The 56,369-nt window shown below is 72.4% G+C and carries 54 protein-coding genes, 1 tRNA gene and 1 pseudogene; 23 read left to right on the top strand and 33 right to left on the bottom strand.

The features are described from left to right. Positions 1–18 precede the first annotated feature (18 nt). From ACFVHI_RS04490 to ssd, 4 genes are all read right to left on the bottom strand, one after another. Positions 19–618: a type II secretion system F family protein gene (locus ACFVHI_RS04490; protein WP_380335656.1), complete on the bottom strand. Its 600-nt coding sequence runs from the start codon at positions 616–618 to the stop codon at positions 19–21. 173 nt (positions 619–791) lie between these two features. Continuing rightward, entirely contained in the window at positions 792–1,781 is a 990-nt protein-coding gene (locus ACFVHI_RS04485) for a type II secretion system F family protein (RefSeq protein WP_380335768.1), read from the bottom strand. 216 nt (positions 1,782–1,997) lie between these two features. Beyond that, entirely contained in the window at positions 1,998–3,347 is a 1,350-nt protein-coding gene (locus ACFVHI_RS04480) for a TadA family conjugal transfer-associated ATPase (protein WP_363370478.1), read from the bottom strand. Beyond that, a complete protein-coding gene (gene ssd / locus ACFVHI_RS04475; protein ID WP_063348677.1) occupies positions 3,347–4,471 on the bottom strand; it encodes a septum site-determining protein Ssd in 1,125 nt (374 codons plus the stop codon). Before ssd ends, ACFVHI_RS04480 begins: the two co-directional genes overlap by 1 nt. A 727-nt stretch (positions 4,472–5,198) precedes the next feature. Between ssd and ACFVHI_RS04470 the strand changes: the two genes are divergently transcribed. After that, complete coding sequence (locus tag ACFVHI_RS04470) at positions 5,199–6,098, top strand: HAD family phosphatase (protein ID WP_079135773.1); 900 nt, start codon at positions 5,199–5,201, stop codon at positions 6,096–6,098. A gap of 436 nt (positions 6,099–6,534) precedes the next feature. Here the strand turns inward: ACFVHI_RS04470 and ACFVHI_RS04465 are convergent, their stop codons facing one another. Continuing rightward, positions 6,535–7,425 carry a hypothetical protein gene (locus tag ACFVHI_RS04465; protein WP_063348676.1) on the bottom strand — a complete coding sequence of 297 codons (891 nt, stop codon included), beginning with the start codon at positions 7,423–7,425 and terminating at the stop codon, positions 6,535–6,537. Between the two features lie 218 nt (positions 7,426–7,643). Between ACFVHI_RS04465 and ACFVHI_RS04460 the strand changes: the two genes are divergently transcribed. From ACFVHI_RS04460 to ACFVHI_RS04430, 7 genes are all read left to right on the top strand, one after another. Continuing rightward, positions 7,644–8,651, top strand: coding sequence for an ATP-binding protein (locus ACFVHI_RS04460; RefSeq protein ID WP_063348675.1), 1,008 nt, complete (start codon positions 7,644–7,646; stop codon positions 8,649–8,651). 421 nt (positions 8,652–9,072) lie between these two features. Then, positions 9,073–11,502: a SulP family inorganic anion transporter gene (locus ACFVHI_RS04455; protein ID WP_380335651.1), complete on the top strand. Its 2,430-nt coding sequence runs from the start codon at positions 9,073–9,075 to the stop codon at positions 11,500–11,502. A gap of 242 nt (positions 11,503–11,744) precedes the next feature. Continuing rightward, complete coding sequence (gene acs, locus ACFVHI_RS04450) at positions 11,745–13,700, top strand: acetate--CoA ligase (RefSeq protein ID WP_063348674.1); 1,956 nt, start codon at positions 11,745–11,747, stop codon at positions 13,698–13,700. Positions 13,701–14,103: 403 nt separating this feature from the next. Then, a complete protein-coding gene (gene nhaA, locus ACFVHI_RS04445) occupies positions 14,104–15,480 on the top strand; it encodes a Na+/H+ antiporter NhaA (RefSeq protein ID WP_079135771.1) in 1,377 nt (458 codons plus the stop codon). Between the two features lie 187 nt (positions 15,481–15,667). Next, the gene (locus tag ACFVHI_RS04440; RefSeq protein ID WP_063348673.1) at positions 15,668–16,144 is read left to right on the top strand and encodes a phage holin family protein; all 477 of its coding nucleotides are present in this window, start codon (positions 15,668–15,670) and stop codon (positions 16,142–16,144) included. Between the two features lie 94 nt (positions 16,145–16,238). After that, positions 16,239–17,258 (top strand): alpha/beta hydrolase, encoded by a 1,020-nt coding sequence (locus ACFVHI_RS04435; RefSeq protein ID WP_363370492.1) that lies wholly within the window; start codon positions 16,239–16,241, stop codon positions 17,256–17,258. A gap of 144 nt (positions 17,259–17,402) precedes the next feature. Beyond that, positions 17,403–17,612, top strand: coding sequence for a hypothetical protein (locus ACFVHI_RS04430; protein ID WP_063348672.1), 210 nt, complete (start codon positions 17,403–17,405; stop codon positions 17,610–17,612). Between the two features lie 109 nt (positions 17,613–17,721). On the opposite strand, the gene ACFVHI_RS04425 is transcribed toward ACFVHI_RS04430, so the two are convergent. The 4 genes from ACFVHI_RS04425 to nth form a co-directional block, all read right to left on the bottom strand. After that, positions 17,722–18,423 carry a metal-dependent hydrolase gene (locus tag ACFVHI_RS04425; RefSeq protein ID WP_063348671.1) on the bottom strand — a complete coding sequence of 234 codons (702 nt, stop codon included), beginning with the start codon at positions 18,421–18,423 and terminating at the stop codon, positions 17,722–17,724. Between the two features lie 150 nt (positions 18,424–18,573). Next, positions 18,574–19,758, bottom strand: a complete 1,185-nt coding sequence (locus ACFVHI_RS04420; RefSeq protein WP_063348670.1) for a MarP family serine protease — start codon at positions 19,756–19,758, stop codon at positions 18,574–18,576. Between the two features lie 46 nt (positions 19,759–19,804). Then, complete coding sequence (locus ACFVHI_RS04415) at positions 19,805–20,572, bottom strand: CoA pyrophosphatase (RefSeq protein WP_063348669.1); 768 nt, start codon at positions 20,570–20,572, stop codon at positions 19,805–19,807. Continuing rightward, positions 20,569–21,444, bottom strand: coding sequence for an endonuclease III (gene nth, locus ACFVHI_RS04410; RefSeq protein ID WP_363370497.1), 876 nt, complete (start codon positions 21,442–21,444; stop codon positions 20,569–20,571). The genes ACFVHI_RS04415 and nth overlap by 4 nt, the downstream gene beginning before the upstream one ends. A gap of 147 nt (positions 21,445–21,591) precedes the next feature. Between nth and ACFVHI_RS04405 the strand changes: the two genes are divergently transcribed. From ACFVHI_RS04405 to ACFVHI_RS04385, 5 genes and pseudogenes are all read left to right on the top strand, one after another. Then, entirely contained in the window at positions 21,592–23,130 is a 1,539-nt protein-coding gene (locus ACFVHI_RS04405) for a flavin monoamine oxidase family protein (protein WP_380335645.1), read from the top strand. Then, complete coding sequence (locus tag ACFVHI_RS04400) at positions 23,127–24,530, top strand: glutamate-cysteine ligase family protein (protein WP_380335643.1); 1,404 nt, start codon at positions 23,127–23,129, stop codon at positions 24,528–24,530. The genes ACFVHI_RS04405 and ACFVHI_RS04400 overlap by 4 nt, the downstream gene beginning before the upstream one ends. A gap of 140 nt (positions 24,531–24,670) precedes the next feature. After that, positions 24,671–25,288 carry an RraA family protein gene (locus tag ACFVHI_RS04395; protein WP_380335640.1) on the top strand — a complete coding sequence of 206 codons (618 nt, stop codon included), beginning with the start codon at positions 24,671–24,673 and terminating at the stop codon, positions 25,286–25,288. A 65-nt stretch (positions 25,289–25,353) separates the two neighbouring features. Beyond that, a pseudogene (locus ACFVHI_RS04390) lies at positions 25,354–25,542 on the top strand (transcriptional regulator); the annotation flags it as partial. Positions 25,543–25,694: 152 nt separating this feature from the next. Next, complete coding sequence (locus ACFVHI_RS04385) at positions 25,695–26,369, top strand: Crp/Fnr family transcriptional regulator (RefSeq protein ID WP_030240972.1); 675 nt, start codon at positions 25,695–25,697, stop codon at positions 26,367–26,369. Between the two features lie 98 nt (positions 26,370–26,467). Here ACFVHI_RS04385 and ACFVHI_RS04380 read toward each other — a convergent pair whose 3' ends face one another. From ACFVHI_RS04380 to ACFVHI_RS04360, 5 genes are all read right to left on the bottom strand, one after another. Further along, positions 26,468–27,301 (bottom strand): MBL fold metallo-hydrolase, encoded by an 834-nt coding sequence (locus ACFVHI_RS04380; protein ID WP_380335637.1) that lies wholly within the window; start codon positions 27,299–27,301, stop codon positions 26,468–26,470. Next, the gene (locus ACFVHI_RS04375; protein WP_380335634.1) at positions 27,298–27,471 is read right to left on the bottom strand and encodes a hypothetical protein; all 174 of its coding nucleotides are present in this window, start codon (positions 27,469–27,471) and stop codon (positions 27,298–27,300) included. Before ACFVHI_RS04375 ends, ACFVHI_RS04380 begins: the two co-directional genes overlap by 4 nt. A gap of 86 nt (positions 27,472–27,557) precedes the next feature. Further along, positions 27,558–28,424 (bottom strand): NUDIX hydrolase, encoded by an 867-nt coding sequence (locus ACFVHI_RS04370; protein ID WP_380335632.1) that lies wholly within the window; start codon positions 28,422–28,424, stop codon positions 27,558–27,560. Positions 28,425–28,488: 64 nt separating this feature from the next. Further along, positions 28,489–28,956 (bottom strand): RidA family protein, encoded by a 468-nt coding sequence (locus ACFVHI_RS04365; protein ID WP_063348662.1) that lies wholly within the window; start codon positions 28,954–28,956, stop codon positions 28,489–28,491. Beyond that, on the bottom strand, positions 28,953–29,111 hold the full coding sequence (locus ACFVHI_RS04360) for a DUF4177 domain-containing protein (protein WP_167745864.1): 159 nt from the start codon (positions 29,109–29,111) through the stop codon (positions 28,953–28,955). The genes ACFVHI_RS04365 and ACFVHI_RS04360 overlap by 4 nt, the downstream gene beginning before the upstream one ends. Before the next feature lie 208 nt (positions 29,112–29,319). Between ACFVHI_RS04360 and ACFVHI_RS04355 the strand changes: the two genes are divergently transcribed. Next, positions 29,320–30,402: an ArsA-related P-loop ATPase gene (locus ACFVHI_RS04355; protein WP_063348661.1), complete on the top strand. Its 1,083-nt coding sequence runs from the start codon at positions 29,320–29,322 to the stop codon at positions 30,400–30,402. A 131-nt stretch (positions 30,403–30,533) separates the two neighbouring features. After that, positions 30,534–31,652 carry an ArsA family ATPase gene (locus tag ACFVHI_RS04350; protein ID WP_063351282.1) on the top strand — a complete coding sequence of 373 codons (1,119 nt, stop codon included), beginning with the start codon at positions 30,534–30,536 and terminating at the stop codon, positions 31,650–31,652. A 218-nt stretch (positions 31,653–31,870) separates the two neighbouring features. Here the strand turns inward: ACFVHI_RS04350 and ACFVHI_RS04345 are convergent, their stop codons facing one another. Then, a complete protein-coding gene (locus tag ACFVHI_RS04345; RefSeq protein ID WP_030240986.1) occupies positions 31,871–32,194 on the bottom strand; it encodes a WhiB family transcriptional regulator in 324 nt (107 codons plus the stop codon). A 522-nt stretch (positions 32,195–32,716) separates the two neighbouring features. Between ACFVHI_RS04345 and ACFVHI_RS04340 the strand changes: the two genes are divergently transcribed. Continuing rightward, positions 32,717–35,032: a transglycosylase domain-containing protein gene (locus ACFVHI_RS04340; RefSeq protein WP_380335628.1), complete on the top strand. Its 2,316-nt coding sequence runs from the start codon at positions 32,717–32,719 to the stop codon at positions 35,030–35,032. Positions 35,033–35,189: 157 nt separating this feature from the next. On the opposite strand, the gene ACFVHI_RS04335 is transcribed toward ACFVHI_RS04340, so the two are convergent. Beyond that, on the bottom strand, positions 35,190–35,645 hold the full coding sequence (locus tag ACFVHI_RS04335; protein ID WP_063348660.1) for a GatB/YqeY domain-containing protein: 456 nt from the start codon (positions 35,643–35,645) through the stop codon (positions 35,190–35,192). A gap of 180 nt (positions 35,646–35,825) precedes the next feature. On the opposite strand from ACFVHI_RS04335, the gene ACFVHI_RS04330 reads away from it, so the two are divergent. Beyond that, the gene (locus ACFVHI_RS04330) at positions 35,826–36,770 is read left to right on the top strand and encodes a metallophosphoesterase (RefSeq protein WP_063348659.1); all 945 of its coding nucleotides are present in this window, start codon (positions 35,826–35,828) and stop codon (positions 36,768–36,770) included. Between the two features lie 100 nt (positions 36,771–36,870). Then, positions 36,871–36,944: transfer RNA gene (locus ACFVHI_RS04325), tRNA-Pro, on the top strand. A 68-nt stretch (positions 36,945–37,012) separates the two neighbouring features. Here the strand turns inward: ACFVHI_RS04325 and xerC are convergent. The 15 genes from xerC to ACFVHI_RS04250 all read right to left on the bottom strand — a co-directional run bounded on the left by xerC (position 37,013) and on the right by ACFVHI_RS04250 (position 45,957). Further along, positions 37,013–38,179 (bottom strand): tyrosine recombinase XerC, encoded by a 1,167-nt coding sequence (gene xerC, locus ACFVHI_RS04320; protein ID WP_380335624.1) that lies wholly within the window; start codon positions 38,177–38,179, stop codon positions 37,013–37,015. Then, positions 38,176–38,376 carry a helix-turn-helix domain-containing protein gene (locus ACFVHI_RS04315; protein ID WP_380335621.1) on the bottom strand — a complete coding sequence of 67 codons (201 nt, stop codon included), beginning with the start codon at positions 38,374–38,376 and terminating at the stop codon, positions 38,176–38,178. Before ACFVHI_RS04315 ends, xerC begins: the two co-directional genes overlap by 4 nt. Beyond that, entirely contained in the window at positions 38,373–39,782 is a 1,410-nt protein-coding gene (locus tag ACFVHI_RS04310; RefSeq protein ID WP_380335619.1) for a replication initiator, read from the bottom strand. The genes ACFVHI_RS04315 and ACFVHI_RS04310 overlap by 4 nt, the downstream gene beginning before the upstream one ends. Next, complete coding sequence (locus ACFVHI_RS04305) at positions 39,779–40,753, bottom strand: DNA cytosine methyltransferase (RefSeq protein ID WP_380335617.1); 975 nt, start codon at positions 40,751–40,753, stop codon at positions 39,779–39,781. Before ACFVHI_RS04305 ends, ACFVHI_RS04310 begins: the two co-directional genes overlap by 4 nt. Positions 40,754–40,821: 68 nt before the next feature. Then, a complete protein-coding gene (locus tag ACFVHI_RS04300) occupies positions 40,822–40,989 on the bottom strand; it encodes a hypothetical protein (protein WP_380335615.1) in 168 nt (55 codons plus the stop codon). A gap of 3 nt (positions 40,990–40,992) precedes the next feature. Further along, entirely contained in the window at positions 40,993–41,178 is a 186-nt protein-coding gene (locus tag ACFVHI_RS04295) for a hypothetical protein (RefSeq protein ID WP_380335612.1), read from the bottom strand. A 101-nt stretch (positions 41,179–41,279) separates the two neighbouring features. After that, positions 41,280–41,828, bottom strand: a complete 549-nt coding sequence (locus ACFVHI_RS04290; protein ID WP_380335609.1) for a GGDEF domain-containing protein — start codon at positions 41,826–41,828, stop codon at positions 41,280–41,282. A gap of 86 nt (positions 41,829–41,914) precedes the next feature. Next, the gene (locus tag ACFVHI_RS04285; protein WP_380335606.1) at positions 41,915–42,445 is read right to left on the bottom strand and encodes a hypothetical protein; all 531 of its coding nucleotides are present in this window, start codon (positions 42,443–42,445) and stop codon (positions 41,915–41,917) included. Positions 42,446–42,468: 23 nt separating this feature from the next. Beyond that, complete coding sequence (locus tag ACFVHI_RS04280; protein WP_380335603.1) at positions 42,469–42,666, bottom strand: hypothetical protein; 198 nt, start codon at positions 42,664–42,666, stop codon at positions 42,469–42,471. A 12-nt stretch (positions 42,667–42,678) separates the two neighbouring features. Beyond that, the gene (locus ACFVHI_RS04275) at positions 42,679–43,431 is read right to left on the bottom strand and encodes a DUF2637 domain-containing protein (RefSeq protein WP_380335600.1); all 753 of its coding nucleotides are present in this window, start codon (positions 43,429–43,431) and stop codon (positions 42,679–42,681) included. 11 nt (positions 43,432–43,442) lie between these two features. After that, on the bottom strand, positions 43,443–43,655 hold the full coding sequence (locus ACFVHI_RS04270; protein ID WP_363370533.1) for a hypothetical protein: 213 nt from the start codon (positions 43,653–43,655) through the stop codon (positions 43,443–43,445). 72 nt (positions 43,656–43,727) lie between these two features. Next, on the bottom strand, positions 43,728–43,901 hold the full coding sequence (locus tag ACFVHI_RS04265) for a hypothetical protein (RefSeq protein ID WP_380335597.1): 174 nt from the start codon (positions 43,899–43,901) through the stop codon (positions 43,728–43,730). 5 nt (positions 43,902–43,906) lie between these two features. Next, on the bottom strand, positions 43,907–44,119 hold the full coding sequence (locus ACFVHI_RS04260; RefSeq protein ID WP_363370537.1) for a hypothetical protein: 213 nt from the start codon (positions 44,117–44,119) through the stop codon (positions 43,907–43,909). Positions 44,120–44,200: 81 nt separating this feature from the next. Continuing rightward, positions 44,201–45,598, bottom strand: coding sequence for an FtsK/SpoIIIE domain-containing protein (locus ACFVHI_RS04255; RefSeq protein WP_380335594.1), 1,398 nt, complete (start codon positions 45,596–45,598; stop codon positions 44,201–44,203). Positions 45,599–45,603: 5 nt separating this feature from the next. Further along, entirely contained in the window at positions 45,604–45,957 is a 354-nt protein-coding gene (locus tag ACFVHI_RS04250) for a hypothetical protein (protein ID WP_380335591.1), read from the bottom strand. A gap of 224 nt (positions 45,958–46,181) precedes the next feature. Between ACFVHI_RS04250 and ACFVHI_RS04245 the strand changes: the two genes are divergently transcribed. Further along, complete coding sequence (locus ACFVHI_RS04245) at positions 46,182–47,018, top strand: sigma-70 family RNA polymerase sigma factor (RefSeq protein ID WP_380335589.1); 837 nt, start codon at positions 46,182–46,184, stop codon at positions 47,016–47,018. A gap of 1 nt (position 47,019) precedes the next feature. Then, complete coding sequence (locus ACFVHI_RS04240) at positions 47,020–47,856, top strand: hypothetical protein (protein ID WP_380335586.1); 837 nt, start codon at positions 47,020–47,022, stop codon at positions 47,854–47,856. A 477-nt stretch (positions 47,857–48,333) separates the two neighbouring features. Here the strand turns inward: ACFVHI_RS04240 and ACFVHI_RS04235 are convergent, their stop codons facing one another. Further along, a complete protein-coding gene (locus ACFVHI_RS04235; protein ID WP_380335583.1) occupies positions 48,334–49,173 on the bottom strand; it encodes a hypothetical protein in 840 nt (279 codons plus the stop codon). A 389-nt stretch (positions 49,174–49,562) separates the two neighbouring features. On the opposite strand from ACFVHI_RS04235, the gene ACFVHI_RS04230 reads away from it, so the two are divergent. Then, positions 49,563–50,864: a restriction endonuclease gene (locus ACFVHI_RS04230; protein ID WP_380335580.1), complete on the top strand. Its 1,302-nt coding sequence runs from the start codon at positions 49,563–49,565 to the stop codon at positions 50,862–50,864. Between the two features lie 409 nt (positions 50,865–51,273). Here the strand turns inward: ACFVHI_RS04230 and ACFVHI_RS04225 are convergent, their stop codons facing one another. Then, the gene (locus tag ACFVHI_RS04225) at positions 51,274–54,012 is read right to left on the bottom strand and encodes an AAA family ATPase (RefSeq protein WP_380335577.1); all 2,739 of its coding nucleotides are present in this window, start codon (positions 54,010–54,012) and stop codon (positions 51,274–51,276) included. A gap of 192 nt (positions 54,013–54,204) precedes the next feature. On the opposite strand from ACFVHI_RS04225, the gene ACFVHI_RS04220 reads away from it, so the two are divergent. Then, a complete protein-coding gene (locus tag ACFVHI_RS04220; RefSeq protein ID WP_350881950.1) occupies positions 54,205–54,582 on the top strand; it encodes a nuclear transport factor 2 family protein in 378 nt (125 codons plus the stop codon). Between the two features lie 76 nt (positions 54,583–54,658). Further along, positions 54,659–56,209 (top strand): MFS transporter, encoded by a 1,551-nt coding sequence (locus ACFVHI_RS04215; protein WP_380335573.1) that lies wholly within the window; start codon positions 54,659–54,661, stop codon positions 56,207–56,209. The last annotated feature ends 160 nt before the right edge of the window (positions 56,210–56,369 follow it).

Genomic DNA, 56,369 nt, shown 5'->3' with positions numbered 1-56,369 from the left:
CTTGGCGCGGCCCCGCGTTCACCCGCCCTGGGCGAAGCGGGTGGTGAGGCCGATGACGACCGGCACCACGCCGATCAGGACGAAGGCCGGGAGGAAGCAGAGCCCGAGCGGAGCGGTGGCGAGCACCCCCGCCCGGCGGACCCGGGCTTGGGCCGCCCGGGCCGCCGCCGTCCGCCGCCCCTGCGCGAGCCCGATCAAGGGCCCGGCCGCCGGAGCCCCGCCGAGGCTCGTCCGAACCAGGCAGCGGGCCAGCGGGGCCAGCGACGGGTGCTGCTCGCCCAGACGGCTCCAGCACAGTTCCGGCGGTGCGCCCAGGGCCAGTTCGGCACCGATCGCGACCAGCCGGGGCCCCATCGGTGCCCCCACGCTCCGGCCGACCGCCGACACCGCTGCCGAGGGTGAGGCCGCCGAACCGAGGCAGGCCGCCAACAGCTCCGCACTCAGCGGGAGTTGCCTGGTCAGCAGCTCCTCCTCCAGGACCGCCCGCCGCTCCGTCGGCGACCGCACCCGGGCCGACCACCGGTGCACGCCCGCCGCCAGCAGCGCCCCGACGACCACCCCGACGGCGCCACCGAGCAACACCGTCGCGCCGGCCCCGGCACCCACGGCCAGGGCCACAGGCCGCCAACGCCCGCCACCACGACCACGACCACGACCACGACCACCAGATGCCGGCGGCACCCGCACCAACACCCGCCCGAACAAACGCCGTTGTCGCGCCCACCCACGCACCAGCACCACACCGGCCACCATCACCGGCCCCCCGGCGATCACCCACCCGACTCCCCGGATCACCCCGACACCACCTCCGCCCGCGCCTGCACCCGCGCCCGTACCCGTGAGAGCCCGCAGCTCCCGCCACCACCAGAGCCCCACGCCCCGGCGACCCGCCGGGGAGCCTCCAGGGCACCCTGAGCGCCCTGAGCCGCCGCCCGGACGATGCGCGCCGTCCAGAGCACGCCCAGGCCCTCCAGTGCCGCCCCCGCCGCGAGGCACCCCAGCCCGGCCGGCGTGTGCAGCAGGATGCCCACCGGCCGGGCCCCGAGCGCCGCCCCCAGCAGCAGCCCGGCGGCTGGCAGGGCGGCCAGGACGGCGATCGTGGTCCGCGGCCCCGCCAGTTCCCCGGCGATCTCCTCCGCCAGGGCCCGCTCGCCGCGCAGCGCCTCCGCCACCCGGTCCAGCGCGACGGCCAGCCCCGACCCGCCGTCGGAGGCGACCTGCCAGCAGGCCGCGATCGCCGACGCCCCGCTCCCGCCCGGCAGTTCGGCGAGCAGGTGCAGCGCGGCGGGCACGTCCCCGCCATACCGGCCCGCCGCGAGCCGCGCCACCGGCTCCTCGCCGAGCCGGCGCAGCCCGTCCGGGTCGGCCGCGAGGCGGGCCGTGACCAGGTGCAACGCCTGTTCCGGCGTCGCCCCGCCGCGCAACTCCCCTGCCAGCCCTGTGCAGAGCTCCACCACGGCGGCCGCCCGCCGCCCGGCCTCCACCGTCACGCGCCGTCGCAGCCGCCACCGCCGCAGCGGCAGTACGGCCAGCCCGGCGGCGAGCACCGGCAGCGGCGAGGAGGTCGCCTGCCCGGCCGCCAACCCCACCGGCAGGAGCAACAGTTCGGGCGCCAGCCAGTCGGACGTCCGCGGCCGGGCGCGCCCCGCGGTCACCGCCGGCGGGCCCGGCACCGGAACGGGCGGGGGCCCGCTGCCGGCCAGCACCAGCCTGTACCGCCGACCGCCCGGCAGCTGCTCCTGCACCGCACGCCATGCGGCGACGGCCAGCAGACACAGCACCAATGCCCAACAGAAAGAACTCTGATCACTCATCACGTCAGGACCCTCCCGGTCGTCGGTCTTTCCTGTTCCACGCCCCGAGCAGCGTCAGGGCGCCCGCCGCGCACCCGCCCAGCAGCAGGACGAACGCGAGTTCCGCCGCCCGCACGGCCGCACTCGCCAACCCGGCCGCACCCACCAACCCGGCTGCACCTGCCAACCCGGCCACCGCCGCCGTCACGTCGGCCCCGCAGCGAGCGACACCCCGCGCACCGCCAGCAGCCCGACCAGTCGCTCCCAACCCGCCCCGGGGACCAGACCGCCCGCCACCGGGAACTCCACCGCCGGGGTGGTGACGGCCAGGCCGTCACGGCCGGCGGCCAACGTGTGGATCTCCGCCACCCGGCGGCGCCCCGAGCCCGGCTCCCTGACCAGGTGCACCACCAGGTCGAGTGCGGCCCGGAGTTGGCTGTGCAGCGCGGGCCGGTCGAGCCCGGCGAGCGAGCCCAGCGCCTCCAGCCGGACCGGCACGTCCGCCGCCGTGTTGGCGTGCACCGTGCCGCATCCGCCTTCGTGCCCGGTGTTCAGCGCGGCCAGCAGGTCCGACACCTCGGCCCCGCGGACCTCTCCGATCACCAGCCGGTCCGGACGCATCCGCAGTGCCTGCCGGACGAGGTCCCGCAGCGTGAGCTCACCCAGCCCCTCCTGGTTGGGCGGTCTGCTCTGCAACCGGACGACGTGCGGATGGGCCGGCCGCAGTTCGGCGGAGTCCTCCGCGATGACGATCCGCTCCTCCGGCCCGACCAGGCCGAGCAAGGCCGCGAGCAGCGTGGTCTTGCCCGTGCCCGTCCCGCCGGACACCAGTAGCGACAGCCTGGCCCGCAGGATGCCGGCCAGCAGGCCGGCGCCCTCCGGCGGCAGCGCCCCGCCCGCCACCAGTTCGTCGAGCGTGAACGGCTGGGGCCGGCAGACCCGCAGCGAGATGTGCGTGCAGCCGGCCGCGATCGGCGGCAGTACGGCGTGCAGGCGGGTGCCGTCCGGCAGCCGGGCGTCCACCCAGGGCCGCGCGTCGTCCAGCCGCCGTCCGGCCGCGGTGGCCAGCCGGTGGGCCAGCCGCCGTACCGCCTCGGCGTCGGCGAACCGGATTCCGGTGGCCCGGTGCAGGCCGCCGCCACGGTCGACCCACACCTCGTCCGGACCGTTCACCAGGACGTCCGTGACGTCGGGCGCCGCCAGCAGCCGCTCCAGCGGGCCCGCACCCACCAGTTCGGCGCGCAGCGAGCGCACGGTGTCCAGGACTTCGTCCCCGCCGAGCGGCGGCCGGGTGGCCCGCAGCACGGCCGCGACCGACCCCGCCGTCGGGGCGGCACCCGACTCGGCCAGCCGCAACCGGACCGCGTCCACCAGCTCCGCCGTCCGCTCCTCCCGGGCGGTGCGCCCGTACGGGCATGGGTGGCGCGGCGCTTCGGGTGGCCCGCCGGGCGGCGGCACGCTCCTGAGCGGCCGGTGCTCCCGCGCACCGTCGCCCCGGCTCTTCGGACCGCCCCCCGCCCGCACGGTGGGGCCTGTTCTGCGCAGACGGACCATCAGTACACACCTCCTCCGACCGCCGGCACCGGCGGCAACACCTCGTCCAGGAAGGTCTCGCAGAAGCGCGCGAGCGGGCCGCCGTCCCGGATGCCGGGCGGGACGCCCTTCTCGACGTCCTCCGCCAGGCCGGGCTCCGGCTCCAACTCCCCCGCGAGCTCCAGCCGCAGCCCGCGGGCGATCCGGTGGGCCGGGAGTCCGAAGGTGCGCGGTGACCGCACCACCGCCCGGACGTCCCCGAGCCGCATCCGGGCGGCCGCCGCGACCCGGTCGGCGGCGGCCACCGCGCGCAGTTCGGCCGGCACCACCAGCAGCGCCAGGTCGGACTGCTCCAGCGCCTGCCCGGCGGCCGCGTCGAGATGGCGCGGCACGTCGACGACGACCAGCCCGCCGCGCCGCCGGGAGGCGGCCAGCACGCTGCGCATGGCCTCCGGCGGCACGGTCAGGGTGTCGCCGCGGTCCCAGGACAGGCAGGAGAGCGCGGAGATCCGTTTGAGCACCGGTAGCGCCCTGGCCAGTTCGACCCCGCTGACCCGCCCGCGCGAACCGGCCAGATCGGGCCAGCGCAGCCCGCGGGCCGCCTCGCCGCCGAGCAGGATGTCGAGGCCGCCGCCCAGCGGATCTCCGTCGATGAGCATCGTCCGCCGCCCCGCCCGCGCGGCCGTGACCGCGAGGGCGCAGGCCAGGGTCGAGGCCCCGGCCCCGCCCCGGCCGCCGAGCACGGCGACGGTGAGCGCCGGGGAGCCGGCGCCCTCGGCCGCGTCGGCGATCCGGTCGAGCAGCCAGGCTTCGGCGTCGGGGAGGAACAGCACGTGCTCGGCGCCGAGTTGGACGGCTCTGACCCACACCCCGGCGTCGTCGAGGTCCAGCCCGAGCAGCAGCACCCCGCCGCGCCGGCCGAGCCCGGCGCACCGGGCGGCCTGGTCGTCCCCGATGAGCACCAGTGAGGCGCCCTCCCAGAGCTCGCGCGGCGGTGGTGCGCCCCGGATCAGCCTCGGTTCGGTGCCGGCGGCCGCGCAGAGCCGCAGCAGGTGCTCGGCCAGGCCCTCGTCCTCGGTGACGACGAGCGGACCGGTGGCCCCGGGCCCTTCGGTGGTGGCGTGGTCGGCGATCGGCGTCGACATGGCGGGCTCCCCTCTGCGCCGACGGCCGCCAGGGGCGGTCCGGGGCGCACGTCGGACGGTTCCGGCGAACGGCCGCCCGGCAGACCTCGTGGGAGAGAGGGAGGTGAGATCCGCCCGGCGACCGCCGCCGACCATCACGGTGGGGGGAGATCGGGATTCCGTCATCCACGATGCGAATCCCTGTGGATAACTCGTGGGCTGTGGAGGAAAACGTTCACCCGGGCGGGGGATTAATCGTCAAAGAATTGACGATCGGGGATCACGGAGACGAACCGGAAGCCCGTCGCGCCCCCCGCCGGCCACCCGGCGAACCCTCCCGAAGGCCGCTCGGACACCCCGCCGCAGCAGCCCGGCCCACCGATCGGAACCAGCCGAAGAGCCATGGGCAGCCATGAGCAAATGGCGACACAGAGTGACGAAAGGTGGTCAGTGGACCAGGGTGTCGACACCCCCTGTACACCGTCGGCGGGGCGGCCGCGGCGCTCGCCGCGAAGGGCCTTCAGGCCCTGAAAATGGCCCCGGACGTGCGACGACCCCCGCCGGGGGGGAGAGCGGGGGTCGTCTATCCACAGCCCGACTCGGGGGGGAGGAGCCGGACCGGGTTAGCACGGTCGCGAACGATCCGTGACTTCCATGGTGTACCCGAGCGGCCAGAAACACAAACCCGCACGCCCACGAGTACACCGAATGGCGGCCTGTTTTGCGGCTCCCTCTATCCTCGGTTCCCGTGGACACCACCGAGAACGCCGACGACCACGCCGACGAGTCCCCGGGCGAGGCCACCGGGCCCGCGCAGACCCGCTCACCCGTTCGCCCCAGGCCGGGCGGGCCGCGCACGGCGGCCTTCTTCGACCTGGACAAGACCATCATCGCCAAGTCGAGCGCGCTGGCCTTCAGCCGCCCGTTCTACCAGGGCGGTCTGATCAACCGTCGGGCCGTACTGCGCAGCGCGTACGCCCAGTTCGTCTTCCTGGTCGGTGGCGCGGACCACGACCAGATGGAGAAGATGCGCGAGTACCTCTCCTCGCTCACCCGGGGCTGGAACGTCCAGCAGGTCCGCGAGATCGTCGCGGAGACGCTGCACAACCTGATCGACCCGATCATCTACGACGAGGCCGCCTCACTGATCGAGCAGCACCACGCGGCCGGTCGGGACGTGGTGATCGTCAGCAGTTCGGGCTCCGAGGTGGTCGAGCCGATCGGCGCGCTGCTCGGCGCGGACCACGTGATCGCCACCCGGCTCAAGGTCGAGGACGGCTGCTACACCGGCGAGATCGAGTACTACGCCTACGCCGAGAACAAGGCCGCCGCCATCCGGGAGTTGGCCGAGTCCGAGGGCTACGACCTGGCCGCTTCCTACGCCTACAGCGACTCCTCCACCGACCTGCCGCTGCTGGAGGCCGTCGGCCACCCGTCGGCGGTCAATCCCGACCGCGCGCTGCGGAAGGAGGCCCAGGCCCGGGAGTGGCCGGTGCTGGTCTTCGACCGGCCGGTGGAACTGCGGCGGCGGCTCCCGGAGTTCTCCGCGCCGAGCGGCTCGGTGCTGACGGCCGTGGCGATCGGGACGGCGGCCGTGACCGCCGGGGTCATCTGGTACCTGGCCCACCGGCGCCGTCCGGAGGCCTGAGCCGCCCGCCGCGGGCCCGCAACACAGGCAAACACCGGCCACCCACCGCAGGCCTCGCAACGCAGGCAAATCAGACAATCAGCACAGAGTTCACTTTTCGGGTTCCCCTTTCGCCCGAAACGCGATACAAATGAAGCACGGCCCGCGAGACCCGGTCAGGACCCGAAGAGGTCAAACCGACAACGCAGTTAAGGCCCCACGGACCGCGTGTACAGATAACCGAGCACCCACATGCAGCCGACCCGCTGTCGGGCCGCTGGACCAGACGAACGGGCAGGATCCCCGTCTGATCAGCACTTCCGGTGCATGCATGGTCACCCGGTATCTGCACCAGCGGCGGCACCAGGCAGGATCAGGTGCCGCCGCATCTTCGTGTCAGAAGCGCCAGAAGCTCCGGAAGAGCCCGCGCCCCCGCCCGTGCCCCTCCCGCGCCCGCTCAGACCATCCCGCGCTGCATCGCCTCGCAGACCGCCGTGCTCTCCCGCACCCCGAGCCGCAGCGCCCGCCCGCAGTGCGCGATCCAGGCCGCCATCCCCTCGGGCGTGCCCGCCAGGTAGCCGGCCAGGGCCCGCCGGTAGGCGTCGGTGCCGAGTTCCGCCAGCCCGACCTCGGCCGGGCAGATCGACTTCGGGTCAAGCCCCTCGGCGAGCAGCACGATCCGCTGGGCGGCCCGCGCGATCACGCCGTTGTACGCGCCGAACGGCCGCAGCGCGAGCAGTTCGCCGTGCACCACGGAGGCGACCACCAGGGCCGGCGTCCCCACGCCCTGGCCCTCGGCGCGCGCCACCAGCAGCCGGGAGAGCTGGTCGAGCCGGGCCGCGACCTCCTCGGCACCCGGGGCGGGCGGCAGCACCGGCAGCGGCTCGTCCACCTGGGCGACCTCAACGCTCTCCACCGGCTTGAGCCCCAGCGGGAACAGCTCCTCGACGCCCTCGCCCGCGCGGCGGGGCCGCCCGGCGGACGGCTCGCCGTCGCCGACGGCGAGCAGGTGCAGCCGGGCCAGCACCTGGAGCGGCGAGTGCCGCCAGATGCTGAGCAGCTGGCCGGCCTCGGCGGCGATCCGCAGGGCCGCGCCGACCGTCCGGGCCTCGGGGTCCGCGCTGAAGTCGCTGCGGCGCCGGACCTCCTCCAGCGGCCAGTCGGCCCCGGCCAGCGCCGCCGACGCGCGGGCGCCGCGCAGCGCGGACTCGGAGGTGACCTCGGCCGCGCGGCGGCGCATCACCCGGTGACCGTAGAGCCGGTCGACGGCCTTGCGCACCTCGGCCACGGCGTCGGGCACCCCGGGGAGCTGGGCCAGCGGGGCGAGGGGATCTGTTCCAGTGCTCACCTACCCGAGAGTAATGAACAGCCGGCCCCTCTCGGAACAGCAACCCCGGATCACCCGTTAGAGGCAATCCTCACTTCCCTCCGCCGAGGAGGCCCAAACCCCGGCTAGCATGGCCACTATCGGAGACGATAACTATTTCCACTTAGGGGCCTCGGCATGTGCGACCCCTGAGCAGGTGGCCCCCGAGCGCGGGCCCAGAGCGAGAGCCGGAGTCCCAGATGAAGATCGCCTTCGTCGGCAAGGGCGGCAGCGGGAAGACCACGCTGTCCGCACTGTTCATCCGCCATCTGGCCGCCGTGGGCCGGCCGGTCATCGCCGTCGACGCCGACATCAACCAGCACCTGGGCCCGGCCCTGGGTCTGACGGATGCCCAGGCCGCGGAGCTGCCCTCGCTCGGCGCGCACCTGCCGGAGATCAAGGAGTACCTGCGCGGCAGCAATCCGCTGATCCGCTCGGCCGACGAGATGATCAAGACCACGCCGCCCGGCCGGGGTTCGCGCCTGCTGCGGATCGTCGAGGAGAACCCGGTCTACGCCGCCTGCGCCCGCCCGATCGCCCTGGACGAGGGCTCGGTCCGGCTGCTGGCGACCGGCGCCTTCACCGAGGAGGACCTGGGGGTGGCCTGCTACCACTCCAAGGTCGGCGCCGTGGAACTGCTGCTCAACCACCTGCTGGACGGCCCCGACGAGTACCTGGTCACCGACATGACGGCGGGCTCGGACTCCTTCGCCTCCGGCCTGTTCACCCGCTTCGACCTGACCTTCCTGGTGGCCGAGCCGACCCGCAAGGGCGTTTCCGTCTACCGCCAGTACAAGGACTACGCCCGCGACTTCGGCGTCCGGCTGCGGGTGATCGGCAACAAGGTGCAGGGCCCGGACGACCTGGCGTTCCTGCGCAGGGAGGTCGGCGACGACCTGCTCACCACCTTCGGGCACTCGGACTGGGTGCGCCGTCTGGAGCAGGGCGCCGAGCCGCCGCTGAAGTCGCTGGAGCCGGCCAACCGGGCCGTCCTGGAGGAACTGCGGGCCGAGGCCGAGGCCGCGTACGGGCAGCGGGACGTGCGGCGCTACACCGAGCAGGCCGTGCTCTTCCACGTGCGCAACGCGGAGAGTTGGGCCAACGCCAAGGTCGGCGTCGACCTCGTGACCCAGGTGGACGAGACCTTCGTGCTGGGCGGGCTCGGGGTCGGCGGCGAGCGGCCCGCCCCGGCGGGTGCGCACGTCTGACGCCGCTCCGCCCGAACGGGCCGTGGCCCTCCCCCCTTCCCCGGGGAGGGCCGCGGCCCGTTCCGCATGTCCGGACCGCCCGGCGCCGCCAGCAGATTCCCAGCGGTTCGAACACCACCCAATGGGGTGAATAAGGGGGTTTTCCCCTTCCCCCCCGGAATGACGCTGTGCAAAGCTTTCATTACCCTCGGTTTACCGAGTCTTGATGGTCCGTCCCGACGGCCCTCGGCGAGACGTCCCGCACCTCGCCCAGGCCCCTGGCGGGCCCTGATGGTCAAGGTCCGGCCGGTGACACCCGCACTCCCCGCCGCGCCCACGCCATCCCGCCACACCGTCGCGACCCACGACAGCCGATCCGCCCCGGAGCCCCACCCACCGCCGGACCTGACTGCGTTCGTTCCCCCGGACAGACGGGAAGACAGTGACCCTCGGCATCTCCAGCGCCCCCATCGCCTCCGACACCACCGACCACGCACCACCGGGCCCCGGCACCAAGGCCCGCTGGGCCCAGGACCTCTCCGCCTCCCTGGTGGTCTTCCTGATCGCCGTGCCGTTCTCCCTCGGCATCGCGCTCGCCACCGGCGCCCCGCTCACCGCCGGCCTCGCCGCCGCGGCCGTCGGCGGCATCGTCGTCGGACTGTTCGGCGGCACCCCGCTCCAGGTCAGCGGCCCCTCGGCCGCGCTGACCGTGATCACCGCCGGACTGATCGTCCAGTACGGGTGGCGGGCCACCTGCGCCATCACCCTGGCCGCCGGGCTGCTCCAACTCCTGCTCGGCCTGCGCCGGGTGGCCCGGACCGCGCTCGCCGTCTCACCCGCCATCGTGCACGGCATGCTGGCCGGGGTCGGGCTCACCATCGCCATCGCGCAGCTGCACGTCGTCCTCGGCGGCTCCCCGCAGAGCTCCGCGATCGCCAACCTCCTGGCGCTGCCAGGCCAGTTGGCCGGTCCACACCCGCCCGCGCTGCTGGCCGGCTCGGTGACCGTGGCCGTCCTGCTGGGCTGGCCCCGACTCGGCCGGCTCCCCGGCCGCGCGGGCGAGTTCGGCGCCAGGCTGGCCAAGGTGCCGGGCCCGCTGGCCGCCGTCGCCACCGCGACCGCGCTCGCCCTGGCCCTGGACCTGCGGCTCGCCCACATCGGGCTGCCCGCCTGGCAGCCGCACGCCCTCGTGCCCGCACTGCCGCACGGCCCGCTGGCCGGGGTGCTGGCCGCCGTCCTGACCGTCACCGCCGTCGCCGGCGTGGAGTCGCTGCTGTCCGCCGTCGCGGTCGACCGGATGTCCCGCCGTACCGGCGACCTCGACCGCGAACTGCGCGGCCAGGGCCTGGCCAACATCGTCAGCGGGCTGGTCGGCGGGCTGCCCGTCGCCGGCGGCGCCGTCCGCAGCACCGCCAACGTGCGGGCCGGCGGCCAGACCAGGTGGTCCTCGGTGCTGCACGGCGTCTGGGTGCTCGCCGCCGCACTGGCGCTGACCGGCGGGCTGCGCCGGATCCCGCTGGCCGCGCTGGCCGCGCTGGTGCTGGTGGTCGGGCTGCAGATGGTGAGCTTCGCGCACATCCGCAACGTGCACCGGCACCGCGAGTTCCCGGTCTACCTGACCACCGTGCTCGGCGTGGTGGCGCTCGGCGTGCTGTGGGGCGTCGCGCTCGGCGCCGGCACCGCCGTGCTGCTCGCGCTCTACCGGCTGACCCGCGCCCACGTGGACGTGCTGGCCGGCCCGGCCGGCGCGGTCACCGTCCAGACGCACGGGCCGCTCACCTTCACCGCCGTGCCCCGGCTGAGCCGGGCGCTGGCCGGGATCCCCTCCGGCGCCGAGGTCACCGTGGTCCACGACGGATCCTTCCTGGACCACGCCGCGTACGAGACGCTGCACAGCTGGCGGACGGGCCACCAGGCCGCGGGCGGACGGGTCTCGATGGTGACGCGCCGCAGGGACGACGAGGTGCTCGACCCCGACGGCACCGTCCGGGCGGGCAGTTCACCCGGCCCGCACCGCTGCCGGGCCTGGACGCCCTGGGTCGGCCACCACTGCATCGAGCAGCAGGAGGATCCGCACGGCCGGCTGCTGGACGGCGTCCGGGTGTTCCAGCAGCACACCGCCCCGCTGATCCGGCCCGAACTCGCCCGGCTGGCCCGGGAGGGGCAGACACCCTCCCAGCTGTTCCTGACCTGCGCGGACTCCCGGATGGTCACCAGCATGATCACCAACAGCGGCCCGGGGGACCTGTTCACCGTCCGCAACGTCGGCAACCTGGTACCGGCCCCGTACGAGCCCGGCGCGGCCGACGACTCGGTGGCGGCCGCGGTGCAGTACGCGGTCGAGGTCCTGGAGGTCGGCTCGATCACGGTCTGCGGCCACTCCGGCTGCGGCGCGATGAAGGCCCTGCTGGACGGCGTGCACGAGCGCCCAGGGCCGCCCACCCCGCTGGCCCGCTGGCTGCGCAACGGCCGCGGCTCGCTGGACCGGCTCCGCCGGGTCCCCGCCGGGTTCGACGCGCGGCCGGTGGTGGACCTGGTGGAGCAGCTCTGCATCACCAACGTGGTCCAGCAGCTGGACCAGCTGCTGGCCAACCCGGCCGTGGAGCGCCGGGTGGAGGAGGGCACCCTGCGGCTGGTCGGGATGTACTTCGACTTCGCGACCGCCCAGGCCTACGTGCTCGACCGGGCCGAGGGGACGTTCAGTCCGATCGAGGCGCGCATCGGGACGGCAGCGGCCGCAACCGCGGCCGGCCCGGCAGCGCCGAGGACACCGCCGGCCGGGCCGGTGGCGGGCGACACGCCCGAACGGGTGAATGAGGACGGCCGGGTTCCCACCGACGGCACCGAGGACGGCCCCTGGCTGGCCGCCTGAGAGCCGGGCCCGTGTCCCCGCCGGGCGGGCCGGGGCACGGGCCCTCCGGCCGTCGTACGGCGCACCGCCCCGAGGCGGTGCGCCGTATGATGGTCCGTTCGACTGCCGGTCAAAGGTCTACACCAATTACCCGGAGGCTCTTGTCAAGTGCCCCATTCGCCTGGTGAGCTGTGCGCTGGGACACACGGGACAATCCCCACGCACGGGATCGTCTCCGATCATGACTCGATGAGGAGTGCGCGTTGAGCAACGAGAGCCTGGCCAACCTGCTCAAGGAGGAGCGGCGATTCGCCCCGCCGGCAGAGCTCGCCGCCGCCGCCAACGTCACCGCGGCCGCGTACGCGCAGGCCTCCGAGGACCGCCTGGGCTTCTGGGCCGAGCAGGCCCGCCGCCTCAGCTGGGCCGTCGAGCCGACCGAGACGCTGGACTGGTCCAACCCGCCCTTCGCCAAGTGGTTCGCCGACGGCAAGCTCAACGTGGCCTACAACTGCGTCGACCGCCACGTCGAGGCCGGTCTCGGCGACCGGGTCGCGATCCACTTCGAGGGCGAGCCCGGCGACAGCCGCTCGATCACCTACGCCCAGCTCAAGGACGAGGTCTCGCAGGCCGCCAACGCGCTGCTGGAACTCGGCGTCCGCAAGGGCGACCGGGTCGCGGTCTACCTGCCGATGATCGCCGAGGCGGTCGTCGCGATGCTCGCCTGCGCCCGGATCGGCGCCACCCACTCGGTGGTCTTCGGCGGCTTCTCCGCCGACGCCGTCGCCTCCCGCATCGAGGACGCCCAGGCCAAGCTCGTCATCACCGCCGACGGCGGCTACCGTCGCGGCAAGCCGTCCGCGCTCAAGCCGGCCATCGACGAGGCGCTCACCAAGGTCGACGGCGTCGAGCACGTCCTGGTGATCCGCCGCACCGGGCAGGAGATCTCCTGGACCGAGGGCCGTGACGTCTGGTGGCACGAGATCACCGCGCGCCAGTCCACCGAGCACGCCCCCGAGGCGCACGACGCCGAGCACCCGCTGTTCATCCTCTACACCTCGGGCACCACCGGTAAGCCCAAGGGCATCCTGCACACCTCGGGCGGCTACCTCACCCAGGCCAGCTACACCCACCACGCGGTCTTCGACCTCAAGCCGGAGACCGACGTCTACTGGTGCACCGCCGACATCGGCTGGGTCACCGGCCACTCGTACATCGTCTACGGCCCGCTCTCCAACGGCGCCACCCAGGTCATCTACGAGGGCACCCCGGACACCCCGCACCAGGGCCGGTTCTGGGAGATCGTCCAGAAGTACGGCGTGACGATCCTCTACACCGCGCCGACCGCGATCCGCACCTTCATGAAGTGGGGCGACGACATCCCCGCGAAGTTCGACCTGTCCTCGCTGCGGGTGCTGGGCAGCGTCGGCGAGCCGATCAACCCCGAGGCCTGGATCTGGTACCGCGAGCACATCGGCGCCGGCAAGACCCCGATCGTGGACACCTGGTGGCAGACCGAGACCGGCGCCATGATGATCAGCCCGCTGCCGGGCGTCACCGAGACCAAGCCGGGCTCGGCCCAGCGCGCCCTGCCGGGCATCGCGGCCACCGTGGTCGACGACGAGGCCAACGAGGTCCCGAACGGCTCCGGCGGCTACCTGGTGCTCACCGAGCCGTGGCCGTCCATGCTGCGCACCATCTGGGGCGACGACCAGCGCTACATCGACACCTACTGGTCGCGCTTCGCGGGCCGCTACTTCGCCGGTGACGGCGCCAAGAAGGACGAGGACGGCGACATCTGGCTGCTCGGCCGGGTCGACGACGTCATGCTCGTCTCGGGCCACAACATCTCCACCACCGAGGTCGAGTCGGCCCTGGTAGGCCACCCGTCGGTGGCCGAGTCCGCCGTGGTCGGCGCCACGGACGCCACCACCGGCCAGGCCATCGTCGCCTTCGTGATCCTGCGCGGCGGCGCCACCGAGAGCCCGGAGCTGGTCGAGGAGCTGCGCGCGCACGTCGGCCGCACGCTCGGCCCGATCGCCAAGCCGAAGCAGGTCAAGGTGGTCGGCGAGCTGCCGAAGACCCGCTCCGGCAAGATCATGCGCCGTCTGCTGCGCGACATCGCCGAGGGCCGCGAGGTCGGTGACACCACCACCCTCGCCGACAGCACGGTGATGAGCCAGATCCAGGCCCAGCTGCCGCCGGCGGGTGGCAACGGCTGAGCCGGCCGACACGGTGAAGCGTGCCCCGGGCGGTGGTCACCGCCCGGGGCACAGCCATGCCGCGGGTCTGGAGCCCCCTTCCGGTCGGCCGCCAGGGTGTGCAGCGGGGCGGCCGGGAGCGGGCGGTGCCCCGCGACCGACGGTGCCGCGTTCACCCGTCTGCGCCCGGCCTGGGCCATTCGGGTGCCGTGCCACTGCTCCTCCGGAGTGCGGAACCCACCCGCAGGGCTTAAGTCCTTGAATAGGACAATCCGGATGTCACCCGAACGATCCCCTAGACTGTTAACGACGCATCAAGATCCCTGAACGGGAGTCCGAGCGTCACAGGGCGCGCCGGGAAGTCTGGTCGGCAACTGCACCACACGTGCATCCGTTGCCGCTCCCAGCCCCTCAGGAGGTCCTCGTGACCGACCAGCCGCCCGTCCACGAGCCGACGACCCGCCGCCGGCAGCTGCTCGGCCGACTGTCCCTGCCCGAGCGGACGTTCATCACCGACGCCCTGCGCACCGAGACGGTCGGCGGCGTGCTGTTGCTGCTCGCCGCCGTGGCCGCGCTGGTCTGGGCCAACGTCTGGCCGCACGCCTACGAGAGCGTCCTCGACTACACCGTCGGGCCCTCCGCCCCGCTGCACCTCGACCTCACCCTCGGCAACTGGGCCAAGGACGGCCTGCTGACGATCTTCTTCTTCGTGGCCGGGATCGAGCTCAAGCGCGAGTTCGTCGCGGGCGAGCTGCGCACCCCGAGCGCCGCGCTGCTCCCGGTGGTGGCCGCCGTCTGCGGCGTCGCGCTGCCGGCGATCCTGTTCGCGCTCGTCAACTCGGGCAGCGGCGGTCACCCCAGCGGTTGGGCCATCCCGACCGCCACCGACATCGCCTTCGCGCTCGGCGTGCTGGCCGTGGTCGGCAGCCACCTGCCGTCCGCCCTGCGCGCCTTCCTGCTCACCCTCGCCGTGGTGGACGACCTGATCGCGATCCTGATCATCGCGGTCTTCTACAGCTCCGGTATCAGGTTCTGGGCGCTCGGCCTGGCCTTCGCCGGCCTGGTGCTGTTCTGGTTCCTGCACCGGCGCGGAGTGCACGGCTGGTACCTGTTCGTGCCGCTGGCCGTCGTGAACTGGGCGCTGATGCACGAGAGCGGCATCCACGCCACGGTCGCGGGCGTCGCGATGGGCCTGATGCTGCGCTGCCACCGGGAGGGCGACGAGCAGCACTCCCCCGGCGAGCACATCGAGCACCTGGTCCGCCCGCTCTCGGCCGGCCTGGCCGTCCCGGTGTTCGCACTGTTCGCCGCCGGGGTGACGATCTCCGGCCCGTCGCTGCGCGAGGTGTTCACCCAGGCCACGCCGCTCGGCATCGTCATCGGCCTGCTGGTCGGCAAGACGGTGGGCATATTCGGCGGCACCTGGCTGGCCGCCCGGTTCACCCGGGCCGAGCTGAACCCGAAGCTCAGGTGGGCCGACATGTTCGCGGTCTCGGTGCTCGCGGGCATCGGCTTCACCGTCTCGCTGCTGATCAGCGAACTGGCGTTCCGCGACGACCTGGCCCTCGCCGACCTCTCCAAGACGGCCGTCCTGGTCGGCTCGCTGCTCTGCGCGACGGTGGCCACCGTGCTGCTCAAGCTCCGCAACCGGCACTACCGCGAGCTGTGCGAGGAGGAGGACCGGGACGTGGACGGCGACGGCGTCCCGGACGTCTACCAGGAGGACGACCCGGCCTGGCGGGCCCGGGCCGCCGGGCTCGCCCCGCGACCCGACGGCGAGGGGCCGGAGAAGCCCCGCTGAGGCCCGCCGGCGGCCCGGCAGAGCCCGGACACGTCCCCCCGGCGGGGCCCCGGAGTGGTGTGCGACTGACCGGTAGGGGCATGATTCTGAGCTGTCGACAGTCCACTGACGCCTCCGGGCCCCTCCGGCCCCCCGAACCGCACCACGCGGCGGCGTCACGCCGCACAGCCGCAGAGGAGAACCGCTGATGCCCGCAGGAGCCGCAGACCCGTCCAGCAACGGCCGGGCGCCCTACGAGGGCGAGCGTTCGGTGGGGCAGCTGTTCGCGGCGGCCACCGCCGACCTGTCCGCACTCGTCCACGACGAGATCGCGCTCGCCAAGGCCGAGATCCGGGCGGACGTCAAGCGCGGCGTCTCCGGGGGCGTCTCGCTGGGCGTCGCCGCCGTGGTGGCGCTGGCCGCCGTCCCGATGCTGAGCGCCGCGGCGGCCTTCGGCATCCACGCGCTGGGCCTGTCGCTCGGCTGGTCGTTCCTCATCGTGGCCGGCGCCTACCTGCTGCTCGCGGTGCTGCTCGGGCTGATGGCCTGGCGCTCGTTCAAGCGGATCGAGAAGCCGCACCGCACCATCGAGGGCGCCCAGAAGACCGCCGACGTGCTGAAGAACGCCCGGCCGCGTCCGGCCACCAAGGAGGAGATCGACCGGGCCCTGGGCCGCATCCCGTAACCGTCCGTCCGGTGGCGGTGCACGCCGCCCGCCCGGACCCGCCGGGAGCGAGTGCCGGGCGCCGTCCGGCGCACGGATGTGACACGCTCTCGGTATGCCGCTTGACCAGAAGCCCGTATCCGCGCAGCCGTCCGCCGACTCCGGACCCGACCTGGCACCCGGGGGGGAGCCCGCCGATGAGGCCCCCGGCACCACCCCCGACGGCGGCGCCGAGGCCTGGAGCGTCCGGCAGAGCGGCCCGTGGACGCACCGCGACCTCGCGGCCAACGGCGCCCGGTTCCACATCGCCGAGCTGGGCTCGGGCCCGCTGGTGCTGCTGGTGCACGGCTGGCCCGAGTACTGGTGGGCCTGGCGCCACCAGCTGACCGCGCTCGCCGAGGCCGGCTACCGGGCGGTGGCGCTCGACCTGCGGGGTGTCGGCGGCAGCGACCGCACCCCGCGCGGGTACGACCCGGGCAACCTCGCCCTGGACATCACCGGGGTGATCCGCTCGCTCGGCGAGCGCCGGGCGCACCTGGTCGGGCACGCCGCCGGCGGCACGCTGGCCTGGGTGGCGGCGGTGATGCGCCCGTCGGTGATCCAGAGCCTCACCGTGGTCTCCGCCGCGCACCCCCGGGACCTGCGCCGGGCCCTGCTGACCGACCGCCGCCAGGCGGCCGCCTTCGAACACGTGCTGGGCTTCCAGCGGCCGTGGATACCGGAACGCCGTCTGGTGGCCGACGACGCCGCGCTGGTCGGCCGCTACCTGGACGCCTGGGCCGGTCCGAACCGGCTGGACGAGGAGGCGGTGCACGCGTACCGGCAGGCCATCCAGATCCCCAGCACGGCGCACTGCTCGATCGAGCCGTACCGCTGGCTGCTGCGCTCGATGGCGCGCCCGGACGGCATCCAGTTCGCCCGGCGGATGAAGAAGCCGATCACGGCGCCGACCCTGCACGTCCAGGGCGCGGCGGACCCGGTGCTGCTGTCGCACACCGCGCTGGGCGGCGGCGAGTACGTGGCGGCGCCGTACCGCTGGCGGCTGATGCCGGGGGTCGGGCACTTCCCGCACGAGGAGGCCCCGGAGCAGTTCACCGCGGAGCTGCTGGACTGGGTCGGCCGTCACAAGGAGTGATGATGCAGGAGCGGCGAAGGGGCCGGGAGGGAAGGGCCCTTGGCCCCAACTCCCTTGATCTGACGCACATATGACAACCGCATAGGCCAATTTCGACGCGCGCCCGGCGGTTACCCCCACCGGCCCAGGGGCATCCATTCCGGTATGACCTGGATGCCCGATCGCGGCGGCGCCCCGCGCGCCCGACGCCACAACAGCTCCCAGCGCTCCGCCCACCGCCCCGACTGGGCGGACGACCTCGGCTACGACGGCCCCGACCGCCGTCCACGCCCGGCGCAGCGGCAGCTCGGCATCCCCCGCATCCTCGGCCGGCGCGCCCGCTGGGTCGGCGCACGACTGCGGCGCGAGACCTGAGGCCTCGCGCCGCGTCGTCCGGCCGGTCCGGCGGACCGGTTCCGGCCGGCCGATCGGTTCGGCCGGTCGGTCCCGCCGGTCGGGTCGGCTGGCCGGCCAGTCCCGCCGGTCAGTTCACGAGCGTCGGCGACACCGCGGTGAACCAGAGCAGGACGAAGGTCGCCACCGACATGATCGGCACCAGCACCTTGGTCTCGACGTTGTTGCCGCTGCGCTTGATCAGCACCACCTCGTAGCGCTCCTTGTGCGGCCAGAGCAGCGGCGCGCCCTTCTTGGTCAGGCAGTCGCCCAGCAGGTGCGCCAGGGTGCCCAGCGCCACCGCGTACGGCAGCCAGCCCGGCGAGTTCGGCATCCAGGTGTTCATCCCGAAGGTGCCGAGCGCGGACAGCCCGATGACGGTGATCCAGCTCTCCGGGCCGTCCCCCGGCGGGCAGAGCCGCAGCGCCCGGATCGCGAGCGCGATCAGGAAGAACGTCAGCACCAGGGTGAAGTTGCGGCCCAGGTAGGTGACGCCCGCCCAGGTGCCGGCGCCCATCAGCGCGACGAACAGCAGCGAGTGGGTGGCGTGCCGGTGCCCGCCGGAGGCCCAGGCCACGAAGCGGCAGAGCGCCTTGGAGATCGGCCCCAGGAAGTTGGCGATCGAGCCGTCGTGGTGGTCGAGGTCCGGCAGCAGGGCCGCCCCCGCGCACAGCACCGTGCCCATCAGTATGTCCGCCGGCTGCAGCGTGGTGTGCAGCAGCAGCGGGGGCAGGAACGGCGCGGAGGCGGCGTACAGCATCGCCCCACTGACCGCGTGCGAGTGACCCATCATCGGACTACCACGACCTCCCGTAAGACTCACTCCGGGACGGCGCCCGGTTGAGCCGAACGGGTGAGCGCGGCAGAGGCTACCAGGGCGGACTGACGGTGTGACGGATATCGGATCGTCGGACCCGGCGCGTCGGACCGCCCCGCGGCCCGGTCAGAGCGCGCAGCCCTGGGTGTCCACCGGGGTGCTCGCGGTGCTGCCCCTCTCCGCGTCCTCCCGCACCTCGGCCGCGGTCAGCACGTACCCGGTGTCGGCGCTGTCCAGCGACTTGGCGAACACCACGCCGTAGACCTGGCCGTCCGGGGTGAGCAGCGGGCCGCCGCTGTTGCCCTGGCGGACCAGCGAGCGGACCGAGTAGACGTCGCGGACCACCTGGCCGCGGTGGTAGATGTCCGGGCCGTTGGCCTGGATCCGGCCGCGGATACGGGCCGGCTGGACGTTGAAGGCGCCGTTCTCCGGGAAACCCGCCACGATCGCGCTGTCGTTGGTCTTCGCCTCGCCCGCGAACGCCAGCGGGGGCGCGTTCAGCTTGGGGACGTCCAGGACGGCGATGTCGCGCTGCCAGTCGTAGCGGACCACCGTCGCGTCGTACAGCTGACCGACCCCGCCGATCTGCACGGTCGGCTCGTCGACCCCGCCGACCACGTGGGCGTTGGTCATCACCCGGTGCGGGGCGAAGACGAAACCGCTGCCCTCCAGGGTCTTGCTGCAGGAGGTGGCGGTGCCGACCACCTTGACCAGGCTCTGCTTGGCCCGCGCCACCGCCGGGCTGCCGGCCAGCGCCGGGTCGGGGGTGTCGACCTGGGTGATCGGCTCGTGCTCGAAGGGGTTGAAGACCTGCGGGAAGCCGTTGCGGGCCAGCACCTTGGAGAAGTCCGAGAACCAGTTCGGCGCGTCGTCGGGCAGCGCGTTCTGCACGCCGCCGAGGATCGCCGAGGAGCGGACCTGCTTGGACACCGTCGGCAGCGACGCCCCGGCCAGCGCCGAGCCGATCAGCCAGGCCACCAGCAGCATCGAGACCACGTTCACGGCCGCGCCGCCGGTCGCGTCCAGCACCCGCGCCGGACGGCGGCCGATGTGGCCCCGGAGCTTCCAGCCGAAGTGCGCGGTCACCGCCTGGCCGATCGCGGCGCACACGATCACCACCACCACGGCCACCACCGAGGCCGTGGTGCCCGGGCTGAGGTGGTCGAGCAGCAGCGGCAGCAGCTGGACGGCCAGCAGGCCGCCGCCCAGGAAGCCGACCAGGGACAGGACACCCACCACGAAGCCCTGCCGGTAGCCCGACACGGCGAATGCCACGGCAGCGGCGATCAGCAGCACATCCAGGACGTTCACCCGGACACCCTCCCACGGCCCGCGGCCCGGCCGCGCAGACGGCCCCTCACGTGGGACCGGCGTCGCCGCCCGGCAGCGCCCGGGAGTGGTCGAGATCGCCCTGCACCAGGGCCAGCGCCTCGTCCGAGAGGTCGACGATCCGGGACGGGTCCCAGGGCAGCTCCAGCCCGCCGTGGTGCAGCACACGGTCGATCACCCCGGCCGTGAACCCCCAGACCAGCCGCCCGGCCACCGCGAAGGCCGGCCCCACGTGCCCGGACGGGTGGCGCAGCCGCACCCGGTTCGCCGGGTCGGCCAGATCGGCGACCGGCACCCGGAACACCGCGCCGGTCTCCCCCTGGTCCACCGGCCGCACCGGCGACTCCTCGCGCCACCAGCCCAGCACCGGGGTCACCACGAACCGGCTGACCGGGATGTACAGCGCCGGCAGCACCGCGAACACCTGCACCCCGGCCGGGTCCAGCCCGGTCTCCTCCCAGGCCTCGCGCAGCGCCGCCGCGACCGGGCCCGGGCCGTCCGGGTCACCGTCCTCCGGATCCAGCGCGCCGCCCGGGAAGGACGGCTGCCCGGCGTGCGAGCGCAGCGAGCGGGCCCGCTCGATCAGCAGCAGGTCCGGCCCGTCCGGGCCCTCGCCGAACAGCATCAGCACCGCCGCCGCCCGGCCGCCCTCCACAGGCGGCAGGAAGCGGCTCAGCTGCTCCGGCAGCACCCGCTCGGCCGCCTCCCGCACCGGCTCCAGCCAGGCCGGCAGGCCGTCCCCCTCGACCACTCGCACCGCCGACGGCTCCGGCGCCCGCCGTGCCTCGCGGGTCACTCGCCCACCGCCAGGTCCGCGATCCGCCCCTGGTGCCCGGCGGCGTCGGCCCGGGCGGCGGCCTCCCCGGGGAAGTCCCCCGGCGGCCTCAGCCGCTGCCCGGGCTGCCCGCCCAGCTCGTACTTGAGCAGCTTGCGCGCCTTCTCCGGGTCGGTCTCGCCCTCCCCGTACGACGGGCAGAGCGGCGCGACCGGGCAGGCGCCGCAGGCGGGCTTGCGGGAGTGGCAGATCCGGCGGCCGTGGAAGACCACCCGGTGCGACAGCATCGTCCACTCCGACTTCGGGAAGATCTCGGCGACGGCCGCCTCGACCTTCACCGGGTCCTCCTCGGCGGTCCAGCCGAACCGCCGGGCCAGCCGCCCGAAATGCGTGTCCACGGTGATCCCGGGCACCCCGAAGGCGTTGCCGAGGACCACGTTGGCGGTCTTGCGGCCCACGCCCGGCAGCGTCACCAGGTCGTCCAGGCGGCCCGGGACCTCGCCGCCGAAGTCGTCGCGCAGGGCGATCGAGAGGCCGATCAGCGACTTCGCCTTGTTCCGGAAGAACCCGGTCGGGCGGATGACCTCCTCCAGCTCCTCCGGGTTCGCCGCCGCCATGTCCTCCGGCGTCGGGTACTTCGCGAACAGCGCCGGCGTCGTCTGGTTCACCCGCAAGTCCGTCGTCTGCGCCGACAGCACGGTCGCCACCAGCAGCTGGAACGGGTTCTCGAAGTCCAGCTCCGGATGCGCGTACGGGTACAGCTCCGTCAACTCGCGGTTGATCCGCCGCGCCCGCCGCACCATCGCCAGGTGCGACTCCGGCTTCCCCGGCTTCACCCCCGGCACGGCCTTCGCCTTCGGTGCCGCCGCCGCCCGGACCTTGCTCTCTGCCATGCACGAAGGCTACGCCGAACGGCCCACGGCGGGCAGCGGATCACCGGAGCCCGCGGCAGCCGCGGACTGACGTTCGGATGGGCGCCGTCTGGTGGCTCGCGACGACGGGCTGCCCCAGTCTGAGGGCTACGACGACGCGAGGTGCCCATGTTCGACGAGAGCTTCGCCTTTCCCAGCAGCCTGCTGCGCCCGGTGACCGGCGCCACCGGGCGGGTCGCGGTGATCGGGGCCGGGGTGGCGGGCCTCGTCGCCGCCTACGAGCTCCAGCGCCGGGGCTTCGGCATCGTCCTGTACGAGCGGTCGAACCAACCCGGCGGACGGGTGCGCACGCACCGCTTCTGGGACGGCACGCACGCCGACCTGGGCGCCATGCGCATCCCCGGGAACCACCACTGCGTCCTCCACTACGTGTCCCAGTTCGGCCTGCGGACCAGGCCGTTCGTCAACTTCAACCCGGACGCCTACTACCACCTGCGCGGCCACCGCGCCCGCGTCCAGGAGGTGCACGCGCTGCACCCGGCGTTCGCGCTGCGCGCCGCCGAGAAGCAGGACCCGCGGCGGATCCTGGACCGGCTGCTGACGGCCGCCTGGGAGACGCTCACCCCCGACCAGCGCCGGCGAGTGCTGGACGGCCACTGGGACGACCCGGCGCTCGACCGGCTCGTCTCGGTGTCGCTGTGGCAGTACGTCCACGAGCACCTGTCGCAGGACGCCTGGGACCTCCTCGGCCACGCCAGCGGCCTGGTCCACTACGAGCAGTCCTCCCTGCTGGAGGTCCTCGTCGACTACTTCGGCCTGTTCCACGCGGGCCAGGTCGAACTGGTCGACGGCACCGACCGCCTGGTGCACGCGTTCGTACGCCGGCTGCGGCCGAGGACCCTCCAGCTGTCCACCCAGATCGACGAACTCTCGCTGACCCGCCAGGGCGTCCGGGTGCACGGGCGGCGCCTCGGCGGCACGATCACCGAGGACGTCGACTTCGTCGTCTGCTGCGTCCCCGTCCCCGCCCTCGACCAGATCAGCTTCCGGCCCGGCCTCCCCCACCACCAGCGCCACGCGATCCGCGGCATCAGCTACGCCAGCAGCACGAAGACGCTCGTGCACACCAAACGGCGCGGCTGGGAACTGGACGACCGGATCTTCGGCGGCGGCAGCTTCACCGACATGCCGATCCAGCAGTGCTGGTACCCGTCGGACAACGCCCGGCCCGTCGACGGCCGGACCAACGGGAGCACCGTCGGCAGGCGGCGCTGGGCCGCCCGGGACCCGCAGCGCTCCCACGAGCCCGCGGTGCTCGTCGGCGCCTACCTGTGGGGGGCCAACGCCCGCCGCTTCACCACCCTGCCGCCGGCCGACCGCGACCTGCTGGTCCTGAAATGCCTGGAACGGCTGCACCCCGGCATCCTCCGCGACGCGGACGACATCGTGCACTGGAACTGGGACGACCAGGTCGGCATGGGCGGCGGCGCCTTCGCCCACCTCGCGCCCGGCGAGCACACCCGGTACCTGACCGGGCTCGGCGCCCCGCACCCGACCGACGACCCGAGGATCTTCTTCGCCGGAGAGCACCTGTCCGGAGCGCACGCCTGGATGCAGGGCGCCGCCCAGTCGGCCCTGGCCGTAGTGGGCCAGGTGATCGACCGGGGGCAGCACGCCGACGACACCGCGCGGCTGCGGACCGGGTGAGCGCGGCACCGGCGCCCCGGCGCCGAACCGGCGAGCAGAGCGGCGGCCCGGCGACGGGAGCGACGCTGCACCGCGACGACCTCGGACCGCTGCTCGCCCCGGCCGCGGCCGCGACCGAGCGGATCGGGCTGGAGATCGAGAACGGCATCGTCGACCCGGAGACCGGGCGGGCCGCCCCCTACGAGGGGAAGAACGGCGTCCGGGCCGTCCTGGAGGCCGTCCTCGCCGAATGGGGCGGCACGGACCGGCGCGACAACGGCCGGCTGACCGGCGTGGACCTGGCGGACACCGCCCAGATCACGCTCGAACACGGCGGCCAGGTCGAGTACTCCTCCGTCCCGGCCGCCGGCCTGGCCACGGCCGTGGACGACATGCGGGCCACGATGGAACGCCTCGCGGAACTCGTCGGGCGCTTCGGTCTGGCCCTCCTGCCCGGCGGCAACCTCCCCTTCGACCGGCTCGACACCGTCTCCTGGGTGCCGATGCTCCGCGGTGCCGTCATGCGCGACTTCTTCGACCGGATCGGCGAGGCCGGCAGCGGGGCCCCGAAGATCATGTCGATGTCGCTGTCCACCCAGGTGCACCTGGACTACCTGTCCGACGAGGACTTCACCCAGAAGCTGCGGATGCTGACCGCCGCGTCCCCGGTGGTCGCCGCACTGCTCGTCAACTCGCCGCTGCAGGGCGGCCGGTCGAACGGGCTGCTCTCGCACAGGTCGCAGAACTGGCTGCGGATGGACCCGCGCCGCTGCGGCGTCCTGCCGCCCGCGCTGCGGCCCGACGTGAACGCCGACGACGTCATCGACTGGGCGCTGGGGATCCCGATGATCTACTACCGCGGCCCGGACGGACGGTACCGGCCCGCCCCCGACCGGCCGTTCGCCGAGATCCTGCGGCAGGGCTTCGACGACGGCACCATGCCGACCTTCGACCACTGGGTCTCCCACATGTCGCAGATCTGGACGGACGTCAGGGTCCGCCGGACCCTGGAACTGCGGGCCGGGGACGGCCCGCCGTACCGGCACATCCCGGCCGTACCGGCGCTGTGGGCGGGGCTCGCCTACCACCCGCCCTCGCGGACGGCGGCCTGGGAACTGCTGCGCCACCACGGCGTGGCGGAGCACCGCGCGGCGAAGGCCAGGCTCCCCGCCGACGGCCTGGACACCATGCTCGGCGGCGACCGGGTCCGCGAACTCGCGGCGGAACTCGTCCGGCTCGCCCGGGCAGGCCTGCGGGCCCGGGTCCGCGCCGGCCTGGAACAGCCGAAGGTGCTCGACTACCTCGACCCGCTCGACGAAGTGCTGCGCACCGGGCAGACCTTCGCCGAACAGACCACGGCCCGCTGGGACACCGACCTCCGCCGCGACCCCCGCCGCTACGTCGCGGCCTTCCGCGTCTGAACCCCCGCCCGACCCTCCCGCCCGAGCCGTGGAGTTCTCCGGCCGAAGGGCCTTCCTCGCCCGAACCGTCGCGGGTTAGCGTGACCGGCGGCGGCCGGCCCCGGGTCAGCCGCCGCCTGCCCACCGAAGAACGAGGACGCATGGACCAGGACTTCAAGGACATCCCCACCACCACCCTGGCCGACGTGCTCGGGCGCGCCCAGGTCATGGACATCGGCATCCGTCCGCTGTGGGCGGGGGCGCCGCGGGTGGCCGGCCCGGCGTTCACCGTGCAGTGCCCGCCCGGCGACAACCTGATGCTGCACGCGGCGATCTACCGGGCCGAGCCGGGCGCCGTGATCGTCGTCGAGTCGGGCGACCTGGACTACGCGCTGGCCGGCGGCAACGTGTGCGCCGTCGCGCAGCGCCGGGGCGTCGCGGCGTTCGTCGCCGACGGCCTGATCCGGGATCTGGGCGAGGTACGGGAGCTGGGCTTCCCGGTCTTCGCCCGCGGCGTGATCCCGATCCCGGGGGCCAAGCGGGAGCTCGGCACGCACGGCGCCCGGGTGCATTGCGGCGGCGTGCCGGTGGCGGCCGGTGACGTCGTGGTGGCCGACGAGGAGGGGGTCGTGGTGGTGCCCGCCGACCGGCGCGCCGAGGCCCTGGCGGCGGCCCGCGCCAAGCTGGCCAAGGAGGCCGCCGAGACGCTGGACGACTGGGAGGCGGCGCACCGCACCCGGATCGAGAAGACCCTCGGCGAGCTGGGCTTCACCGGCTGAACCCGGCCCGGTCCGGCTGAACGGGCCGAGCGCCCGCCCCGGCGAGGCCTCGGCCCTGGCCGACCCGCCGCACCGGTTTGTCCGCCGCCGGCGTATCGCAGCACCTGACCGCCCTGCGCGCGGCGGGTCCGACCAGCGCCCACCGGGCCGGCCACAGCGTCCTCTACGCCCGTACGGCGGTGGGCGATTCGTTGTTCGAACCGCACGAGCAGGCGTTCGACCAGGCGCCGCCCCCGCGACGCCCCACCCGGTGACCCGCCGGTACGAATGGCCCCGCACGGCACACCTCGGCACACCCCCTCCTCATATGATCGGAGCGACATGCGCCATGCTTGGTGATGCAGAGCACGGTACGGAACTTGCGCCGGACGGCCCACCCGCCGAACGGCCGAGAAGGAGGAAGCACGTGGACGACGTTCTGCGGCGCGCCGCACTCTTCGCGGCACTCGACGACGAACAGGCCGGCGAGCTGCGCGCTTCCATGACCGAGGTGACCCTCGCCCGTGGTGAGTCGCTGTTCCACGAGGGCGACCCGGGCGACCGGCTGTACGTCGTCGCCGAGGGCAAGGTCAAGCTGCACCGCGCCTCGCCGGACGGACGCGAGAACATGCTCGCCGTCCTCGGCCCCAGCGAGATGATCGGCGAGCTGTCGCTGTTCGACCCGGGCCCGCGCACCGCGACCGCCAGCGCGCTGACCGAGGTCAAGCTGCTCGGCCTGGGCCACGGCGACCTGCAGCCCTGGCTGCACGCCCGCCCCGAGGTCTCCATCGCGCTGCTGCGGGCCATCGCCCGCCGCCTGCGCCGGACCAACGACGTGATGTCCGACCTGGTCTTCTCCGACGTGCCCGGCCGCGTCGCCAAGGCCCTGCTGGACCTCTCCCGCCGCTTCGGCGTGCAGTCCGAGGAGGGCATCCACGTCGCCCACGACCTCACCCAGGAGGAGCTGGCCCAGTTGGTCGGCGCCTCCCGCGAGACGGTCAACAAGGCGCTCGCCGACTTCGCCGGCCGCGGCTGGCTGAAGCTGGAGGCGCGCGCGGTGGTGCTGATGGACGTCGAGCGGCTGTCGCGCCGCTCGCGCTGACCTCGGCGCGCTCACGTCTTCACGCCGTAACCGCCGAAGGGCCCGTCCGCGCGGACGGGCCCTTCGGCGTTCCGTTGCCCGCCCCGCGCGCGACGGGATCAGTCGAGGCCCGGGATCAGCCCGTGCTCCTCCAGGTACTCCAGCTGCGCCCGGACCGAGAGCTCGGCGGCCGGCCAGAGCGCCCGGTCGACGTCGGCGTAGACCCGGGCCACCACCTCGTCCGCGGTCCGGCAGCCGGCCTCGACCGCGGTCTCCACCTGGGCGAGCCGGTTGGCCCGGTGGGCGAGGTAGTAGTCGACGGCGCCGAGCGCGTCCGCGAGCGCCGGACCGTGGCCGGGCAGCACCGTCCGCACGCCGTGCGCGGAGGCCATCGTGTGCAGGTGGCGCAGCGAGTCCAGGTAGTCGCCGAGCCGGCCGTCGGGGTGGGCGACCATCGTGGTGCCGCGGCCGAGGACGGTGTCGCCGGTGAGGATCGCGCCGTCGGCGGGCAAGTGGAAGGTCAGCGAGTCCGAGGTGTGGCCGGGGGTGGCGACCACCCGCAGGTCGAGGCCGCCGACGTCCAGCCGCTGGCCGTTGACCAGGCCCTCGGAACCCAGCCGGTGCGCCGGGTCCAGGGCGCGCACCTCGGTGCCGGTGAGTTCGGCGAAGCGGGCCGCGCCCTCGGAGTGGTCGGCGTGGCCGTGGGTGAGCAGGGTCAGCGCGATGCGTTTGCCCCGCTGTTCCGCGAGGTCGACCACTCGGCGCAGGTGGCCCTCGTGCAGCGGGCCGGGGTCGACCACCACGGCGAGGTCCGAGCCGGGCTCGGAGAGCAGCCAGGTGTTGGTGCCGTCCAGCGTCATCGGCGACGGGTTCGGCGCCAGCACGCACAGCGCCCGGGGCGTGGCCTCGCCGTCGATGGTGGCGGCCGGGTCGCCCGGCAGGAGCCCGCTCACCGGTTGTCCCCGCGGGGCCGGTGCAGGGCCCTGAGCGGCAGGGCCCGGACGAGCGGCCGCTGGGCCGTCTCGACGAACGGGACCTGACTCTCGCAGGCCGGGGTACGGGGGATCAGGCGGCGGGCGGGCAGCTCGGGTGCCGTCCGGCGAGCCACGGCGTTGTGGGTCATCGGGCGTCGGTCCTCTCTGTTCTCTGTTTCGAGTCTGTTCGGCGGCGTCGTCGGCGACAGCGCCGACGAGGGCGGGGCCGGTGCGGTCAGGCGTCCTCGGGGAAGTCCCCGTCGATGGTCAGTTCGTCGTACCCGGGCCAGCGGACCGTCATCCGGTCGCCCCGGACCTCGGCCCGGCCCAGCACCGGCTCCAGCGACCGCCCGACGGCCGCGTCCAGCGCCTCCGCGGCGGTGCGCACCGGCGCCAGCTCGCGCAGCACCGTCACGGTCGGCGGCAGCATCCCGAACCGGCCCTCCTGGTAACCGAGAACGGCCTCGGCGGGCGTCAGCCAGGCCACCCGGTCGGCCTCGCCGACCTCCAGGGCCGCGCTCTGCCCGGCCGGCAGCGCCGCGACGAAGAACCAGGTGTCGTAGCGGCGCTCCTCGAACTCCGGGGTGACCCAGCGGGCCCAGCCGCCCAGCAGGTCGCTGCGCAGCACCAGGGCGTGGTCGCGGAGGAACTCGGCGAAGGAAAGCTCGTGCGCCTCCAGCGCCGCCCGCTCGGCGCTCCAGTCGCGCGGCGCGGCGACGCTGTCCGCGTCCGGGCCGGCCAGCAGGACGCCGGCCTCCTCGAAGGTCTCGCGGACGGCCGCGCAGACCACCGCCCGCGCCGTCCGGGCGTCCACCCCGAGCCGCCGCGCCCACTCCTCGGGCGCCGGTCCGGCCCAGCCCGTCTCCACCTCGGCGTCGCGCGGATCCACCCCGCCGCCCGGGTAGGCGTACATGCCGGCCGCGAAGGCCATCGAGGTGCGCCGGCGCAGCAGGTACGCCTGCGGCCCGGCGGCCGCGTCGCGCAGCAGCACGACCGTCGCGGCGAGCCTGGGCACCGGCGGGGTCAGCACGCCGGAGTCGACCGCCCGGATCCGGGCGGGCCAACCGGGCGGCATCGGGAGCGTCGTCGCTCGATGGTCCATGCCCGGATGCTAAGCGTACGAAGGCGGGGTTGGACAGGCCCAACCCCGCCTTTCGCGATCACACTCAGCTGTTCTTGACGCGCACCTGGAGCTCGACCTCGACCGGGGCGTCCAGCGGCAGCACCGCGACGCCGACCGCACTGCGGGCGTGCACCCCGGCCTCGCCCAGCACCTTGCCGAGCAGCTCGCTGGCACCGTTGATCACGCCCGGCTGACCGGTGAAGTCGGGGGCGGAGGCGACGAAGCCGACCACCTTCACGACCCGCTCGATCTGGTCCAGGTCACCGATCACCGACTTGATCGCGGCCAGCGCGTTCAGCGCGCAGGTCTGCGCGAGCTCCTTGGCCTCCTCCGGGGAGACCTCGGCGCCGACCTTGCCGGTGCTCGGCAGCTTGCCGCCGACGACCGGCAGCTGGCCGGAGGTGAACACGAACTCGCCCGAGCGCAGGGCCGGCACGTACGCGGCGACCGGAGCGGCCACCGGCGGCAGGGTCAGCCCCAGGTCGGCGAGCTTGGCCTCGACCTTGCTCATGCGTTCTTCTCCCGCTTGAAGTAGGCCACCAGCTGCTCCGGGTTCGGGCCCGGCACGACCTGGACGAGCTCCCAGCCGTCCGAGCCGAAGTTGTCCAGGATCTGCTTGGTGGCGTGCACGAGCAGAGGCGCCGTCATGTATTCCCACTTGGTCATGGCCAGACTCTAGACGAGCGGCCACCGCGATCGGCGCCGCCCACGGACCGGCGTGTGAGGTGGCCCACAAAGGGGGCATGATTCAGGCCCGGCCCCCCTGGTGCTCCGGGCATCCGGCGCGCTCCCTGGTTACCCTCGCGAGAGGGCACCGGTAGTTCGGGCCGGCCGACGGAGCGGCCCCGGCCCACGAGACGGACGGAGACGGAGCGTGGCACGCACCCCCGGCCAGGCGGCCCGGCGCGACCCCGACTGGGAGGGCGTCCGGCTGCACGTGGTCAGCGGCAAGGGCGGCACCGGGAAGACCACGCTGGCCGCCGCGCTGGCGCTGGCGCTCGCCGCCGACGGCGGCCGGGTGCTGCTGATCGAGGTCGAGGGGCGCCAGGGCATCGCCGAACTGTTCGGCATCGCCGCCCTCCCGTACGAGGAGCGCCGGATCGCCGCGGTCTCCCGCGCCCAACTGGGCCTGCCCCCCGACGACGGGGGCGGCGGGGGCGGCGGCGAGGTGTTCGCGCTGGCCATCGACCCCGAGCAGGCGCTGCTCGAGTACCTGGAGATGTTCTACAAGCTCGGCCGGGCCGGCAAGGCGCTGCAGAAGGTCGGCTTCGTCGACTTCGCGACCACCATCGCGCCCGGCGTACGGGACGTCCTGCTCACCGGCAAGGCCTGCGAGGCGGCCCGGCGCAAGGGCCCCGACGGCCGCCGCCGCTACGACGCGGTCGTGATGGACGCGCCGCCGACCGGGCGGCTCACCCGGTTCCTGAACGTGAACGCCGAGGTCGCCGGGCTGGCCCGGATCGGGCCGATACACACCCAGGCGCAGGCCGTGATGCGGGTGCTGAAATCGCCGGAGACCGCGGTGCACCTGGTCACCCTGCTGGAGGAGATGCCGGTGCAGGAGACGGTCGACGGCTTCGCCGAACTGCGCGAGGCCAGGCTCCCGGTGGGCGGGGTGATGGTCAACATGGTCCGGCCGCCGGTGCTGGACGCCGCGGCGGTGGCCGCGGTGGACGGGAACCACCGCGAGGAGGTCGCCCTGGCCCTCGGCGAGGCCGGGCTCGGCGGGCGCTCGCGCAAGCCGGAGACGGTCCGGGCGGCGGTGGAGCCGCTGCTCGACCCGTTGCTGGAACAGGCCAGGGAGCACGCCGAGCGGGTCGAGCTGGAGCGCGAGCAGCGCGCCGACCTCCAGCAACTGCGGCTCCCCACGTACGAACTGCCACTGCTGGGCGAGGGCGTGGACCTCGGCGGGCTGTACCGGCTGGCGGGCGAACTGAAGCGGCAGGGGGCGGCGTGACCACCAACGGAACCAGCGGAGCCGGCGGGAACGGCGGGGCCGGCCGGGCCCACGGCAGCGGTAGCAGCGGCGGGGTCGGCAACGGCGGCAGCGGTGTCCGGGCCGCCGGCAGCCGGCTCGCCGTCGACAGGCTGATCGACGACCCGAGGACCAGGATCATCGTCTGCTGCGGCTCCGGCGGCGTCGGCAAGACCACCACCGCCGCGGCGATCGGCCTGCGGGCCGCCGAACGCGGCCGCAAGGTCGTCGTTCTGACCATCGACCCGGCCCGCCGGCTCGCCCAGTCGATGGGCCTCACCGAGCTGGACAACACCCCCCGGGTCGTCAAGGGGGTCACCGGCGACGGCGAGCTGCAGGCCATGATGCTCGACATGAAGCGGACCTTCGACGAGGTCGTGCTCGCCCACGCCGAGCCCGAACGGGCCAAGGCGATCATGGAGAACCCGTTCTACCAGTCCCTGTCGGCCGGCTTCGCGGGCACGCAGGAGTACATGGCGATGGAGAAGCTCGGGCAGCTGCGCGACGCCGAGGAATGGGACCTGATCGTCGTCGACACCCCGCCGTCCCGCTCTGCGCTGGACTTCCTGGACGCGCCCAACCGGCTCGGCTCCTTCCTCGACGGCCGGGTGATCCGGATCCTGACCGCCCCGGCCAAGGTCGGCGGCCGCAGCGCGATGAGGTTCCTCAACGCCGGCATGGGCCTGATCACCGGCACCCTGGGCAAGATCTTCGGCGCCCAGCTGCTCACCGACGTGCAGACCTTCGTCAGCGCGATGGACTCCATGTTCGGCGGCTTCCGCGAGCGCGCCGACCGCACGTACCAGCTGCTCAAGGCGCCGGGCACGGCGTTCCTGGTGGTGGCCGCGCCGGAGCGGGACGCGCTGCGCGAGGCGGCGTACTTCGTCGACCGGCTCGCCGCGGACCGGATGCCGCTGGCCGGTCTGGTGCTCAACCGGGTGCACGGCTCGGGCGCGCCGCAGCTCACCGCGGAACGGGCGCTGGCGGCCGCCGAGGCACTGGAGGAGAACGGCTCGGAGCACGCCTCGCCCGAGGCCGAACTGCTCGCGGCCGGGCTGCTGAGGCTGCACGCCGAACGGATGCAGATCATGGGGCGGGAGCGCCGCACCCGCGACCGCTTCGTCTCCGTGTACCCGGACGTGCCGATCGTGGAGGTCGCCGCGCTGCCCGGCGACGTGCACGACCTGGACGGGCTGCGCGCCATCGGGGACCGGCTCAGCGGCACCGCGTAGGCACCGGCCCGGCCCGGGCGCCCGGCACCGGAGCGCCCGGCGCGAACGCCCTCGATGTGGATGTCCTCGATGCGGATGTCCTCAGCACGGATGTCCTCAGCGTGAACGTCCTCGGCGCGGGTGCGCCGGACACGAGTGCGCCAGGCATCGATGTCCTCAGCCCGATGGCCCCCCGGCACCGGTCTGCCACGGCGCGGGTCCGCACCGCGCCGGCGTGCTCAGCCCGCCTGGGCGTAGTCCGTCAGTATCACGCCGGTCGCGAGGGACTCCTCGTACTCGGTGCGGGCCGTCTCCAGCAGCCTCCGCCACGAGATGACCGTCGGGCGGCGGCGCAGCAGCGCCCGGCGCTCGCGTTCCGTCATCCCGCCCCAGACTCCGAACTCGACCCGGTTGTCCAGTGCGTCCGCCAGGCACTCCGTGCGGACGGGGCAACCGCTGCACACCGCCTTGGCGCGATTCTGCGCCGCCCCCTGGACGAACAACTCGTCCGGATCACTCGTGCGGCAGGCGGCCTGCGCACTCCAGTCGTCAACCCAGCCCATCCCGGCGCCGTCCTCTCCCGTATCGAGGCTCCCCCACGGCGGCAACGGCATATTCACCGTTGCCAGTTGAGGACGTTACGGAAGAACGACAGCGAGCAACAGCCCCTCCGGGCTCAATCTCGCATGACCCGATTGGACTATGGGTACCGGTCAGCTCACTCGTTGGAGTGATCGCAGGTCGCAAGCCTTGTCAATCGCGGCGCAGCAACTCTCGCCACGCGCGTCATCACAGAGCGCTACCGTTCACACGAGTGCAGCAGGCCGCAGCCGCCTCAAAAACCCTCTAATATCGGGCAATTCGGGCAAGTCTCTGCACTCACAAGAGTGAATGGTGTTGACGCACCGAAGCTGTCGCAAGCTTGTGACAAGCGTAGGGGAACACCTGCCCCTATGGGCGGGATTCCGGGACGTAGGGTTCTCCTCATGGCACCGAAGCGCCCCCAGGCATCCCAGCCCCCAGGCAACACCGGAGCTCCGCGCGATAAGCGCCGCGAGTCGCCGCTCGACATCGCGGGACACGGAGTGAAGTTCCTGGGCGTCAGCGTGCTCTCCGGAGTCCTGCTGGCAGGCCTCGCCCTGCCCGCCGTCGGCGCCATCGGGCTGACCGCCAAGGACACGGCGGAGAGCTTCTCCAACATCTCCGATGACTTCAAGACCCCGCCGCTCACCCAGGCGACGCAGATCTTCGACGCCAAGGGCGGCCTGATCGCCAAGGTGTACGAGCGCGACCGCACCGTCCTCACCGCCGACCAGATGTCACCGTTCATGCGGCACGCCCAGGTCGACATCGAGGACGCCCGCTTCTACGAGCACGGCGCCGTCGACCTCAAGGGCGTGCTCCGCGCCATCGGCAAGAACGCCGAGAGCGGCACCACCTCGCAGGGCGCCTCGACGCTGACCCAGCAGTACGTGAAGAACGTCAACGTCGAGAAGGCCGGCGACGACCAGGCCGCGGTGCTGGAGGCGCAGCGCAAGACCCTGGGCCGCAAGATCCAGGAACTCAAGGTCGCGATCAAGCTGGAAGAGGACCTGTCGAAGGACCAGATCCTCACCAACTACCTCAACATCACCTTCTACGGCCACCAGGCCTACGGCATCGAAGCCGCCTCCCAGCGCTACTTCAGCAAGAGCAACAAGGACCTGACCGTCGCCGAGGCCGCCACCCTGGCCGGCATGGTGCAGAACCCGTCGTCCTACGACCCGGTGCGCTACCCCGACAACACGGTCAAGCGCCGCAACGTCGTGATCGACAAGATGCTCGAGAACAAGCACATCACCGCGGACCAGGCCAAGGAGGCCAAGGCCGCCCCGCTGGGCCTGAAGTTCAAGGACCCGCAGAACGGCTGCATCACCGCCCAGGCCGGCATGGGCTTCTTCTGCGACTACGTGCGCCACGTGGTCAAGCAGGACCCGGCGTTCGGCAAGAGCGTCGCCGACCGCAAAAAGCTGTGGGACACCGGCGGCCTGAACATCTACACCACGCTGGACCCGGACAAGCAGGCCGCCGCCCAGAACGCCGTCACCAAGAAGGTCAACGTGACGGACACGGTCTCGGCCGCCGCGACCATGATGGAGCCCGGCACCGGCAAGATCCTGGCCATGGCCCAGACCCGCCCGTACGGCCTGGACCCGAACAAGAACCAGACCGTCGTCAACCTCAACGTCGACTCCGCGATGGGCGGCGGCAACGGCTTCCAGACCGGCTCGACGTTCAAGCCGATCCTCGCCGCGGCGGCCCTGGAGTCGGGCCTGTCGCCCACCCAGCCGTTCCCCTCCGAGAACAAGATCGACTACCCGCAGATGACCACCTGCACGGGTACCTGGAGGAACACCGACAAGCCCAAGGCCACGGTGAAGAACGAGTCGACCGGCGAGGTCGGCCCGTACGAGCTCAAGCAGGCCATGGCCCTCTCGGTCAACACCTACTTCGTGCAGATGGAGCAGCAGGTCGGCCTCTGCGCGATGAAGCAGATGGCCAACAAGCTGGGCATCACCCAGTCCGCCAAGGGCGACGCCTTCCAGGAGGTCCCCTCGATGGTCCTCGGCACCCTGGAGCTCAGCCCGCTGACCATGTCGAACGTCTACGCGACCTTCGCGGCCCGCGGCAAGTACTGCACCCCGGTCGCGATCAACAAGATCAGCACGGTCGACGGCAAGGAGGTCAAGGTCCCGCAGACCACCTGCAGCCAGGCCTTCTCCGAGCAGACCGCGGACGCCCTCAACACCGTCCTGCTCAACGTGACCGAGAAGGGCACCGCGGCCGCGCTCAAGCTCGACGACGGCCGGCAGATCGCCGGTAAGACCGGTACCACCGACGAGAAGAAGGCCGCCTGGTTCAGCGGCTACACCCCGTCGCTGGCCACCTCCGTCTGGCTCGGCGGCCCGGCCGGCGGCGTCAAGATGAAGAACATCAACATCGGCGGCAAGCACTTCGACGAGGTGTTCGGCGCCGACGGCCCCGGTCCGATCTGGCAGCTGGCGATGAACCAGGCCCTCAAGGGCTCGTCGCCGGAGCAGATCCAGACCATCAACATCCCGGACCCGGCGCCCAAGACCGACCCCAACGCCAACCAGAGCGGCGGGGCCACGCCGCCGGCCGACCCCAACGCCCAGCAGCAGCCCGGCGGCAACCCGCCGCCCCAGGGCGGGAACCCCGCGGGGAGCCCCGGTGGCAACCCGGGCGGGAACCCCGGCGGCGGCAACCCGGGCGGCGGCAGCAACAACGCCGGCGGGATGATCGGCGGCGGGTTCACCTTCCCGCCGGGCGTCATCGGTGGGAACAACGGCGGCAACGGTGGCAACGGCAACGGCGGCAAGCACGGCGGCAACAACGGCTGACCGGCCCCCGGCCCGGGCACGACACGACGAAGGGGCGCCCTCCGAGATCACTCTCGGAGGGCGCCCCTTCGGGCTTGGCCGACGGTGCCATCCGGGCCCTGGACCTTCGGGCCCCGGCCACCGGCACCCTTCGGGCCTTCGGGTCTGGCAGCGGGGCTCAGCCCGTCAGCGCCGCCCTCACCGCGGCGGCCACCCGGCCACCCTCCGCCAGGCCGTCCACCTTCGGCTTCACCAGCTTCATCACGGCGCCCATCGCCTGCGGACCGGCCGCCCCGCTCTCGGCGACGGCGGCCGCCACGATCGCGGTCAGCTCCTCGTCGGAGAGCTGCTTGGGCAGGTACCCCGCCAGCACCTCGCCCTCCAAACGCTCCCGGGCCGCCTGCTCCACCCGGCCCGCGGTGTCGAACGCCTCCGCCGCCTCCCGGCGCTTCTTCGCCTCGCGGCCGATCACCTTCAGCACCTCGTCATCGGACAGCTCACGCTTCGCCTTACCCGCCACCTCCTCGCTGGTGACGGCGGCCAGCGTGAGCCGGATGGTGGACGAGCGCAGCTCGTCCCGGTCCCTGATCGCGGCCGTAAGGTCCTCGTGCAGCTTCGCCTTGAGCGTCGTCATGGCCCCGAGTCTCCCACCTGCGGCGTTCGGTCGCTTGCCATTAACCGGCCCGTCGGCAGACACCGGGGCCACCGGCACGCAGCGGACCCGCCGGCACGTGGCCGACCCGCCGGTGGCCCCGCATCCGCGCACGGCCACCGGACGTTCACCGGCTGATCCACCGTCTGAGAGCATGGAGCGATGCGACCGCTGTACTCCGTTCCCCTCGGCTTCGCCGCCGCCGGCGCCGCCTGCCTCGCCTACTCCGTCGGGTACGAGGTCCGTTCCTTCCGGCTCCGCCGGGTCGAGGTCCCCGTCCTGCCCCACGGCGCCCGGCCCATCCGGGTACTGCAGGTCTCCGACATCCACATGGTGAGCGGGCAGGGCAAGAAGCAGCGCTGGCTGCAGAGCCTCGCCGGCCTGCGCCCCGACCTCGTCGTCAACACCGGCGACAACCTCTCCGACCCCCTCGGCGTCCCCGCCGCCCTGGACGCGCTCGGGCCCCTCATGGACTTCCCCGGCGTCTACGTCTTCGGCTCCAACGACTACTACGGCCCGGCCCGCAAGAACCCGGCCCGCTACCTCCAGGCGATGCGCAGCGGCGCCCACGGCCTCAACAACGCCGACGGCACCGGCCGCCGCGGCATCACCGACGCCGTCCACAACCCGTGGGAGAAGCTCCGCGACGGCTTCGACGCGGCCGGCTGGCTCGACCTCACCAACACCCGCGGCCGGCTCACCATCGACGGCCTCGACCTCGAATTCACCGGCCTCGACGACCCGCACATCCGCCGCGACCGCTACAGCGAGGTCGCCGGCGGCCCCTCCCCCGACGCCGACCTCTCCCTCGCCGTCGTCCACGCCCCCTACCTGCGCGTCCTCGACGCCTTCACCGCCGACCGCTACCCGCTGATCCTGGCCGGCCACACCCACGGCGGCCAGCTCTGCATCCCCTTCTACGGCGCCCTGGTCACCAACTGCGACCTCGACGCCCGACGGGTCAAGGGCCTCTCCACCCACCAGGCCGGCGGCCGCCGCTCCTACCTCCACGTCTCCGCCGGCTGCGGCACCAACCGCTACACCCCCGTCCGCTTCGCCTGCCCCCCCGAGGCCACCCTCCTCACCCTCACCCCGGCCCCCCGCTGACCTGCACCGGACGCCCGCCAAGAACCGGATTTCGTGTCTCGGCGAGCGTCCGGTAGAGTTCTACTCGTTGCGAAGGAGACGGAGCAACAAACCGCAGGACCGGGGTGTGGCGCAGCTTGGTAGCGCGCTTCGTTCGGGACGAAGAGGCCGTGGGTTCAAATCCCGCCACCCCGACCCAGTACAGAGGGCCCATCGGAGAAATCCGGTGGGCCCTCTGTCGTTGTGCGTGACTAACTGAGTGACTAAGCCTCAGAGCCTTCGGAGAACAGGTCATCCATGATCGTGGCACCGGTCTGAATCACTGGGCGGATCTGCTTCCTGTAGACCTCCTCCGTGACGGCCGTGCTGGAGTGGCCGACCAGTCGGGAGATCTCTTCCAAGGCCACGCCGCTGTCCGAGAGCAGGGAAACGAAGCTGTGGCGCAGCTCGCGGGGCGTCCATTCGGCGGCGTTCACACCCTCGGCCTTGGCGATGGCGGTGCGGAAGGCCCGGCGGACGTGGGAGGGATCCAGCTCGGTGCCCACGGCGGAGTGGAAGACCAGGTTGTTCTCCTCCCACCTGTCGCCGGCGGCGAGGCGGTCCCAACCCTGATCCACCCAGTGGTCCCAGAGCGCTTCGACGCAGCGAGCAGGGAGCGCGAGCGTCCGGCGAGACTTCCGGGTCTTGGTGTCCCCGGTGGCCCGGACCGAGCGCCACACGGCGATGTGGGGTGGGATCGGCGGCTTCACGTCGGGCTGGCCCTTGAGGAACACGTGGTCCCAGGTCAGGGCCCGAAGTTCCTCTGTGCGCCCCCCGGTGAGGAGGGACACCACGATGTAGGCGTACATGGAGGTCTTCTTCACTGCCTTCAGGACCGCTTCGGCCTGAGCGAAGGTCAGCGCCTTCGACGGCCGGCCGGGCTGTCCGGTGGGGACGGAGCACAGCTCGACCACGTTGCGCTTCACCTTGTCCCGGGCCATGGCGCGCTTGACGGCCCGGTTCAGGCAGGAGTGGAGGCCCTGCAGAGTACGCGTGCTTAGGGTCTTGGCCTTGTTCGCCAACCACCTGTCCACGTCTTCGGCGCTGAGGTCCCGAAGCTTGCGGGCGCCCAGGGCTGAGGTCACGTGGGTGCGGCACAGGATCGTGCAGGTGGTCACGGTCTGGTCGTCGCGGGCGGCGAGCCCATACGTCAGCCAGTCGTTGACCGCGTTCTCCACCGTGTAGTTGGTGGGTGCGATTGCCAAGCCGTCCTCGAAGTCCCGCAGGACCTCTTTCAGCTTGTTCTTGGCCTCCGTCTTGTTCTTGCCGCTCCCCCGCTTCACGATGCGCTTGCCGCTCGGGTCGAAGCCGAGGCTCGCCGTTGCTATCCAGCGTTGGCGCTTCTCGTCCCAGTGGAGACCGCCGTCTCCCCTACTACGGCGCTTGGTCACCGGTTCCCCCTTGCTTCGCGCTCCAGCAGCGCTACGTAGTCGGTGATGGCGGCCGCAGGGATACGACGGGAACGGCCCTCGCTGACGGTGCGAAGGCGTCCCGTGCGGATCAGGTCGTAGATGACCGTCCGGCTCAGGTTCAGGACCTGCACGACGTCCGCCACCCGGTAGAGGATCGGCTCTGTCGCGGTGGTCACCAGTCCCGCTCTTCTCGCGCGAGTTGTGCGCGTATCTCCTGTCGGTCGGTGGTGTGGCGTTCGTGCAGGTCCCGGGCGATGGTGGCGGCGAGCAGGGATTCGCCCGGGGAGTTTCCGGCGCCGGCGAAGGTCCAGTGGGCGAGGACCAGGGTTTCGGCGTCGGGCAGGTCGTCCAGGTCCGGGAGCCCGGCGGCAAGCAGGCGTTCCCGGAGTTCGGTGCGGGCCTGGTCGGCGCGGTAGTCGGCGCGGACCTGGCGGAGGGCGCCGAGCGTGGTCGAGTAGGTGGGGGACTTGCTGGAGAAGTGGCCGCGGAAGCCGAGCATGTGGGACCAGTGGGCCAGCAGGCGGCCGGGGTAGTGCCCATCGAGGTCCCAGCAGGTTTCGATCAGGCGGCGGGTGTGGGCGGGCAGGTCGTGCCGGTCGAGTTCGTGGCGCTCCAGGATGCGCCGGTCCACGGTCTCGGTGGTCTCGGCGGACTTGGTGGCGTACTTGGCAATGTAGGAGGCGACGGCCCGTTCCGTGATCTCCCCGCCAGCGAAGGCGCCGATCGGACGCACGTCGACCTGCGTGCCCCACTCCAGGACCCGGGCGGGCTGGTCACCGCCGGCAGCGACAGGGACACCGGCGCGGCGGGCGGCGGCCCGGATCGCGGCGTCCAGCAGGGCGACGGTGGCCCAGGCGGGCGGGGGCGTGTCGGGGCCGCCGGGGCCGTCGATGCGGATGACGGCGTGGAAGTGGACGGCGCCGCGGCGCTGGTACTCGGCGACCTTGCCGAACGAGATCTTCGCCTGCTCCTTGAAGTCCCGCTGGTAGAGCCCGGTCATCTTCGCCATGACCCGGAACAGGTAGATCGTGAAGCGACGCCACAGGTCCGGGGCGTGGTTGTTCCACAGCACCGCGTGCCCGTACTCGTAGCGCTCCGGGGCCAGTGGCGTGCCAAGCAGAGGCGAACCGGCGGGGTGGGCGTGGCCGCAGCGGCAGGTGCCCTTGTCGGGCCGGTTGTGGACCGGGCCGAAGCTGGGGGCGGTGAGGGTGGCGAAGACCCGGGGGTGGGAGCGGACGGTGGTCGGGACGTTCTTGGTGGTGTCTCCGGCGAGCCCGGCACGGATCAGGTGGAAGGTGTCCGCCGAGTACGTCCGGGCGCAGGACGGGCAGCGGGAGGAGCGGCGGTTGCCGCAGGCAACCTTGAGACGCTGGCCGGGCTCGTGCTCCGTCGAGTACCGGTGCCAGACGGCGCCGGTGGGGGCGTGGGTGAGGGTGCGGAAGCCCTTGAGGTGGATCGGGTTGGAGCAGCCGCCGGTACGGCGGATCTGGTCGTGGAGACGGGGGAGGTCGCCCCGCATGGCGAGCCGGGCGAGGTCGGCGAGTGCCAGGTGTTCGCGCTCGGGGTGGAGGGACGGCATCATGCGGCCACCGCCAAGGAACGCGAGGCGGGTTCGAGAACCGAGAGGAGGACTTCGACCGCGAGGCCCGGCGGGACGGCGTTGCCGATCTGCTCGAACTGCTTGGTCCGTGAGCCGGTCCACGGGTGGCTGGCGGGGAAGTCCTGGAGAAGCCCCGCTTCGGCGGTGGTCAGTTCGCGCTGGGGGCTGGAATCGGTGGCAGAGAGCTTCCACGATCGGGCTCGACCCGTCAGGGTCCAGGCGGGCCCGGCGGTGGTGAAGCGGTTGCCGCCGCCGGTGTGTTCACCGCGGGTGACGACATCGCCAGTGGCCAGGTTGAGGACGTCGGCCATGGTGTTCCAGGCGGCGCGGCCGGGGCCGAAGAGGCTTTCGGGCTCGGGCACCTTGGCGTGGGTGGCTTCGGGTGGGGCGACTTGGTGCGTCGTGGAGGCCAGGAGGAAGGCCCGGCGGCGGGTCTGGGGGATGCCGTAGTCGGCGGCGTTGAGGACTCCGACCCACGTCGAGTAGCCGATGCCGCGCAGGACGCGGGCGATGTGGGCGAAGAGGGGTTCCACCGAGGGGACCTCTTCCAGGGCGATCCAGTCGGGGCGGAGGTCGAGGGCGTACCGCAGGGGTTCGACGGCCAGGAGCGAGCGTGCGTCGGTGGCGGTCCGAAGGGCGGCGCGGGTGTCGCGGCCGGCGGCGAGGTCGTCGAGGCCCTGGTGGCAGAGCTCGATGTCGTCGGCTCCGGCGCCGAGTCCGGCCGTGCTGAAGGTCTGGCAGGGCGAGGAGCCGATCAGGCCGGAGACCCTTCCGACGAGCGGCGCGGTCGGGTAGGCGGCGACATCGGTGCGGATGGTGCGGTGACCGGCGGCGGCGCGGGTGGCGCAGGCGGCGGCGTCGATCTCCAGGCCGGTGTCGGTGTGGCCGAGGCGGCGCAGGCCCTCGGACCAGCCTCCGGGGCCGGCGAACAGGTCGATGATGTGGCGCTTCAAGGTGATGCCTCCCTTCGTGGGGAGGCCCCGGGACGGACCAGTGGCACCAAGTCCCGGGGCCGGGCTGGTCAGGACTGGTCGGCGGGCTTCTGGTGGCGGTCGGTCCACTCTTCGGCGCAGACCTTGTGGACGGGCTTGCCGCGGTCGGAGCGCAGGTTGGTGGGCTTGTCGCAGACGCCGCAGGGGGCGGGCTGCGGGGCCCAGTGGCGGGAGTCGCGCCAGTCGAGGAGGGCCATCGGTCAGGCCGCCTTGGCGGTGGTGGCCAGCGGGCGGGCGATGGTGCCTGCGCCGTTGCAGGTCGGGCAGGTGACCGGGACGGTGGCGCGGGAGCCGTCGCGGCGGCGGACACCGGTGGCGATGACGACGGAGGCGAAGCCGGAGCAGTTCGGGCAAATCCGGCTCGGGGCGTGGCTGTGCTGCGGCATGATGGAGCTCTCCTTCGTGGGCTTCGGTTCAGGAAGGGGTTGCGGCCTCGGGGCGGCGGGATGCTTGGCGGCGTGTTGCCGCCCCGGGGCCGGTCTTCGAATCAGCGGCGGCGGGAGGTGCGGCCGTCGCGCTTGTGCGCGTACATGTCCCGGTCGGCGCAGGCGAGTGCGTCCGTGAGCGAGACGACCGGCAGCTCGGCGACGGGGCAGATGCCCACCGAGGCGGAGGCCGGGAGCGTGAGACCGGAGTGCGGGACCGGCTGGTTGAGGGCTGCGCGCAGGTCGGGCAGGCGCTCGGGGGCGTCCAGGACAACGGCGGCGAACTCGTCCCCGCCGAGGCGGGCGGCGATGCCGGGACGGCCGCACCAGGCGGACAGGCGGGTGGCGGTTGCGGTGATGACCGCGTCGCCGGCGGCGTGGCCGTAGGTGTCGTTGGTGGCCTTGAAGTCGTCCAGGTCGATCAGCAGTACCGAGGCGCGGTCCGGGTGGCGCTGGGTCAGCCGGTGGGCGCGGGTGGTGAAGCCGTCGCGGGTGTGGAGCCCGGTGAGCGGGTCGCGGCGGGCGGTCGCGAGGCGGCGGTTCAGCCAGGCGCCGTGAGTGGTCCATCCGATCAGCGGTGCACCGGCGGCAAAGATCGTGGGCAGATCCATGTGCGGTCCTTCGTGATGGGTGTGGTCGGGGGTCGCGATCTCCGGGGCGGCGGGATGCTGGCGGCGTGTTGGCCGTCCCGGTGAGGTCAGAGGCCGAGGCGCTGGGCGCGGCTGGCGGCCTGGGCGAGCAGGTGGTGGATGTCGGCCTGCTGGGTGGCGGGGCGGTCGTTGTACTCGTCCGGGGAGCTGGCGGGACGCCCGGTGGCGTGCAGAATCTCCATGAGCTGGACGCGGGCGGTGGTGACGGTGGCCGGGGTGCCGTAGCCGTGGGCGAGGACGGCGGCCTGGGCGCCGAGGAGGCAGACGCGGCCGGCGGAGTCCCACATGGCGCCTTGGAGCCAGCCGAAGGCGCCGATGTAGCGGGAGGTGAGCCGGAGGTGGCCGGCGGCGCTCACCGACACCGGGCGGGCCGGGCGGTGGGTGATCCGGTCGAGGAGCGTGAACCGGGGCGCCGGGTAGCCGGCGGTCCAGGGCTGGACGGTGGAGCCGAGCGGCGAGACGTACGGGACCGTGATGCGGGCCGGGGCGGGAAGCGAGGCCAGGTACGCCTCGATCTCGGCGACGAGGCCGGAGCCGTCTACGGTGACCAAGGGCGGCAGACGGACAGTGATCGCCATGGCCAACTCTCCTTTCTGGCTTGCTACTTGTTGGAGGTCTTGTTGATGACGCTCACGCCGTCGCGGGTCGTGTTGTCGATCAGTGGGGCGGCGGAGGTGCCGGCGAGGTAGAGGCCGAGGAGGACGAGCGCGGCGACGGCCCACCAGCGCAGTCGGAGGTGCCGGACGATGAACCAGGCGACGATCGCGAGAATGACGATGAACGGAAGCTGGATGTTCACCAGGCGAGCCCTTCAGGCGAGTTCGGCGACGAGCGCCGAGGCGAGCGGGTCCTGAACCCCGAGGCGGGCACGAAGCGTGGCGGCGTCGATCGGGGTTCCCGTGCGGGTGTGGTGATCGTCGGCGACCTTGCGGGCGTGGTCGAGGAGGAAGGCCGGGACCGTGGGCGCGGGGGCCGGTGCGGGAACCGGTGCGGGAACCAGGGTCGGCACCAGTACGGGAGGCTGGGGTGACGCCGGAATGGGAGCCGGTTCGATCGCCGGGACAACCGCAGGAGGCGAGACGGGCGTCGGCTCGACGTCCGGTTCGGTGATCGGTTCTGCGGCGGTGACGTAGAGCGGCGGGACGTCGTTGGGCTCGCGGTCGTCCGGCTCCGGCTCGGCTGTCGGGGATTCCGCGGTGGGCGTGGTGGTCGAGTGGGCGAGCAGGGTGCCGCCGAGGAACGCGGCGGCGGGCCAGCCGGCGACGAGAACGCGAAGCCAGGCAGGGGCGTTGCCGAGATCGAGCAGTCCGGCGGTGCCGACGTTGGCGCCGAGCGAGGCGGCCAGCGCGATGACGAACCAGCACCAGGCGAGCCGGCGAGCGGTTCCGGAGCGCATCCGGCGCCAGGCGGCGACCAGCAACAGGTCGACGGACACCGGGTAGGCCCAGGACTTCCAACCGGCTTGGCCGGCGGCTGCGGCGAGGTCGTGGAGGTGGGCGAAGGAGAGGGCGGCGGCGATCACCGCTTGTGCCAGTACGGCGTCCAGTTTGGGGAGTCGGCGCATGACGTACTCCGTCAGACCTGGTTCTTGTCGAGGGAGAAGAAGAGGACCGCGCCGCCGGTGAGCTCCGGCTGGTGTCGGGTCAGCGTGGCGATCGCCTTGTCGAAGATGTCGGCGCGGGTCATCCCGGGCGAGGGCGTGATGATGTTCGCGAAGGTGCCGATGGCGGTCGCGCCGGGCACGGTCTGCTGCAGCGTGAGGACGCAGTGGTAGGTGTCCTGCTTCATGGCTTGTCTCCCGTGTGGAGTGCGGACCGGGCGGCGATCTGGTGGTCGACCGCCCGTCCCGTCGCGGCTGGGTTATGCGGGGGCGGTGCCAGCGCCGAGGCAGTCGAGGCAGGTCGCCTCCTGCTGGGCGACCGGGCGGCGGCGCGAACCCCGGCCGGCGTAGACGGTCTCAGTGGTCTGGCCGGTGCCCTTGCAGGGCCCACAGGGCGAGGGCTTCGGCGGCGCGGTGCGCTTGCGGGCGGCCACCGGGGTCACCGGCTGTTGCGCTGGGCGCGGTCGGCGGCGGCGCGGGCCTCGCGGGCGAGCTGGGCGGCGTCGCGGTCGTGCGGGTTGGCCCTGGCGATGCGCTCCAGGAGGTCGGCCTTCTCGGCGAGCAGCGGGCCGGCGTCGTCGTTGTTGTCGCGGGTGGCCTTGAGGTGGCCGAGGAAAGCGCCGATCTCGGCGATGGACGGCTTGCGGGACATTGGTGATCTCCTCACGTCAGGCATGGCGGGGTAGGGACTTGGCGCGATGCGGCCACGCCGGCCGATGGGGGGGAGGTGTCGCTACTTGCCGAGCGAGACCGGAACCAGGTCCGGCGGCGTCGAGGGAATCGGCGGAATGCTCGCCGGGCTGGCGACCTGCGGGCGGAAGGCCGCCAGGCGGTCCAGGTCGGGCGTCAGGTGTGCGAACTCGCCGCAGCGATCGGCGACTTCGGTGAGCGAGCGGTACGGCGTGCGGATCTCGGACCACTGGCCGGAGGCGTCGCCGGCGACCGCCATTCCGGGCATGTCCGGGCTGATCCTGGTGGAGGCCGTGACTGCGTCGTCGGAGATGTCGCCGAGACCCATCTTCGCCGTCTCCAGGTCGTTGACCCGGTGGACGGTGCGGCCGGTGAGCTGGGAGCGGAGCAGGGTCGCGCCCTTGCCCAGTTCCGAGCCGAAGCGCTGGCCCGCGATCTCCAGGTAGATGCCGGCGGCGCGGGCGAGTTGGGCCAGCCGGATGAGCGCCGTGACGATCTGGTTCCGCCGTTCCTCATCGGCTTTGCCGGCCGCCAGGAAGAGTTCGGCGATCTCGTCGACCAGGACGACGATCGGGACCGGTCGGACATCCTCGGGCAGGCCCCAGATGTCGGCGGTCAGCTCCTCGGCGGCGACTGATCCGGGGACGCCCTGGTGGTCGCGGATGAGGTCGTACCGGTCGTCCATCTCGACCAGCAGCGCGAGTAGCAGCCCGAGCGCTTCGCCCTGGTTGGTGGCCAGAGCGGACAGCCGCGGGGCGAAGGGGCGCTGTTCAACGCCGCGCTTGCAGTCGATCCCGACCAGGGCGACCGGCTGAGGGGCGAGGCCGTGGACCAGGTTGCGGGTGAACATCGACTTCCCGGATTGGTTGGCGCCGAGGTTGAGCCCGTTCGGAGCCTGCCGGTAGTCCCGGTGGTGAACGGTGCCGTCGGCCCGCAGCGCGACCGGAACCCGAAGCAGCTCAGGGGACTTGGCGATGGCCCGGCGCGGCATACGTACGTTCCGCAGCACGTCGAAGCCGACGATCCGCAGGTCGACTACCCCGGGCTTGACCTCCGAGACGTGAACCGCGTGGACCTCCCAGGCGTGCCGCAGCCGTTCGGCGGCGTCGACCAGGTCCGCCGTCTGCTGACCCGGGGCGAGACGGAGTCGAATCCGCAGGCCAGTCGAACTCGGCTGCACTCCACGGATCACCGGCATCGCGGGCTTGGCCGGCCGGTCGGTGCCGGATGAGGACATGGCGCGCCAGAACGTGGGCTCCACGGTCAGCCCACAGGCCTCCATGACGTTCTCGAAGTCGTGCCGGATGCGGTGGACGGCCAGCGGCAGGCCGATGGTCGCCCAGTAGGTCCGGGGCATCTTTGTCTTGGCGTAGAACGCACCGACGCCGACCGTGGCCGCTGGGACGCTCAGCTCCAGGAGCGTCGTGGTCAGGGTGTCCACGGCGATCAGGCGTTCGCGCCGGCGAGGACCGGGGAGGCGATCGTCACAGCGTCGGCCCGGAAGGCGATGCCGGAGCGCTTCTGACCGTTGAACTCGTTCTCCCACGGCCGGGCGATCAGCCGGGTGAGGGCGACCAACACGCCGGGAGCCAGCCCGTCCGGGATGCCCGGCTGCGGCACGGTGAGGGACAGGATGTCCGCCTCGCCGTTGGCCACGAACGTGACATCCAGGGTGACCAGCGGCGCGCCGGTCTCGGCGTCCATGGCCATCTCACCGGTCCGGCGGTCCTTGAGCTTCGGGCGGGGCGCCTGGGCGACCATCACCAGTGCGGCGGTCGTGTCGACAGGGATGAAGCGCATGAGCTGGGCTCCTTCATCTTCAGCGGCCCGTAGGGGCGGCTGGGAAAGGTGGCGGCGTGTTCGGCAGCATCCCGCTAAGGGGGGGTTACCACCGGGGATCGCGCCTCCCCAGGTGCTAAGGGGGGCTTATCACTAGATTGGACCCGCCTAGCCGCAGTGTCAAGCCCCCCTTACCATTGGTGTCATGAGACTTGCTCCGCACGTCGGTTGGGAGGTGCCGCGCCATGATCGATGAGGTTCGGCGCGTAGCGGCCATCAAGGACCATCGCGTCCGGGTCAAGGCTTCCGTGGAGCTGATGGAAGAGCTGCAAGCCGCCGTGATCGAGACCTCTCGGATGCGGAAGGAGAGCATCGCCTGGCTCCGGCAGAGCGGCCTGTCCATGGCCGAGGTCGCGAAGCTCATGGGAGTCAGCCGCGCGCGCGTGGCCCAACTGAAGGATGCAGGTCCGCCGGCTGAGCGCGCGTTCCTCGGCGTGGACCGGGTGAGCGTTGCGGTACCGCAGCGGCCGGGAGAGCGCGAGTACGTAGCAGTTGAAGACAGCGCCACCGGCCAGCAGTTGATCAATCTTGCACACCGACTCCAACTCGAAGGCGAGCTTGAGTACATCCCCACCACGGGAGCCATCGACCTGAACCGAGACGGCTTGGTCGTTGTGTGCGGACCGAAGACGTCGCCCGTCACCGCAGCTGCTCTGGCCGCCGACCCCCGGCTGTCGTTCGAGACACTGGAAGACGGCAGGTGGGCACTGATCGACCGGGAGAGTGGACAGGTCATCACTTCGCCAACCGATGACCCGGAGAGCCCCCAGCTTTCAGATGTGGCCTACTTCGGGCGGTTGCCGCGGCCGGATCGCGTTGGATCCTTCCTACTGGTCGCGGGTGTGCACGCGGTGGGTTCGCTCGGGGTCGCGCACTACCTGTCGACCCATATTGCCGGGCTGTACGGCGAGATCAGCGACCAGTCGTTCTCCATGGTCATCGGCTGCGACTACGAGGGCGGCACCAAACGCGTGCTCGCCAGCCGGGCCCTGACCGGCGTACTCCGCCACGAGGAAGCCTGACGTGCTGGTCTCGGTCGCGACGGCCCCGAACCCGGGCCGGATCAATGAGGACTTCGCGGTCGCCAGCCCCGAGACCGTTGTTCTCCTCGACGGTGCTGGGCTGCCCAGCAGCATGAACACCGGCTGTACTCACGGTGTGCCATGGTTCGTGCGAACCCTTGGTGCGAGCATTTTCAAGCACGCGACCGAACGGCCGGCGGCGCTGACCGAGTGTCTTGCGGACGCGATCGACTCCACGGCTCGACTGCACGCGGGGACCTGTGACCTGGGCAACCCGATGACGCCGACGTCCACGGTGGCAATCACGAGAGCCCGCGGTGATGCCTTTGAGTGGTTGGTGCTCGCAGACTCGACCGTTGTGCTTAGCCTGCCCGACGGAATTGACGTGATCTCGGATCACCGGGTGTCGGCGGTCACTGACCGGCAACGAGCCGACATGGCAAAAGAGTTGGAGCATCTTCCCGAATCCGAGAGGCGGACGGCTCTGGCCTACGCCCAGAGGCAGCTCATGAACAGCGCGGCTGGCTACTGGGTCGCTGCCACCGAAGCTGGTGCTGCCGAACAGAGCCTGACCGGGGAGGTGTCATTGTCAAGGGTCCGAGCCGCAGCAGTTCTGACAGATGGTGCAGTCCGGGCCGTTGACGACTTTGGGGTCATGGGCTGGCCCGACCTCATGAGCCGGCTGGAGACGAGTGGCCCACGCGGGGTCATCGACCACACGCGGGAGCTCGAACGCTCAGATCCACAAAGGCGACGCTGGCCCCGCTCGAAGTGCCACGACGATGCCACGGTGGTACTCATGCAGCGCGAGCCGGAAGGCTTGCTGGGCAAGCAGTAAGTGATCCTCAGGGCGTGAGCGCCGGTTCTGTGCAAGCCCATGCGGGCGGCGTGTGGGGTGGGGGTAGGTAGCTGGAAGGGGTGTGAGGGGGTGGGGTCAGAAGATGACTGTTACGAGTTTCGCTACTGGTTCAAGGGCGCGCACGGCGCGCCCGCGCGCGGCCCAGCCGCTCGCCGCCGCTCCTGTCTTGCGCCCCGCGACGGCGGCGGCCGGCCGCGCCCGGCGGCCGACGGCGATGGGGCGGGTTGAGGCCACTACCGGTCGTGGCTGGTGACGGGCGGCTCCACGGTTTTACCCACCTGTCAGGACCGGGACCCGCGTCGAGCAAGACCGGGGGGCCACTCGGCCAAATTACGGTCAGGCCCAAAGAGCCCTGACCGAGTCGCAACAGCTTACGGCCCCCCGATCATGCTCGACCCCAAACCAGACAGGACACCGGCCAAAACCGCTCCGCCACCCGCGAGCTCGAAACGCAGCTCAATCGGTGGCTTCTAGCCTTCTCCCCTTGCGTCGAAAAGATCTCTTGGGTGTCGCCATGATGCTGTCAGGGGCGAAGTAGGCCCGAATTTCCCCCGTCAGCTGGTCGGCCAATGGGGCCAGGCTGTCTGTTTCCCGATTGTACCGGTTGTCAACCCATGAGAAGGAGGCGTTCGTGAGGTCGTCCAATGTGGGATACCTCTCAGGCATCTCCTTTGCTGCTGCTTCGATCACCGGCCCCAGGCCAACCGTCTTCTTTGTAACGGCGTCAAGAAAATCAGATAGGAGGCTGGCAATATGTGAGGGCAGTAGGGGGTTCTTGAGTAGCTCCCTGAAATCGGAAACGCGGTCACTGTATTTAAGGGGCAGAGAGAGGTCGAGATGCCTGTACGTCCAGGATGGTGGCTTGCTCGGCTTGCCTAGGGGGCCTGGGGTGATCTTGTCGCTCGTATCCAACTCCAGGGCCTCTTGAGCTATAAGCGACGACGGGCAAAGCTCGACCCTGTATTCACGGACCTCCATAGGTCGCTTCATATCAAACGCATATGAAAGGTATGCGTCATAGAGTTTGGCCACATTCGCCGTCAGGAGTTCCGTGAAATCGAAGCCGCCCGGATGAATGGATTGACGATCTCCATTCAATAGGTTCAGAGTGTCGGCGAGAACATCAACCTGCTTTTTGAAGATTTCGGTCTTGATTGGCTGGAAGATAGTTCTCTTGGCGTTCCTGTATGAAAGGGTTGCGACTACCGATGTGGATGTCCAGAATGCAATCTGAGAAATGGTTGAAATGTGTGAGAGGGTGAAGATTTCGGCGTTGGCAAGGTTTCCTGCAGTCACGATGGTGATGTTCTCATAGTCCAGAGCGGGATTGGGGTGAGTTGCGAGGATTGGTTCCTTCGGTGAGAGCCTGGAGGGTCTGCCGGGCATTACTGAAGGCGGCGTGGTGTTGGCCGGACGGCGTTAGAGGTCTTCGACAGTGAAGCGACTGCGCCTCGGCTTTGACGTCGACTCGCCGTGCCGCAGGCGTGCCAGATCGAGCGGTGTGTGGCGGTCGGCCGTGGGCGCTGGTGGGGTGGTGGCTTGGGAACGGGTAGGTCGGGTGGGGTGCAGGTCAAGGTAGGTGGCGCACGCCAAGCCTTGTAGAGCAGTGATCCCAGTTGGGCCTGATGCTGTCGGACACGGCTGGCAAGATCAAGGGATCTGTACGCGCGTATGGAGGGGGAGTCATGGGCCGGGTGCTGGGCATGGGCGAAGTGTTTCGGTACACGAGTGCGAAAGATGCGGCGCCGGCGACCGTCGATGACTTCAGCAACTTCTACTACGTAACAGAAAGCCCAGGTCACAAGCGCGCGCTGCTGGAGGCCGGGATCAACGCCATGGCGAAGGTCAAGGGAGCTGACGAGCTGCGGCGGCCAGCCGTGATGATTCGATCCAGCCCGTGGAAGGCGGGGTCGGAGCAGACACCGTGGCACGACGTGTTCGACCTGGACAACGGGCATGTGCGCTACTTCGGCGACCACAAGGCCGAGACAACGAAGCCGCTCGGGAGCACCAATGGCAACGCGGCTCTGCTGGAGACATTCGACAGGCACCAGGCACCGACGGTCGAGGGTCGGGCTGCCGCGGCTCCGCTGCTGCTGTTCCGCTCGGTGTCGCGAAACGGTAAGCCCAAGGGGCACGTCGAGTTCTGCGGCGTCGGCCTGATCGAGCGCGCGGAACGGGTGGTCCAATGGGCAGGGCAGGCCGACGCCACCTTCACCAACTACGTCTTCGACTTCGCGGTGATCGACCTATCCGCCGAGGACGACAAGCTGGACTGGGACTGGGTCACGGCCCGTCGCGAAGCCGGACGGTCTGATGCCGATGCGCTGGCCCTGGCACCGACCGCGTGGCGGGAGTGGGTCAAGCATGGGCACTCGGCACTCCCGCGGGTGCGCCGGCGCGTGGCCCGCAGTCGGGTGGTCAAGGTGAAGGACCAACGACCGGCTGAGAACAGCCGCTTGGAGGCCGAGCTCCAGGCGGTCTACCGACGCTTCGACGGAGACAAGCACGCGTTCGAAACGCTGGCTTCCGCGGTTGCTGCACGGGTGTTGCGCGCATCCGGACACAGCTACGTCGAAGAGTGGCTCACGCGGCGGTCGGGCGACGGCGGTGCCGACTTCGTGGGTCGGCTGGACCTGGGAACCGGGCTGGCTGGCACAAAACTTGTGGTCCTCGGACAAGCCAAGTGCATCAAGCCCGACAGCCTGGTGTCGGCCGAGCAGATCGCCCGGGTGGTCGCCCGACTCCGGCGCGGCTGGATCGGGGTGTACGTGACCACCGGTGCCTACTCGGAGGCAGCACAGCTGGAGATGGTCGAGGACCAGTACCCGATTGTCCTTATCAACGGGCAGGACCTCGTGAAGGAACTCCGAGAGATCGCTCGCGAGGACCACGGAGGCGACTTGTCGGCTTGCGTCGAGCACCTCCTGAACAACCGAACGATAGAGGTTCTCAACCGTCGCCCAGAGGAGACCCTTCTCGGCTGACCGACCAAGACCGAGTGTCTAACTGCGCTACAACGGGTGCGTACTTCGGCGGACGGCCATGGACGGTCGGGGACCGTTCGGGCAGGTCAGCGGCGCTGCTCGCCAAGGTCGGCCGGGTGCCTTAGTTGCTTCGGGACGAAGAGGCCGTGGGTTCAAATCCCGCCACCCCGACCCAGTACAGAGGGCCCATCGGAGAAATCCGGTGGGCCCTCTGGCGTTGTGCGTGACCGACGTTGTGCGTGACCGACTGAGTGACCGTGCCTCAGTGTGGAGCGCCCACCCGTGCCGCAGCCCGTGCGGAGTTTCCCGGGATCTGGGCCGGCGGCGAAGGTGGGGGCAGCCCCCGCGAGTGGAGATCAGGGCCCTGCCGGAGGTGTTTCGGGAGGGCCCTTTGGTGTGGGTGGGGGTGTCAGAGGGTGGTGGGGAGGTCGGTGCGGGAGGTGATGTGGAGTTTGGGGTACGCCTTGTAGAGGTGGTGGGCGATGGTGCGGGGGCTGAGGAAGAGTTGGGCGGCGATCTCGCGGTTGGTGAGGCCTTGGGCGGCCAGGCGGGTGATCTGGAGTTCCTGGGGGGTGAGGGGGGAGTCGGGGGTGCCGGTGGGGCTGCTGGTGGGGGCCGGGGTGCCGGTGGCGGTGAGTTCGGTGCGGGCGCGGGCGGCCCAGGGGTGGGCGGCGAGGCGTTCGAAGGTTTCGAGGGCGGCGCGCAGGTGGGGGCGGGCGTCGGTGCGGCGGCGGGAGCGGCGCAGCCATTCGCCGTAGAGGAGGGCGGTGCGGGCCTGCTCGAAGGGGCGGTGGGTGCCTTCGTGGAGGTCGAGGGCGGCGCGGTAGGCCGGTTCGGCGAGTTCGTCGGGGCCGAGCAGGGCCTGGCAGCGGAGCCGGAGCGCTTCGGTCCAGGGGCGGTCGGCGGCGGCGCTCCAGCGGGCGAAGCGTTCGTAGGGTTCGGCGGAGCGTTCGGGGGTGCCGAACCGGACGGTGGCTTCGACCAGGTCGGGGACGGCCCGGGTGGCGCTGACGTGGTGCCGGTGGGGGCCGGTGGTGAGAGTGTGCAGCCGGTCGGCGGCGTCGCCGGCGCGGCCGTGGCCGAGGTCGAGCAGGGCTAGTGCCCAGTGGGCCCAGGGGCGGCCGGCTGCGGGGGCGGCGGTCTGCGGGCCGGTGGTGGCGAGGGATTCGGCGGTGAGCCGGGTGCAGCGGTCGGTGTCACCGTCGAGGGCGGCCAGGTAGGCGAGGAGCGCGGTGAGTTGGCTGGTCCACTGGTGCTGGCCGGTGTCGCGGGCGAGGGCGAGGGCTTCGGTGGCGGTGACTTCGGCGTCGCGGTGGCGGCCGTGGAAGAGTTCGGCCTCGGCGAGGAAGAACTGGAGGGTGGGCATCACGCCGATGGTGCCCTTGGCGCGGGCTTCGGCGACGAGTTCGCCGCCGAGTTCGGCGGTCTCGTCGTCGCGGCCGAGGATGAGGGTGGCGCCGCAGAGTTGGACGAGGTCGACGGGGGTTTCGGCGCCGGCCTTGCGGGCTGCCGCGGTAGTGTCGCGGGCGGTGGGGGGCTGCGGTGCGGGCCGGCCGAGGGCGGGGAGTACGGCGGCGGGCAGGTGGCGGGCGAGCGGGGTGAGCGGGTTGTCGTCGGCGAGCGGTAGCGCGGCCAGCCGGTCGAGGACGGCGATCACCGGTTCCTCGCCCGCGTACCAGGCGGTGTGGAAGGCCTGGAACAGCATCCGGGCGGCGTGCGGCGCCTCGATGGCGGTGCCGGCGGCGTCGAGCAGCAGCCGGTAGGCGGTCGGGTAGGAGCCGCGCCAGAAGTGCGCGGTGGCCCTGACCTGGTCGAGCAGGGCGTGTGCCAGGGGGTTGTCGGTGCGGGCCCCGGCCTCGTCGGCGAGTGTCTCGGCCTGCGCCAACTTCCCTTCTTCGGTGGCGGCTTCGGCGGCCAGGACGAGGCGGCGGGTGGCGGTGTCGCGGTCCGGGGTGAGCCGGGCGGCCCGCTCGTACGCGGCGGCGGCGCCGCCGTGGGCGCCGCGGGCCTCGGCGCGGACGGCGGTGCGTTCCAGCGCGTCGGCGAGGGCGGCGTCGGGGGCGGTGGCGGCGTGGGCCTGGTGCCAGGTGCGGCGGTCGCCGTCCGGCAGCACTCCGGCGATGGCCTGGTGGATCGTCAGTCGCTGGTGGTGCGGGGCGCGTTGCAGGATGGCGGCGCGCAGGAGCGGGTGGCGGAAGGCGATCCGGCGGTCTGGGGTGACGCTCGCCAGGCCCGATTCCTCGGCGGGGCCGAGGTGTTCGGCGGGGACGCCGAGGGCGGCCGCGGCGGGCAGGACGACGTCGAGTTCGCCGGTCTCCTCGGCGGCGGCGACCAGCAGGAGGGTCTGGGTGGCCGGGGGCAGGCCGGTGACCTGGCCGTGGAAGGCGATCAGCAGCCGGCTGGTGAGCGGCAGGCCGCCGGGCGCGGGTGCCGGCGAGCCGGGGGTGTTCGCCTGCGCCCCGGTGGCGATGGGGAGTTCGGTGAGGGCGAGCGGGTTGCCGGCCGCCTCGACGAGCAGCCGCTCGCGGACGGCGGCGGGCAGGTCGGGGCCGGCCCGGTGGTCCAGGAGCCGGGCGGCGTCGGGCTCGGGCAGGCCGGTCAGTCGGAGCTCGGGGAAGCCCGTGGTCGGGAGTTCCGGTGCGGCGCCGCCGGTGCGGGCGGCGAGCAGCAGGGCGACTCCTTCGGCCTGGAGCCGGCGGGCGGCCAGCAGCAGGGCGTCGAGGGAGGCGTCGTCCAGCCACTGTGCGTCGTCGACGACGCACAACAGGGGCTGTTCGGTGGCGAGTTCGGCGAGCATTCCGAGGGTGGCGAGCCCGACCAGCAGCCGGTCGGCCGGGGCGCGTTCCTCGGCGAGCCCGAACGCCGCCTCCAGGGCGCGCCGTTGCGGCCCGGGCAGGGCGTGCAGCCGGTCGAGGCCGGGTGCGAGCAGCAGGCTCAGCCCGGCGAAGGGCAGTTCCGCCTCGTACTCGACGCCTGCCGCCCGGATCACCCGGAACGCCTCGCCCGCCCGCCCGATGGCGTGGTCCAGCAGCGCGGTCTTGCCGATTCCGGGTTCGCCCCGGAGCAGCAGCACCCCGCTGCGGCCTTCCCGTGCCGCGTCCAACAGTCCCGCCACGACGGACTGTTCGTGTTCCCTCCCGTACAGCATGCCCCCGACCCTACCGAGGCCCTCCCGGCCGCAGGTACGGGCGGGCCCGCCGAGCACACCTACGTACCCCCCGCCGGACGCTACGCACCCCCATGCCGATACGTGACTGATTCGCCTGTTCCAGCCCGTCCCTACCTTTGTGAGCAGCGGGAACGAGCCGCTCAACCACCCACCGGGACACGGGAGAAGACCATGACCGAGATCACCGCCACCGCCCTCCAGCAGCTCGCCGAGCGCTACCTCGCGGTCTGGAACGAGACCGACCCGGCCGCCCGCCGCAAGCTGATCGACGAGGTGTGGGCCGTGGACGGCCGGTACACCGACCCGCTGGCCGCCGTCGCCGGCCGGGACGCGATCGACGCGCTGATCGGCGCGGCCCAGGCCCAGTTCCCCGGGCTGGAGTTCACCCTCGGACCGGTGGACGCGCACCACGACATCGCCCGGTTCACCTGGAACCTCGGGCCGGCCGGCGCCGAGCCGGTGGTGATCGGCTTCGACGTCCTGGTGGCCTCGCCGGACGGGCGGATCGGCTCGGTGTACGGCTTCCTGGACCGCGTCCCGGGCGCCTGACGGCAGGCCGGACGGGTCGGGGGCGACCCCACCGCCCCCGACCCACTCCCCCCAACCCCACTGAGGAGAAGCCGAGATGAGCTCCGTCCTGACCGCCCGCCCATCGACCGCGACCGCGACCGCGACCGGCAATGCAACCGACAATGCGCCCGGCGCCGCGAGCAACACTGCGAGCACCACCGCGAGCACCACCGCGCCCGAGGTCGAGGCGGCGGCCGGCGCCCCGCGCGGCCTGCTGGCGGTCGTCCTGACCGCCACCTTCATGACCGCCCTCGACTTCTTCGTCGTCAACGTCGCCGTCCCGTCCGTCCAGGCCGACCTGGGCGCCGGACCGGCCGCCGTCCAGTGGGTGATCGCCGGATTCAGCCTGGCCCTCGCCGCCGGCCTGGTCACCGCCGGCCGGCTCGGCGACCGGTACGGCCGGCGCCGGGTGTTCGGGCTCGGCCTGGCCCTGTTCACCCTCGCCTCCGCGGGCTGCGGCCTCGCCCCCACCGCCGCCGCACTGGTCGGCGCCCGGGTGGTGCAGGGCCTGGCGGCGGCGCTGATGGGCCCGCAGGTGCTGGCGATCCTGCGGACGGCGTTCAGCGGCGCGGCGCAGGCGCGGGCCTTCGCCCGGTACGGGCTGACCATGGGCGTCGGCGCGGTGTTCGGCCAGTTGATCGGCGGGCTGCTGATCCGGGCGGACCTCTTCGGACTCGGCTGGCGCAGCTGCTTCCTGATCAACCTCCCGATCGGTCTGGCCGCCCTGGCCCTGGTCCGCCGCTGCCTGCCGGAGTCGCGCGCCCCGCAACGGCCGGGCCTGGACCCGGTGGGCGTGCTGCTGGTCACCACCGCGCTGACCGCCCTGGTGCTGCCGCTGATCCAGGGCCCCGCACAGGGCTGGCCGCTGTGGACCTGGCTCTGCCTGGGCGGCGCGGTCGCCCTGCTGGCCGGCTTCGTGGTGCATCAGCACCGCACCCGGACCCGCGCCACCGCCACCGCCACCGGTTCCGGCAGCGACTCCGGCCCCGGCTCCGCCGCCCCGCTGGTCGACACCCGGCTGTTCCGGACCAGGGCCTTCGGCGCCGGTCTGCTCGCCCAGCTCGCCTTCTGGCTCGGCCAGGCGTCCTTCTTCCTGGTGCTCGCCCTGTACCTCCAGCTGGGCCGCGGCCTGGACGCGCTCGGCGCCGGGCTGGTGTTCACGGCGATCGGCCTCGGCTACCTGCTCACCTCCAACGCCACCCACCGCGTCGCCGCCCGGCTCGGCGGGGCCCGGACGATCGGCGTCGGCGGGCTGCTGATGGCCGTCGGGCTGGGCCTGCTCGCCCTCGCGGTGTACGGCGCGCCGGGCGGGAGCGTGTGGTGGCTGACGCCGGGGCTGTTCGTGGACGGCCTGGGGATGGGCCTGGTGATCGCCCCGGTGACCTCCGTGGTGCTGGCCGGGGTCGAGCCCCAGCTGGTCGGCTCGGCCGCCGGGGTGCTGGCCACCGTGCAGCAGGTCGGCGGGGCGCTGGGCATCGCGCTGATCGGCCTGCTCTACTACGGCGGAGGCGACCCGGCGGCCGCGTTCGGCCGCAGCGTGACGGCGCTGGCGGTGCTGGAGCTGGTGCTGGTGGGCCTGGTCCGGCTGCTGCCGCGGAAGGGCTAGCGGGACCGAGCGGGCGCGCGGGAGCGGACGGACTCACAGGAGCGGACGGGCTCCCGGGAACGGGCGGGAGGGACGGGGCGAGTGGGGCGGGCCGGGGCGGACCCGGCCCGCCCCCCGCCCCGACGGGAGCACGCCCCGGTCGGGGAGTGGACCCGCACGG

The organism is Kitasatospora sp. NPDC127121, from assembly GCF_042677305.1.
GTDB lineage: Bacteria > Actinomycetota > Actinomycetes > Streptomycetales > Streptomycetaceae > Kitasatospora.
The sequence above is the reverse complement of the archived record's forward strand: the minus strand, read 5'-3'. Positions and strand labels throughout refer to the sequence as shown.

What these genes read in the sequence shown, in the direction of transcription:
- ACFVHI_RS04330 (WP_063348659.1), top strand. Translation starts at nt 35,826, where the DNA reads ATGCGACCGCTGTACTCCGTTCCCCTCGGCTTCGCCGCCGCCGGCGCC.
- ACFVHI_RS04295 (WP_380335612.1), bottom strand. Translation starts at nt 41,178, where the DNA reads ATGCCGCAGCACAGCCACGCCCCGAGCCGGATTTGCCCGAACTGCTCC.
- ACFVHI_RS04225 (WP_380335577.1), bottom strand. Translation starts at nt 54,012, where the DNA reads ATGCTGTACGGGAGGGAACACGAACAGTCCGTCGTGGCGGGACTGTTG.
- ACFVHI_RS04425 (WP_063348671.1), bottom strand. Translation starts at nt 18,423, where the DNA reads ATGATGGGTCACTCGCACGCGGTCAGTGGGGCGATGCTGTACGCCGCC.
- ACFVHI_RS04345 (WP_030240986.1), bottom strand. Translation starts at nt 32,194, where the DNA reads ATGGGCTGGGTTGACGACTGGAGTGCGCAGGCCGCCTGCCGCACGAGT.
- ssd (WP_063348677.1), bottom strand. Translation starts at nt 4,471, where the DNA reads ATGTCGACGCCGATCGCCGACCACGCCACCACCGAAGGGCCCGGGGCC.
- ACFVHI_RS04245 (WP_380335589.1), top strand. Translation starts at nt 46,182, where the DNA reads ATGATCGATGAGGTTCGGCGCGTAGCGGCCATCAAGGACCATCGCGTC.
- ACFVHI_RS04270 (WP_363370533.1), bottom strand. Translation starts at nt 43,655, where the DNA reads ATGAAGCAGGACACCTACCACTGCGTCCTCACGCTGCAGCAGACCGTG.
- ACFVHI_RS04285 (WP_380335606.1), bottom strand. Translation starts at nt 42,445, where the DNA reads ATGGCGATCACTGTCCGTCTGCCGCCCTTGGTCACCGTAGACGGCTCC.
- ACFVHI_RS04300 (WP_380335615.1), bottom strand. Translation starts at nt 40,989, where the DNA reads ATGGCCCTCCTCGACTGGCGCGACTCCCGCCACTGGGCCCCGCAGCCC.
- ACFVHI_RS04430 (WP_063348672.1), top strand. Translation starts at nt 17,403, where the DNA reads ATGACCTGGATGCCCGATCGCGGCGGCGCCCCGCGCGCCCGACGCCAC.
- ACFVHI_RS04440 (WP_063348673.1), top strand. Translation starts at nt 15,668, where the DNA reads ATGCCCGCAGGAGCCGCAGACCCGTCCAGCAACGGCCGGGCGCCCTAC.
- ACFVHI_RS04215 (WP_380335573.1), top strand. Translation starts at nt 54,659, where the DNA reads ATGAGCTCCGTCCTGACCGCCCGCCCATCGACCGCGACCGCGACCGCG.
- ACFVHI_RS04310 (WP_380335619.1), bottom strand. Translation starts at nt 39,782, where the DNA reads ATGATGCCGTCCCTCCACCCCGAGCGCGAACACCTGGCACTCGCCGAC.
- ACFVHI_RS04480 (WP_363370478.1), bottom strand. Translation starts at nt 3,347, where the DNA reads ATGGTCCGTCTGCGCAGAACAGGCCCCACCGTGCGGGCGGGGGGCGGT.
- ACFVHI_RS04375 (WP_380335634.1), bottom strand. Translation starts at nt 27,471, where the DNA reads ATGACCCACAACGCCGTGGCTCGCCGGACGGCACCCGAGCTGCCCGCC.
- ACFVHI_RS04290 (WP_380335609.1), bottom strand. Translation starts at nt 41,828, where the DNA reads ATGGATCTGCCCACGATCTTTGCCGCCGGTGCACCGCTGATCGGATGG.
- ACFVHI_RS04460 (WP_063348675.1), top strand. Translation starts at nt 7,644, where the DNA reads ATGAAGATCGCCTTCGTCGGCAAGGGCGGCAGCGGGAAGACCACGCTG.
- ACFVHI_RS04335 (WP_063348660.1), bottom strand. Translation starts at nt 35,645, where the DNA reads ATGACGACGCTCAAGGCGAAGCTGCACGAGGACCTTACGGCCGCGATC.
- ACFVHI_RS04250 (WP_380335591.1), bottom strand. Translation starts at nt 45,957, where the DNA reads ATGCGCTTCATCCCTGTCGACACGACCGCCGCACTGGTGATGGTCGCC.
- ACFVHI_RS04275 (WP_380335600.1), bottom strand. Translation starts at nt 43,431, where the DNA reads ATGCGCCGACTCCCCAAACTGGACGCCGTACTGGCACAAGCGGTGATC.
- ACFVHI_RS04405 (WP_380335645.1), top strand. Translation starts at nt 21,592, where the DNA reads ATGTTCGACGAGAGCTTCGCCTTTCCCAGCAGCCTGCTGCGCCCGGTG.
- ACFVHI_RS04230 (WP_380335580.1), top strand. Translation starts at nt 49,563, where the DNA reads ATGGGCCGGGTGCTGGGCATGGGCGAAGTGTTTCGGTACACGAGTGCG.
- ACFVHI_RS04370 (WP_380335632.1), bottom strand. Translation starts at nt 28,424, where the DNA reads ATGGACCATCGAGCGACGACGCTCCCGATGCCGCCCGGTTGGCCCGCC.
- nth (WP_363370497.1), bottom strand. Translation starts at nt 21,444, where the DNA reads ATGGCAGAGAGCAAGGTCCGGGCGGCGGCGGCACCGAAGGCGAAGGCC.
- ACFVHI_RS04220 (WP_350881950.1), top strand. Translation starts at nt 54,205, where the DNA reads ATGACCGAGATCACCGCCACCGCCCTCCAGCAGCTCGCCGAGCGCTAC.
- ACFVHI_RS04395 (WP_380335640.1), top strand. Translation starts at nt 24,671, where the DNA reads ATGGACCAGGACTTCAAGGACATCCCCACCACCACCCTGGCCGACGTG.
- ACFVHI_RS04365 (WP_063348662.1), bottom strand. Translation starts at nt 28,956, where the DNA reads ATGAGCAAGGTCGAGGCCAAGCTCGCCGACCTGGGGCTGACCCTGCCG.
- ACFVHI_RS04435 (WP_363370492.1), top strand. Translation starts at nt 16,239, where the DNA reads ATGCCGCTTGACCAGAAGCCCGTATCCGCGCAGCCGTCCGCCGACTCC.
- ACFVHI_RS04260 (WP_363370537.1), bottom strand. Translation starts at nt 44,119, where the DNA reads ATGTCCCGCAAGCCGTCCATCGCCGAGATCGGCGCTTTCCTCGGCCAC.
- ACFVHI_RS04360 (WP_167745864.1), bottom strand. Translation starts at nt 29,111, where the DNA reads ATGACCAAGTGGGAATACATGACGGCGCCTCTGCTCGTGCACGCCACC.